The organism is Psychrobacillus sp. AK 1817, assembly GCF_008807035.1.
Classification (GTDB): Bacteria; Bacillota; Bacilli; order Bacillales_A; family Planococcaceae; genus Psychrobacillus; species Psychrobacillus faecigallinarum.
On sequence record NZ_CP031739.1, the window covers coordinates 173,015 to 230,685 of the forward strand.

The 57,671-nt window shown below is 36.1% G+C and carries 66 protein-coding genes, 1 pseudogene and 1 riboswitch (2 of these 68 running past the window's edge); of the genes and pseudogenes, 51 read left to right on the top strand and 16 right to left on the bottom strand.

Annotated features, from left to right (window positions below):
• The 4 genes from D0S48_RS00840 to D0S48_RS00855 form a co-directional block, all read left to right on the top strand.
• Positions 1 to 1,117, top strand: partial view of an acyl-CoA dehydrogenase family protein gene (locus D0S48_RS00840; protein WP_144535900.1) — the 3' portion only. 23 nt of this gene lie to the left of the window's left edge; 1,117 of the gene's 1,140 nt are visible here — the last part of the coding sequence; its start codon lies beyond the left edge, outside the window; the stop codon is at positions 1,115 to 1,117.
• A 141-nt stretch (positions 1,118 to 1,258) separates the two neighbouring features.
• Entirely contained in the window at positions 1,259 to 1,642 is a 384-nt protein-coding gene (gene cccA / locus D0S48_RS00845) for a cytochrome c550 (RefSeq protein WP_144535902.1), read from the top strand.
• A 353-nt stretch (positions 1,643 to 1,995) separates the two neighbouring features.
• A complete protein-coding gene (locus D0S48_RS00850) occupies positions 1,996 to 2,688 on the top strand; it encodes a tRNA (adenine(22)-N(1))-methyltransferase (protein WP_144535904.1) in 693 nt (230 codons plus the stop codon).
• A gap of 2 nt (positions 2,689 to 2,690) precedes the next feature.
• Positions 2,691 to 3,809 carry a Nif3-like dinuclear metal center hexameric protein gene (locus tag D0S48_RS00855; RefSeq protein WP_151109429.1) on the top strand — a complete coding sequence of 373 codons (1,119 nt, stop codon included), beginning with the start codon at positions 2,691 to 2,693 and terminating at the stop codon, positions 3,807 to 3,809.
• A 52-nt stretch (positions 3,810 to 3,861) separates the two neighbouring features.
• Here D0S48_RS00855 and D0S48_RS00860 read toward each other — a convergent pair whose 3' ends face one another.
• Positions 3,862 to 4,839, bottom strand: a complete 978-nt coding sequence (locus tag D0S48_RS00860; protein ID WP_151109431.1) for a 4-hydroxy-3-methylbut-2-enyl diphosphate reductase — start codon at positions 4,837 to 4,839, stop codon at positions 3,862 to 3,864.
• 68 nt (positions 4,840 to 4,907) lie between these two features.
• Positions 4,908 to 5,636: a VrrA/YqfQ family protein gene (gene vrrA, locus D0S48_RS00865; RefSeq protein ID WP_151109433.1), complete on the bottom strand. Its 729-nt coding sequence runs from the start codon at positions 5,634 to 5,636 to the stop codon at positions 4,908 to 4,910.
• A gap of 104 nt (positions 5,637 to 5,740) precedes the next feature.
• On the opposite strand from vrrA, the gene D0S48_RS00870 reads away from it, so the two are divergent.
• Positions 5,741 to 7,039, top strand: a complete 1,299-nt coding sequence (locus D0S48_RS00870) for a DEAD/DEAH box helicase (protein ID WP_144535912.1) — start codon at positions 5,741 to 5,743, stop codon at positions 7,037 to 7,039.
• Positions 7,040 to 7,051: 12 nt separating this feature from the next.
• Positions 7,052 to 7,939 carry a deoxyribonuclease IV gene (locus tag D0S48_RS00875; protein WP_151109435.1) on the top strand — a complete coding sequence of 296 codons (888 nt, stop codon included), beginning with the start codon at positions 7,052 to 7,054 and terminating at the stop codon, positions 7,937 to 7,939.
• A 28-nt stretch (positions 7,940 to 7,967) separates the two neighbouring features.
• On the opposite strand, the gene D0S48_RS00880 is transcribed toward D0S48_RS00875, so the two are convergent.
• Positions 7,968 to 8,228, bottom strand: coding sequence for a hypothetical protein (locus D0S48_RS00880; protein ID WP_144535916.1), 261 nt, complete (start codon positions 8,226 to 8,228; stop codon positions 7,968 to 7,970).
• 102 nt (positions 8,229 to 8,330) lie between these two features.
• On the opposite strand from D0S48_RS00880, the gene D0S48_RS00885 reads away from it, so the two are divergent.
• From D0S48_RS00885 to D0S48_RS00895, 3 genes are read left to right on the top strand one after another with little or no spacing between them, the layout of a single operon-like run.
• Positions 8,331 to 9,098: a metal ABC transporter ATP-binding protein gene (locus tag D0S48_RS00885; RefSeq protein WP_151109437.1), complete on the top strand. Its 768-nt coding sequence runs from the start codon at positions 8,331 to 8,333 to the stop codon at positions 9,096 to 9,098.
• Complete coding sequence (locus tag D0S48_RS00890) at positions 9,095 to 9,943, top strand: metal ABC transporter permease (RefSeq protein WP_144535920.1); 849 nt, start codon at positions 9,095 to 9,097, stop codon at positions 9,941 to 9,943. Before D0S48_RS00885 ends, D0S48_RS00890 begins: the two co-directional genes overlap by 4 nt.
• A complete protein-coding gene (locus tag D0S48_RS00895; RefSeq protein WP_144535922.1) occupies positions 9,940 to 10,350 on the top strand; it encodes a Fur family transcriptional regulator in 411 nt (136 codons plus the stop codon). Before D0S48_RS00890 ends, D0S48_RS00895 begins: the two co-directional genes overlap by 4 nt.
• A 326-nt stretch (positions 10,351 to 10,676) precedes the next feature.
• Here D0S48_RS00895 and D0S48_RS00900 read toward each other — a convergent pair whose 3' ends face one another.
• From D0S48_RS00900 to D0S48_RS00920, 5 genes are all read right to left on the bottom strand, one after another.
• Positions 10,677 to 11,294, bottom strand: a complete 618-nt coding sequence (locus D0S48_RS00900; RefSeq protein WP_144535923.1) for an NAD(P)-dependent oxidoreductase — start codon at positions 11,292 to 11,294, stop codon at positions 10,677 to 10,679.
• Between the two features lie 169 nt (positions 11,295 to 11,463).
• Positions 11,464 to 12,042: a hypothetical protein gene (locus D0S48_RS00905; protein WP_151109439.1), complete on the bottom strand. Its 579-nt coding sequence runs from the start codon at positions 12,040 to 12,042 to the stop codon at positions 11,464 to 11,466.
• A gap of 11 nt (positions 12,043 to 12,053) precedes the next feature.
• Positions 12,054 to 13,181, bottom strand: coding sequence for a flavodoxin-dependent (E)-4-hydroxy-3-methylbut-2-enyl-diphosphate synthase (gene ispG / locus D0S48_RS00910; protein ID WP_144535927.1), 1,128 nt, complete (start codon positions 13,179 to 13,181; stop codon positions 12,054 to 12,056).
• A gap of 84 nt (positions 13,182 to 13,265) precedes the next feature.
• The gene (locus D0S48_RS00915; RefSeq protein WP_144535929.1) at positions 13,266 to 13,601 is read right to left on the bottom strand and encodes a hypothetical protein; all 336 of its coding nucleotides are present in this window, start codon (positions 13,599 to 13,601) and stop codon (positions 13,266 to 13,268) included.
• A gap of 49 nt (positions 13,602 to 13,650) precedes the next feature.
• Positions 13,651 to 14,151, bottom strand: a complete 501-nt coding sequence (locus D0S48_RS00920) for a DUF1189 family protein (RefSeq protein ID WP_151109441.1) — start codon at positions 14,149 to 14,151, stop codon at positions 13,651 to 13,653.
• A gap of 170 nt (positions 14,152 to 14,321) precedes the next feature.
• Here D0S48_RS00920 and D0S48_RS00925 point away from each other — a divergent pair.
• From D0S48_RS00925 to phoU, 9 genes and pseudogenes are all read left to right on the top strand, one after another.
• Positions 14,322 to 15,952, top strand: a pseudogene (locus D0S48_RS00925) (Na/Pi cotransporter family protein).
• A complete protein-coding gene (locus tag D0S48_RS00930) occupies positions 15,952 to 16,431 on the top strand; it encodes a DUF456 domain-containing protein (protein ID WP_151113634.1) in 480 nt (159 codons plus the stop codon). Before D0S48_RS00925 ends, D0S48_RS00930 begins: the two are co-directional and overlap by 1 nt.
• A 115-nt stretch (positions 16,432 to 16,546) precedes the next feature.
• Entirely contained in the window at positions 16,547 to 17,155 is a 609-nt protein-coding gene (locus D0S48_RS00935; protein ID WP_151109443.1) for a superoxide dismutase, read from the top strand.
• A 123-nt stretch (positions 17,156 to 17,278) separates the two neighbouring features.
• Positions 17,279 to 19,516, top strand: a complete 2,238-nt coding sequence (locus D0S48_RS00940) for a peptidoglycan D,D-transpeptidase FtsI family protein (RefSeq protein ID WP_151109445.1) — start codon at positions 17,279 to 17,281, stop codon at positions 19,514 to 19,516.
• A 485-nt stretch (positions 19,517 to 20,001) separates the two neighbouring features.
• The gene (locus D0S48_RS00945) at positions 20,002 to 20,976 is read left to right on the top strand and encodes a PstS family phosphate ABC transporter substrate-binding protein (RefSeq protein ID WP_151109447.1); all 975 of its coding nucleotides are present in this window, start codon (positions 20,002 to 20,004) and stop codon (positions 20,974 to 20,976) included.
• A gap of 92 nt (positions 20,977 to 21,068) precedes the next feature.
• Positions 21,069 to 22,001 (top strand): phosphate ABC transporter permease subunit PstC, encoded by a 933-nt coding sequence (gene pstC, locus D0S48_RS00950; RefSeq protein WP_151113636.1) that lies wholly within the window; start codon positions 21,069 to 21,071, stop codon positions 21,999 to 22,001.
• Positions 22,002 to 22,880 (top strand): phosphate ABC transporter permease PstA, encoded by an 879-nt coding sequence (pstA, locus tag D0S48_RS00955; RefSeq protein ID WP_151109449.1) that lies wholly within the window; start codon positions 22,002 to 22,004, stop codon positions 22,878 to 22,880.
• A 12-nt stretch (positions 22,881 to 22,892) separates the two neighbouring features.
• Complete coding sequence (pstB, locus tag D0S48_RS00960; protein WP_151109451.1) at positions 22,893 to 23,693, top strand: phosphate ABC transporter ATP-binding protein PstB; 801 nt, start codon at positions 22,893 to 22,895, stop codon at positions 23,691 to 23,693.
• Between the two features lie 20 nt (positions 23,694 to 23,713).
• A complete protein-coding gene (gene phoU / locus D0S48_RS00965) occupies positions 23,714 to 24,373 on the top strand; it encodes a phosphate signaling complex protein PhoU (protein WP_151109453.1) in 660 nt (219 codons plus the stop codon).
• 56 nt (positions 24,374 to 24,429) lie between these two features.
• Here phoU and D0S48_RS00970 read toward each other — a convergent pair whose 3' ends face one another.
• Together D0S48_RS00970 and D0S48_RS00975 are read right to left on the bottom strand one after the other, a co-directional pair.
• Complete coding sequence (locus tag D0S48_RS00970) at positions 24,430 to 24,891, bottom strand: endolytic transglycosylase MltG (RefSeq protein WP_151109455.1); 462 nt, start codon at positions 24,889 to 24,891, stop codon at positions 24,430 to 24,432.
• Complete coding sequence (locus tag D0S48_RS00975) at positions 24,891 to 25,241, bottom strand: hypothetical protein (RefSeq protein WP_144535947.1); 351 nt, start codon at positions 25,239 to 25,241, stop codon at positions 24,891 to 24,893. The genes D0S48_RS00970 and D0S48_RS00975 overlap by 1 nt, the downstream gene beginning before the upstream one ends.
• Positions 25,242 to 25,415: 174 nt before the next feature.
• Between D0S48_RS00975 and rpmG the strand changes: the two genes are divergently transcribed.
• The 5 genes from rpmG (at position 25,416) to D0S48_RS01000 (ending at position 29,749) form a co-directional block, all read left to right on the top strand.
• On the top strand, positions 25,416 to 25,565 hold the full coding sequence (gene rpmG, locus D0S48_RS00980; RefSeq protein WP_053588882.1) for a 50S ribosomal protein L33: 150 nt from the start codon (positions 25,416 to 25,418) through the stop codon (positions 25,563 to 25,565).
• A 70-nt stretch (positions 25,566 to 25,635) separates the two neighbouring features.
• On the top strand, positions 25,636 to 26,226 hold the full coding sequence (locus tag D0S48_RS00985) for a 5-formyltetrahydrofolate cyclo-ligase (protein ID WP_151109457.1): 591 nt from the start codon (positions 25,636 to 25,638) through the stop codon (positions 26,224 to 26,226).
• Complete coding sequence (locus D0S48_RS00990; protein ID WP_151109459.1) at positions 26,223 to 26,423, top strand: YqgQ family protein; 201 nt, start codon at positions 26,223 to 26,225, stop codon at positions 26,421 to 26,423. The genes D0S48_RS00985 and D0S48_RS00990 overlap by 4 nt, the downstream gene beginning before the upstream one ends.
• Before the next feature lie 219 nt (positions 26,424 to 26,642).
• A complete protein-coding gene (locus tag D0S48_RS00995) occupies positions 26,643 to 28,544 on the top strand; it encodes an LTA synthase family protein (protein ID WP_151109461.1) in 1,902 nt (633 codons plus the stop codon).
• A 95-nt stretch (positions 28,545 to 28,639) separates the two neighbouring features.
• On the top strand, positions 28,640 to 29,749 hold the full coding sequence (locus tag D0S48_RS01000) for a YqgU-like beta propeller domain-containing protein (RefSeq protein WP_151109463.1): 1,110 nt from the start codon (positions 28,640 to 28,642) through the stop codon (positions 29,747 to 29,749).
• 43 nt (positions 29,750 to 29,792) lie between these two features.
• Here D0S48_RS01000 and D0S48_RS01005 read toward each other — a convergent pair whose 3' ends face one another.
• The gene (locus D0S48_RS01005; RefSeq protein WP_144535957.1) at positions 29,793 to 29,972 is read right to left on the bottom strand and encodes a DUF2759 domain-containing protein; all 180 of its coding nucleotides are present in this window, start codon (positions 29,970 to 29,972) and stop codon (positions 29,793 to 29,795) included.
• A gap of 152 nt (positions 29,973 to 30,124) precedes the next feature.
• Here D0S48_RS01005 and D0S48_RS01010 point away from each other — a divergent pair, with 152 nt between their 5' ends.
• Positions 30,125 to 30,763, top strand: a complete 639-nt coding sequence (locus tag D0S48_RS01010) for an MBL fold metallo-hydrolase (RefSeq protein WP_151109465.1) — start codon at positions 30,125 to 30,127, stop codon at positions 30,761 to 30,763.
• 92 nt (positions 30,764 to 30,855) lie between these two features.
• On the opposite strand, the gene D0S48_RS01015 is transcribed toward D0S48_RS01010, so the two are convergent.
• Both D0S48_RS01015 and D0S48_RS01020 read right to left on the bottom strand, forming a co-directional pair.
• The gene (locus D0S48_RS01015) at positions 30,856 to 31,095 is read right to left on the bottom strand and encodes a DUF2626 family protein (RefSeq protein WP_144535961.1); all 240 of its coding nucleotides are present in this window, start codon (positions 31,093 to 31,095) and stop codon (positions 30,856 to 30,858) included.
• Between the two features lie 141 nt (positions 31,096 to 31,236).
• Entirely contained in the window at positions 31,237 to 31,917 is a 681-nt protein-coding gene (locus D0S48_RS01020; protein ID WP_191963847.1) for a helix-turn-helix transcriptional regulator, read from the bottom strand.
• Between the two features lie 387 nt (positions 31,918 to 32,304).
• Here D0S48_RS01020 and comGA point away from each other — a divergent pair, with 387 nt between their 5' ends.
• The 14 genes from comGA (at position 32,305) to D0S48_RS01090 (ending at position 45,196) form a co-directional block, all read left to right on the top strand.
• The gene (gene comGA / locus D0S48_RS01025; RefSeq protein WP_151109469.1) at positions 32,305 to 33,321 is read left to right on the top strand and encodes a competence type IV pilus ATPase ComGA; all 1,017 of its coding nucleotides are present in this window, start codon (positions 32,305 to 32,307) and stop codon (positions 33,319 to 33,321) included.
• Positions 33,302 to 34,363, top strand: a complete 1,062-nt coding sequence (gene comGB / locus D0S48_RS01030; RefSeq protein ID WP_151109471.1) for a competence type IV pilus assembly protein ComGB — start codon at positions 33,302 to 33,304, stop codon at positions 34,361 to 34,363. The genes comGA and comGB overlap by 20 nt, the downstream gene beginning before the upstream one ends.
• 12 nt (positions 34,364 to 34,375) lie before the next feature.
• Positions 34,376 to 34,705, top strand: coding sequence for a competence type IV pilus major pilin ComGC (gene comGC, locus D0S48_RS01035; protein ID WP_151109473.1), 330 nt, complete (start codon positions 34,376 to 34,378; stop codon positions 34,703 to 34,705).
• Complete coding sequence (gene comGD, locus D0S48_RS01040; protein WP_144535971.1) at positions 34,692 to 35,132, top strand: competence type IV pilus minor pilin ComGD; 441 nt, start codon at positions 34,692 to 34,694, stop codon at positions 35,130 to 35,132. Before comGC ends, comGD begins: the two co-directional genes overlap by 14 nt.
• Positions 35,122 to 35,433: a hypothetical protein gene (locus tag D0S48_RS01045; RefSeq protein WP_151109475.1), complete on the top strand. Its 312-nt coding sequence runs from the start codon at positions 35,122 to 35,124 to the stop codon at positions 35,431 to 35,433. The genes comGD and D0S48_RS01045 overlap by 11 nt, the downstream gene beginning before the upstream one ends.
• On the top strand, positions 35,406 to 35,858 hold the full coding sequence (comGF, locus tag D0S48_RS01050; RefSeq protein WP_151109477.1) for a competence type IV pilus minor pilin ComGF: 453 nt from the start codon (positions 35,406 to 35,408) through the stop codon (positions 35,856 to 35,858). The genes D0S48_RS01045 and comGF overlap by 28 nt, the downstream gene beginning before the upstream one ends.
• Positions 35,839 to 36,045 carry a hypothetical protein gene (locus D0S48_RS01055; RefSeq protein WP_144535977.1) on the top strand — a complete coding sequence of 69 codons (207 nt, stop codon included), beginning with the start codon at positions 35,839 to 35,841 and terminating at the stop codon, positions 36,043 to 36,045. Before comGF ends, D0S48_RS01055 begins: the two co-directional genes overlap by 20 nt.
• Before the next feature lie 14 nt (positions 36,046 to 36,059).
• The gene (locus D0S48_RS01060; RefSeq protein WP_144535979.1) at positions 36,060 to 36,572 is read left to right on the top strand and encodes a shikimate kinase; all 513 of its coding nucleotides are present in this window, start codon (positions 36,060 to 36,062) and stop codon (positions 36,570 to 36,572) included.
• Positions 36,573 to 36,689: 117 nt separating this feature from the next.
• Positions 36,690 to 36,784: riboswitch (glycine riboswitch) on the top strand.
• A 193-nt stretch (positions 36,785 to 36,977) separates the two neighbouring features.
• Positions 36,978 to 38,081 (top strand): glycine cleavage system aminomethyltransferase GcvT, encoded by a 1,104-nt coding sequence (gcvT, locus tag D0S48_RS01065; RefSeq protein ID WP_151109479.1) that lies wholly within the window; start codon positions 36,978 to 36,980, stop codon positions 38,079 to 38,081.
• Between the two features lie 24 nt (positions 38,082 to 38,105).
• A complete protein-coding gene (gene gcvPA, locus D0S48_RS01070) occupies positions 38,106 to 39,452 on the top strand; it encodes an aminomethyl-transferring glycine dehydrogenase subunit GcvPA (protein ID WP_151113638.1) in 1,347 nt (448 codons plus the stop codon).
• On the top strand, positions 39,445 to 40,905 hold the full coding sequence (gene gcvPB, locus D0S48_RS01075; RefSeq protein WP_151109481.1) for an aminomethyl-transferring glycine dehydrogenase subunit GcvPB: 1,461 nt from the start codon (positions 39,445 to 39,447) through the stop codon (positions 40,903 to 40,905). The genes gcvPA and gcvPB overlap by 8 nt, the downstream gene beginning before the upstream one ends.
• Positions 40,906 to 41,688: 783 nt before the next feature.
• Positions 41,689 to 42,348: a suppressor of fused domain protein gene (locus D0S48_RS01080; RefSeq protein WP_151109483.1), complete on the top strand. Its 660-nt coding sequence runs from the start codon at positions 41,689 to 41,691 to the stop codon at positions 42,346 to 42,348.
• Between the two features lie 131 nt (positions 42,349 to 42,479).
• Positions 42,480 to 44,432 carry an ABC transporter permease subunit gene (locus tag D0S48_RS01085; RefSeq protein WP_151109485.1) on the top strand — a complete coding sequence of 651 codons (1,953 nt, stop codon included), beginning with the start codon at positions 42,480 to 42,482 and terminating at the stop codon, positions 44,430 to 44,432.
• Positions 44,387 to 45,196, top strand: coding sequence for an alpha/beta fold hydrolase (locus tag D0S48_RS01090; protein ID WP_151109487.1), 810 nt, complete (start codon positions 44,387 to 44,389; stop codon positions 45,194 to 45,196). Before D0S48_RS01085 ends, D0S48_RS01090 begins: the two co-directional genes overlap by 46 nt.
• 257 nt (positions 45,197 to 45,453) lie before the next feature.
• Here the strand turns inward: D0S48_RS01090 and D0S48_RS21220 are convergent, their stop codons facing one another.
• From D0S48_RS21220 to D0S48_RS01100, 3 genes are all read right to left on the bottom strand, one after another.
• Entirely contained in the window at positions 45,454 to 45,984 is a 531-nt protein-coding gene (locus D0S48_RS21220) for an ATP-binding protein (protein WP_370455713.1), read from the bottom strand.
• A gap of 32 nt (positions 45,985 to 46,016) precedes the next feature.
• Positions 46,017 to 46,715: a hypothetical protein gene (locus tag D0S48_RS21225; RefSeq protein WP_370455715.1), complete on the bottom strand. Its 699-nt coding sequence runs from the start codon at positions 46,713 to 46,715 to the stop codon at positions 46,017 to 46,019.
• 70 nt (positions 46,716 to 46,785) lie between these two features.
• On the bottom strand, positions 46,786 to 47,169 hold the full coding sequence (locus D0S48_RS01100) for a rhodanese-like domain-containing protein (RefSeq protein ID WP_144535993.1): 384 nt from the start codon (positions 47,167 to 47,169) through the stop codon (positions 46,786 to 46,788).
• Positions 47,170 to 47,271: 102 nt separating this feature from the next.
• Between D0S48_RS01100 and D0S48_RS01105 the strand changes: the two genes are divergently transcribed.
• The 13 genes from D0S48_RS01105 to accC all read left to right on the top strand — a co-directional run.
• A complete protein-coding gene (locus D0S48_RS01105) occupies positions 47,272 to 48,108 on the top strand; it encodes a lipoate--protein ligase family protein (RefSeq protein ID WP_151109489.1) in 837 nt (278 codons plus the stop codon).
• Between the two features lie 158 nt (positions 48,109 to 48,266).
• Entirely contained in the window at positions 48,267 to 50,834 is a 2,568-nt protein-coding gene (locus D0S48_RS01110) for a vitamin B12-dependent ribonucleotide reductase (RefSeq protein ID WP_225321661.1), read from the top strand.
• Positions 50,835 to 51,003: 169 nt separating this feature from the next.
• Positions 51,004 to 51,423: a hypothetical protein gene (locus tag D0S48_RS01115; protein WP_144535998.1), complete on the top strand. Its 420-nt coding sequence runs from the start codon at positions 51,004 to 51,006 to the stop codon at positions 51,421 to 51,423.
• 70 nt (positions 51,424 to 51,493) lie between these two features.
• Positions 51,494 to 52,558: a M24 family metallopeptidase gene (locus D0S48_RS01120; protein WP_191963848.1), complete on the top strand. Its 1,065-nt coding sequence runs from the start codon at positions 51,494 to 51,496 to the stop codon at positions 52,556 to 52,558.
• A gap of 15 nt (positions 52,559 to 52,573) precedes the next feature.
• Entirely contained in the window at positions 52,574 to 53,131 is a 558-nt protein-coding gene (gene efp / locus D0S48_RS01125) for an elongation factor P (protein ID WP_144536002.1), read from the top strand.
• A gap of 684 nt (positions 53,132 to 53,815) precedes the next feature.
• The gene (locus D0S48_RS01130; RefSeq protein WP_144536004.1) at positions 53,816 to 54,025 is read left to right on the top strand and encodes a SpoIIIAC/SpoIIIAD family protein; all 210 of its coding nucleotides are present in this window, start codon (positions 53,816 to 53,818) and stop codon (positions 54,023 to 54,025) included.
• Positions 54,026 to 54,028: 3 nt separating this feature from the next.
• Entirely contained in the window at positions 54,029 to 54,412 is a 384-nt protein-coding gene (locus tag D0S48_RS01135) for a hypothetical protein (protein ID WP_151109493.1), read from the top strand.
• Positions 54,413 to 54,426: 14 nt separating this feature from the next.
• Positions 54,427 to 55,338, top strand: a complete 912-nt coding sequence (locus tag D0S48_RS01140; protein ID WP_151109495.1) for a stage III sporulation protein AE — start codon at positions 54,427 to 54,429, stop codon at positions 55,336 to 55,338.
• On the top strand, positions 55,338 to 55,493 hold the full coding sequence (locus D0S48_RS20500) for a hypothetical protein (protein WP_191696878.1): 156 nt from the start codon (positions 55,338 to 55,340) through the stop codon (positions 55,491 to 55,493). The genes D0S48_RS01140 and D0S48_RS20500 overlap by 1 nt, the downstream gene beginning before the upstream one ends.
• A gap of 241 nt (positions 55,494 to 55,734) precedes the next feature.
• Positions 55,735 to 55,974, top strand: coding sequence for a hypothetical protein (locus tag D0S48_RS01145; protein ID WP_144536008.1), 240 nt, complete (start codon positions 55,735 to 55,737; stop codon positions 55,972 to 55,974).
• A 1-nt stretch (position 55,975) separates the two neighbouring features.
• Positions 55,976 to 56,509 (top strand): SpoIIIAH-like family protein, encoded by a 534-nt coding sequence (locus D0S48_RS01150; RefSeq protein ID WP_144536010.1) that lies wholly within the window; start codon positions 55,976 to 55,978, stop codon positions 56,507 to 56,509.
• Between the two features lie 247 nt (positions 56,510 to 56,756).
• Positions 56,757 to 57,266, top strand: coding sequence for an acetyl-CoA carboxylase biotin carboxyl carrier protein (gene accB / locus D0S48_RS01155; RefSeq protein ID WP_144536012.1), 510 nt, complete (start codon positions 56,757 to 56,759; stop codon positions 57,264 to 57,266).
• Between the two features lie 33 nt (positions 57,267 to 57,299).
• A protein-coding gene (gene accC / locus D0S48_RS01160; protein WP_191696879.1) for an acetyl-CoA carboxylase biotin carboxylase subunit crosses the window boundary here: on the top strand, positions 57,300 to 57,671 show its 5' end (the start). Its footprint extends 978 nt past the window's final position; the window shows 372 of its 1,350 coding nt (coding positions 1–372); the start codon lies at positions 57,300 to 57,302; its stop codon lies beyond the right edge, outside the window.

The window sequence follows — 57,671 nt, forward strand, 5'->3', positions numbered from 1 at the left end:
ACAACAGATGATTCGCAAGACTATTAAGGAGTTTGCTAACGAAGTTGTAGCTCCTGGAGCTATTGAGCGTGACAAAACAAAGCATTTTCCGAAAGAAGTCTTTAAACAGTTAGCCGACATGGGGATGATGGGCTTACCGTTTTCAGAAGAGTATGGTGGAGCAGGGGCAGATACAGTGAGCTTTGCTATTGTAACAGAGGAATTGAGCCGTGCATGTGCCTCTACAGGCATTACCTACTCGGCACATATTTCACTAGGAGGAGCTCCGCTTAGCTTGTTTGGAACAGAAGAGCAAAAGCAAAAGTATTTAGTTCCAATTTGTACAGGAGAATCCTTCGGTGCGTTTGGTTTAACGGAGCCTAACGCTGGATCTGATGCAGGAGGAACTCAAACAACCGCCAAAGAAGAAGGCGATGATTTTGTCATAAATGGTAGTAAGGCATTTATAACAAATGCTAGCTATGCAAAGCATCTTGCTTTGACTGCAATAACGGATATTAAGGATGGTAAAAAGGAAATATCAGCAATTATAGTTCCTACAGATGCTAAAGGGTTCACTGTTATCGACAATTATGAAAAAATGGGTTTGAATGCATCTAATACAACGGAATTGGTAATAGATAATGTAAGAGTACCTCAAGAGAATTTGTTAGGTAAGCGAGGAAATGGGTTCAGACAGTTTTTAGTTACCTTAGACGGTGGACGAATTGGTATAGGAGCAATGGCAGTTGGTATTGCACAGGCAGCTTTTGATCGAGCTCTACAATATTCTAAAGAGCGTAAGCAATTCGGAAAAACTTTATCAGAATTTCAAATTACGCAATTTAAGCTTGCCGATATGGCCATGAAAATAGAATTAGCAAGAACTATGGTTTATAAGGCAGCTTGGTTGAAGGATCAAGGACGTGCTTTTGGTAAAGAGGCATCTATGTGTAAATTATATGCGTCCGAAATTGCAATGGAAGTGGCAGATCAAGCAATTCAACTGCACGGAGGATATGGTTATATGAAGGAGTATGAGGTGGAACGCTTTATGAGAGATGCAAAACTACTGGAAATTGGAGAAGGCACGTCTGAGGTCCAACGAATGGTAATTGCTAGACATATTGGTTGTTAATTTTAAAAAAATATGTCGATTTTGTCACAAAGCTATAAAACTTCTTCAATAACACTTTTCGTTTTCGACACAATGGAGTACAATATGAGTGTTGACTAATTCTATATTAGAAAAGAATGTATCAAAGAAGGAGGGTTAACTATGCAAAAGAATCCAATTATTCCATTTATATTAATTATGGCATTTGGTATCGGTTTAATTTTCTTCCTATCTATCGATGGCGTAGGTAACAAAGAAGAAATCACTTCAGAACATGAATCTGCTGAAGGTGGAGAATCTGCTGAAGGCGGAGAAGATGCTGCTGCTGGAGAATTCGATCCTGAAGCACTTGCTCAAGGAAAATGTATTAGCTGTCACGGTAACTCATATGAAGGTGGAATGGGACCATCATTAGTTGGTACTGCACTATCGGAAGATGAAATCAAAGACGTTTTAGCAAACGGTAAAGGCGCTATGCCTGCTGGCTTAGTACCGGAAGCAAACCTAGATGAAATGGCTACTTGGATCAAATCTTTAGGTAACTAATATTTCGATAAAAGACCTCGGATTCTTTTTAAGAATCGAGGTCTTTTTTTAATATTGCTTTTTATGAATGACAAGAAAGAATATAAAATTACATATTCATGTGAATTTTATTAAATGATTAAAATTTGAGCAAGAATCAATCGTAAGACATGATTTTTGTTAAAAGTGTGGAAAAGCGATAATCTATCAATACAACTATTCGATAAAATTTCATTTGTAATTAAGAATCCAATCAACGACATGTTAAATCTCAAACTAGGGCAGTGTTATACTTTTATATAAATGAAAACTATCACTGCAAGTACTCGAACGCATTTTTTATTTTTGTTATAATAACTTTAGAGGTGTAAAGAATGAATGCAAAAAATTTATCAGATAGACTAAAAACAGTAGCTTCCTACGTAGAAAAAAATACTATTTTAGCTGACATTGGAAGTGACCATGCCTATTTACCATGTTATTTAGTGCATCAATCCACTATCAAAAAAGCGATAGCGGGTGAAGTAGTAAAAGGACCATATGAATCTGCCTTAAAGCAAGTTAAAAATGAAGGTTTAGAAAATCAAATAGAGGTCCGTTTTGGAGACGGATTACAAGTTATTAATGAGGAAGATCACGTAGGCACGATTACTATTGCTGGGATGGGTGGTCCATTAATCGCTTCCATCTTAGAAGCTGGCAAGCATAAGCTTACGAATGTCCACACGTTAATTCTCCAACCTAATATCCACGCAAAGGCAATCCGTGAATGGGCAGTCAAAGAAGGCTGGAAAATTGAAGAGGAAACTATTCTAGAGGAGCATTCTAAAATATATGAAGTAATCGTATTAAAAAAAGGGAGCATGACTCTTACTGAGCAGGAGCTCTTAGTTGGACCAATATTAATGCAAGTCAGAACAAATATATTTAAGAAAAAATGGTCAGTTGAAGTGAAGGAATGGGAAAGAATATGGACACAATTAAAGACTATCCCTAATTCCACTGAAGTTGAACATAAAATAATGGAACTAGAGAACAAGATGTCAATCGTTAAGGAGCTGTTGTGAGTATGAAGCAAACAAATGGACAGCATCTTATTTCCTTTTTTGAAGAATGGGCTCCTCGCTCTTTAGCAGTAGAAGGAGATTCTGTAGGTCTTCAAATTGGAAGGTTAGATAAGCCAGTTACTAAGGTCCTTGTAACATTAGATGTCAATAACGAAGTGGTGGATGAAGCAATTGAAAAAGGATGTCAGCTGATTATTGCTCATCATCCGCCTATCTATAATAAACTAAAAAATATTAGAACTGATTTACCTCAAGGACGTTTATTTGAAAAGTTGATAAAGCATGAAATTGCAGTCTACGCAGCTCATACTAATTTGGATATTGCAACAGGGGGAGTAAATGATTTATTGGCCGATGCCTTGAAGTTAGAGAACGTATCCATTTTAGAGCCGACTACTTCTGAGAAGCTAATGAAGCTAGAGGTCTTTACGCCTAAAGAAGCGACTGAAGCCGTGAGAAAAGCGATTGGGGAGGCAGGAGCAGGTAAACTAGGTGACTATGATAGTTGTAGCTTCACAACTCCCGGAGAGGGCCGTTTTAAGCCAAATAGTGAAGCAAAACCTTATATAGGAGAGGCAAATAAACTAGCAGTAGTTGAGGAAGATAAAATCGAGGTAGTGTTCCCGGCTACAAAGAAAAATAGAGTCCTAAAAGCCCTGCTAAATGCTCATCCATATGAAGAACCAGCATACAATTTGATGGAACTTGATATAGAAGTCAATGAAAAGGGACTTGGAAGAATAGGTTTACTACCAAATTCAGTCTCATTGGGGGATTATGCAAACACCGTTAAATCTCAATTAAATGTTCCATTTGTTAGGGTAGTGGGATCAATGGAAAAACCTGTTCAAAAGGTTGCAATATTAGGCGGAGATGGCAACAAATATATACAAATAGCGAAAAGAGCAGGAGCAGATGTATTGGTCACAGGTGATTTATATTTCCATATTGCACAGGATGCACTGGCAATAGACCTTGCTATTATTGATCCTGGACATCACATAGAGCAGATCATGAAAAAAGGCGTCTCAGATTACATGAATGCTAAATGTGAGGAAAAAAAATTGGACTGTATTTTTATTGCATCACAATTATCTACTGAGCCCTTTCGAATAATTTAAGGGTTAAGTGTCCACACTAAAACAAAAGCTGCTTCTCAAGGAAGCAGCTTTGTTAATTGATAGAATATGGTTCAATTCGAATAACTGGTTTAGGAATCTTAATTTTTGGAAGAATTTTTTCAGGAAGTACTTTCTTTGAAGTATCATGAGTTGATGGATCATTCGGATCAAACTTTTCTAGAAATTGAATAACTTCCTTTACAATCGGAGTTGGTGTGGATGCACCAGCAGTAACCGCAACATGATTGACATTTTCTAGCCATTCCAATTTTAGGTCGGAAATATCACCAATTCGGTACGATGGTGTTCCTGCAATCTCCTCTGAAACTTGAGTGAGTCTGTTAGAGTTGTTGCTCATTGGGTCGCCAACCACAATAAGAAGCTCTGCTTTGCCAGCCTGTTCAGCAACTGCCTCTTGTCTTACTTGAGTGGCTAGACAAATTTCTTTGTGAACTTCAATGTTAGGGAATTTTTCTTTTAATTTATCCATCAAATGAACAACATCCCATTGAGACATTGTAGTTTGGTTCGTCACTAATAATTTCTCGTCAGGTAGGGATAGATTTTCAATGTCTTCAATTGTCTGTACTAAATGTACTTTACCTGGAGCAACTCCGATAGCGCCTTCTGGCTCGGGATGTCCTTTTTTCCCGATATAAATAATCTCAAAGCCCTCTGCTGTTTTTTCTTCGATTAAGTCATGGGTAACAGTAACATCAGGACAGGTGGCATCTATAGAAACTAAACCTTTTTTACGTGCCAGTTCTTTTACCTCTGGGGAAACACCGTGAGCAGTAAAGATAACGGTACCCTTCTCCACTTTGGATAGGATATCTAAACGATTTTCTCCATCCAGTGTAATAATTCCGTCTTGCTCAAAAGCATCGGTTACATGTTTGTTGTGAACAATCATTCCTAATATATAAATTGGCCGTGGAAGAGATGAGTCCATCGCAGCGTTACGTGCAATAACCATAGCATCCACCACACCATAACAATATCCTCTAGGCGAAATTTTTTGTACAATCATTTTTAAGAAACTCCCTTCAATACGAGCATACTCATATTATAACGGAGGTTAAGGTTGATTACAAAGTATTAAAACGGTGGCTGGAAGATTCGAGGTAGCGAGGCACCTCCAGTGGAAGCTACCGCGCTTGCTGCTCTTGCTACCGGGGCTGCAGCAGCCGCCGAAGCTGTAGTGGCTGCAGTTGCTGCTGCTCCTGCAGCAGGAGCAGCTGTGAAGCCTCGATAAAGTCTCAATAGTGCAGGTACATTCTGTATCATAGGTGCCCATTGTTTGACCATAGGTGTTAGTTGTTGAGCTGTATTAATAAACTTATCAGCAGTCTGCAAATAAGACATCGTTTTACTGCTTAGACCGCTAGCCCCTGCAGCAGCAGTTCCAGCGGCACCAGCAGCGCCAGCCGCTGCTGCGGCTTGCCCAAAGCCTTGTGGTCCTGGTCCAAAACCTCCGGGAGGACCACCTGGCGGTCTTCCCGCATTAAATCCTCCACGAGGACCACCTGGCGGTCCTCCCGCATTAAATCCTCCACGAGGAGGTCCTTGCCCAAACATGCCAGCTCCAGGGGGAGGACCCTGGCTAAAACCGCCTCCAGTAGGTGGAGCTGAAGAACCACCATTGCCTCCTTGGAAATGTCTTACTAAATTAGTAAGAGGTCCGCTCGCCGGTCCATTACTAGGTCCACTTGGAGCTTCACCGAAATTTTGTGGAGGAGGAGGGGCATTCTGGAAGGAATTTTGATTGCCAAAATTAGAAAAGTCATTCCCTCTTTGAGCGAATGGATAAAAAGATTCATAGCGCAATTTGTTTCATCTCCTTTCGAACATACAGACTATTCTATTCTATGCAAATTATCCGTTTTATGTACAATCGTGTTACAATAAAGATATGATAGGGAGGGACTCAAATGTCCAAATACACAGATTATAATTTTCAACCGTTTTTACAAGAAGCAATAAATAAATTAGGCTTCCAGGAACCAACACCAATTCAAAAAGAAATCATTCCTTTAGTATTAAAGGGGAAAAGTGCGATTGGTCAAGCACACACGGGGACTGGAAAGACTCATAGCTTCTTGATACCGATTGTTGAAAAAGTAAATGCTAGTAAACAAGAGGTACAAGCAATCATAACTTCTCCAACAAGAGAACTTGCAACTCAAATATATAAAGAGTTGAACAAGTTAATAGAGGGTACAGAGATTCAAACTAAGCTATTCATAGGAGGAACAGACAAGGCTCGTTCAATCGAAAAGTTAAAAACACAGCCACAAATAGTCGTTGGTACACCAGGTCGACTTCGTGATTTAACTGTTGAACAAGCGCTTTTAGTTCATACTGCAAATGTATTAGTAGTGGATGAAGCAGATTTAGCATTTGATTTAGGTTTTATAAACGAAATAGATCAGTTCGCATCACGTATGCCTGATCAATTAGAGATGTTTGTATTCTCTGCAACTATTCCAGAAAAACTACAACCATTCTTGAAAAAATATATGGACTCTCCTGTGCATATTAAAATAGGTGACAAACGCCCAGTAGCAGATGGTATTGACTTTACTGTTGTACCTGTACGTAGTAAATCTCGTAAAAAACGATTATTAGATGTTATTGAAGGTATCAATCCTTATTTGGCAATTATCTTTGCTAATACAAAGCAAAATGCCGATGAAGTTGCAAATTACTTACAAGGTAACGGCGTAAAAGTAGGCGTTGTACATGGAGATATCTCTCCTCGTGATCGTAAACGCGTGATGAAACAAATTCATGAATTAGAATATCAATATATAGTTGCAACAGACTTAGCGGCTCGTGGAATTGATATTCCTGGAGTAAGCCATGTCATCAATTATGAAATTCCAGAGGACTTAGAATTCTTTATTCACCGAGTTGGTAGAACGGCTCGCGCAGGGCTAACTGGGACAGCAATCACATTGTTTGAACCATCTGATGAGGATGCGTTAAACCGTATAGAAAAAATGGGCATTACATTTGAACACAAAGATGTAAGTAACGGTGAATGGACAGAGCTAAAAGAACGCCATGCGAGAAAGAATAGAACAAAAGTAGAAAATGAAATCGATGCGAAAGCGAAGGCGCTAGTCCGTAAACCTAAAAAAGTTAAACCAGGCTACAAGCGTAATATGAAATGGGAAATGGACAAAGTGAAGAAAAGAGAGCGTCGCATTAAAAACCGTAAGAAATAAGGAGGGACTTCCATGCTACTAGGATCACATGTTTCCATGAGTGGTAAAGAAATGCTTCTGGCATCTAGTAAAGAGGCAGCATCATACGGTGCAAACACATTTATGATATATACTGGAGCACCTCAAAACACACGTAGAAAACCAATTGAGGAATTAAATATTGAGGCTGGATTACAGCATATGAAGGAAAATGACATCTTTAATATTGTGGTTCATGCACCTTATATTATTAATTTAGGAAATACCACAAAGCCAGAAACATTTGCTTTAGGTGTAGAATTTCTCCAAAAAGAAGTGGAGCGTACTGCTGCGATAGGTGCAACACAAATTGTTCTTCACCCAGGAGCTCATGTAGGCGCTGGAGCTGAAGCAGGTATACAAAAAATTATAGAAGGCTTGAATGAAGTTTTGACAACTGAACACCCTGTCCAAATTGCATTAGAAACAATGGCAGGTAAGGGATCAGAGTGTGGAAGGACTTTTGAAGAGCTTGCTCAAATATTCGATGGTGTTACAAATAATCATCGATTGTCAGTTTGTATGGATACATGCCATATACATGATGCTGGCTATGACGTAGTAAATGATTTTGATGGTGTATTAAATCAGTTTGACAAACTTATTGGAATTGACCGTTTAAAAGTGTTGCACATTAATGATAGTAAGAACGTTTGTGGAGCAGCTAAAGACCGTCATGAAAATATTGGATTTGGTGAAATTGGATTTGAGGCACTTCAATATGTTGTGCATCATCCACAGCTTACAGAAATACCTAAAATACTAGAGACGCCTTTTGTTGGTGTAGATGCTAAATCGAAAAAAGCTCCTTATAAAATGGAGATTGAGATGCTTCGTTCTAAATTATTTGACCCTAAGGCATTAGAATTACTTACTGTGTAATATTTAAATTGTCTGGCACCTTCTCTTTTCAACGAAAAGAGGAGGGGCCTTTTTCTTTTAACTGCTCATAAAGAGTAATAGCGCGCTTTTCACCTAAAATTTGAATCAGTTTTTGCTGGATGGCATTAGGTACTCCTAATACTAGCCAAGTTATAGAAATTTCTTGAAGCAAAGGATGAACTCCCTCTATTTCTTTATCCGACAGCTTCACGTCAAAACCTTTTAGGATTTGTTTAAATTCTTTTTTAGTACAGTTTTGTAGTTGAATTATAAACTTCCCAATATCCATATGAACATCCTTTCAAGCAATTTTATTTACACAATACGATTTATCCTCTATACTTTATCATTGTAAATCGTAATCATTCTGAATTAGAATAGAGGAAACAAAGTGTCCTTACCATTAATCAAATTACATAATATTTCTTATAAATACGAACAAACACAAGCGTTAATCGATATTAACTTAGTCATTGAGGAAGGAGATTTCCTAGCCATTATTGGTCCTAACGGTTCTGGAAAGTCCACTCTTCTAAAGATTATGCTAGGACTGTTAAAGCCAACAGATGGAGAGGTATTCCTATTTGGAAAGCCTGCTCATAAATTTAAAGAGAGAGAATGGATAGGCTACGTATCTCAAAAGTCGAATTCGTTTAATACGGGCTTTCCTGCCACAGTAAGTGAAGTGGTTAGAAGCGGAATTGTTAAACAAACAGGTCTTTTTAAGCGTTTCCCTAAGAATATTAAACTTCAAGTTCGACAAGCATTAAAGGCAGTAGGAATGGAAGATTTCGCTGATAAAAATATAGGAGAGCTTTCTGGTGGCCAGCAACAGAGAGTATTCATCGCAAGAGCAATGATTAGTAATCCTAAGATATTAATATTAGATGAGCCTACAGTTGGAATTGACAGCAAAAATGTTCGTTCATTTTATAATATGTTAGTACACTTGAATCGTGAACATAATATTACTGTCATACTAGTTACCCATGATGTTGACGCCGTTTCAACTAGCATCAGTCATGTGGCATGTCTAAATCAAAGAATGCACTTCCATGGTTTTAAAAAAGACATGGAATTGATGAGTGAAGAACAATTGGAAGCATGGTACGGTCATTCGGTCCGTAAAGTTGAGCACCAAGGTGAGGTACAGTCATGATAGAATCTATTTTTCAATACGAATTTCTTCAAAATGCATTTGCTTCGGGGTTGATTATTGGAATTATTGCTCCTCTGTTGGGCGTGTTCATCGTTGTAAGAAGGCTATCACTGATAGCAGATGCATTGAGCCACGTGACCCTTGCAGGGATAGCAGGTAGTCTTTACTTAAGCCAATCGATTGGGGCACTAGCGCTACTTAATCCATTATATTTAGGAATAGTTGCTTCGGTTACGGGCTCACTTTTTATCGAAAGGCTGCGTCGTCTATATAAACATTATGAAGAATTGGCAATTCCCATCATTATGTCAGCAGGCTTGGGTTTTGGTGCTATATTTATTTCCTTAGCTGAGGGATTCAGTTCAGATTTGTTTAGTTACTTATTTGGTTCCGTATCTGCCGTCAGCAGACAAGATTTATGGATAGTTATTAGCATTTCAATTGTTGTGGTATTATTTTTAGGGCTATTTTTTAAAGAACTTTTTGTTTTATCATTCGACGAAGAATATGCAAAGGCTTCAGGTCTTCCTGCTAAATGGATCCATATGCTTTTCATGGTGGTAACAGCTCTAGTGATTGCTGCATCTATGAGAATTGTCGGTATATTACTTGTTTCTTCGCTTATGACACTGCCTGTGGCAGCAGCAATGAGAATATCCAAAAGCTTTAAGCAGGCTCTTATTCTATCTGTAATTTTTGGCGAACTAGCTGTTGTCATTGGACTAGTAAGCGCGTTTTATTTGGACTTAGCCCCAGGTGGAACTATTGTCGTTACTTCTATTATTATCTTGCTTCTAGCTATCTTAGCTAAAAAGGTGGGAAGAAAAGGAGCGGTTGCAACATGAACATAGAAAAAGCATGGGATCTTTTAAAAAAAGAAGGCTTTAAGAAAACCGATAAGCGAGAACAGATTCTCGATATTTTTTCTAAAACAAGTAAGTATATTACAGCTAGAGATATATTAGATGTCATGATGGAGGAACACCCGGGTATGAGCTACGATACAATTTACCGTAATCTTAATACTTTCGTAGAGCTTGGTATTTTAGAAGAAACAGAGCTGGCAGGGGAAAAGAACTTTCGAATGCAATGTGAAGTAGATCATCATCATCACCATTTTATTTGTTTAAAATGTGGCAACATTAAAGAAATCAATTTTTGCCCAATGGAAGTGCTTCAAAATAGTATACCGGGGTATGAGATAGAAAATCATAAATTTGAGATTTACGGAAACTGTCCAGAATGTCATTGAGAAGTGTAAGCCTTTAATGGTTTACACTTTTTTTTGTTGCCAGGGGATTGTAGTAAATTTCTTAAATGGAGCACGGATTGTCGTAAAACCTTCTCGAGAGAAGGGACATGCAGGGGATTGTAGTAAATTTCCGTAGGATTGTCGTAAAATAGAGACCTATTGTAGTAATCGGAGCTCGGATTGTCGTAAAACTCTTTGAGAGAAAGCGTAGTCAGGAAAAGAATGGGGAGTAAAGAATTAAGCCACTATTATTTGCTGCTTGTTGTGGCTTATTTCCTTCTCAAGTATGTGTCCACGATTGTTAGTTTCATTTATCTTAAAAGGTTTTAGCTACTAATTCCTACAGAAGTGTTTTCGTATTCGCTATTTGTTAATGCCTTATAGATGAATTCAGCAACATCTGCTCTAGATATAGATCGCCCTGAATTAGGAACACCTGTAGTAGATTCTTTATAATTACCAGTAAATGCTTTATCTGTTAGTCCCATTGGTCTAACAATTGTATAAGTTAAATCATTCGATTTAATGTAATCAATTGCATTTTTATGGTCGGCTAACACGTTACCCAGCATTTTCATCATCATTTTGCCCATTATCCCTGGTATTTCATTTTCCACACCTGCAGAGGCAGTATAAATAATTCGTTTCACATTATTCGCAACCATTCCATCAGCTACATTTTTTATCATATTTTCTAGTTGAGTAGATTTTTTCATCCCAGTAGTGGATCCTAAACATGAAATAACTGCTTCCTTGCCACTTATAGCTTCCTCGACGGCTTTCTTGTCAAAAGCGTCACCTTGAATAATAGTCAGATTTTCATGCTCCATCGCTAGCTTAGAGGGGGTCCGTATGTATGCTGTGACAGAGTGACCCTTTTCTAATGCTAATTTAGTAAATTGTTTGCCTACACCGCCACTTGCTCCGAATATAATAATATCCATGTCTGTTTCCTCTTTTCTAATGTTTTGTATTACTTAGCCTATAATCAGGAAACACCTATGTCCGATTACAAGTAAGTTTGTATTGTTTAAGTAACATTTCAATTGAAGCTTGAAAATACTATTTTACCTAAAAAAAGGGATAACCCTTAACAGGTTACCCCTTTTCATATTACTTAATAGTCATCGAAAATTCTTTTTCGATCCAATTATTTGCTTCAATCCAGTTATTCACTCGGATGACGCCCTTAGGAGCGGGTTGTTGATTATATGGAGTGTTGAACAATAAAACTGGAATATCTAGCTCTTCATTAATTTCTACAGCATTGTCATGCTTGTCTTCAAAGAATACATGTACGCCATGTTTTCTGGCAGTTTCTATTTTGTTGTGAGTACCGATCAATTCGATATGATCATATAGTAACTCTTGCTCTTTAAACCAGTTTAAAGTTACGTCCATGACATTTTCTCCACGAGCAGAGATAAAGTATAGCTCATACTTTTCCTTCCAAGCAGATAAAACCGCTTTAGCATCTGCTTGAATAGGGGAGGTAGCGTAGATTACTGACTCAGACGACTTAAACCATTCATAAAATTCCTTTTGGTCTACTTCAAATGCCTTTGTTAAATCGTACTCTTTAATATCCTCTAACTGTAAATTACATTTAAAAGCATCATTTATATGTGGAAGCAAAGAAGTAGGACAAGTAACTGTCCCATCTATATCTATGCCGAATCGTACATTCGTCATTGTATCTCTCCTTACGCTTGTTGTGTTTCAGCATCCTTTTGTTGTTTATCTAGCTCTTGTTGTGCAAAATACTCAGCAGCAATTTTATCAATTTCGATTTTAAGCTCTTCAACCATTGTTTCCTCGGGAACTTTGCGAACAGTTTTACCTTTACGGAACAAAAGACCTTCTCCTCGTGCACCTGCAATACCTATGTCAGCCTCACGAGCCTCACCAGGTCCGTTTACTGCACATCCTAATACTGCTACTTTAATAGGTGCCTTAATATGAGAAATGTATTCTTCTACTTCATTTGCAATAGAAATTAGGTCTATTTCGATTCGTCCACAAGTCGGACATGATATAAGTGTTGCAGCGTTAGAAGAAAGACCGAATACTTTTAAAAGCTCTCTTGCAACCTTTACTTCTTCAACTGGATCTGCACTTAAAGATACACGCATTGTGTTACCAATACCCATCGCTAGAAGTGTTCCAAGGCCAGCAGCACTTTTAATAGAACCTGCAAACAATGTACCTGACTCAGTGATTCCTAAGTGAAGTGGGTAGTCAAATGCTTCAGAAGCCTTGCGGTAAGCTTCAATTGCTAAGCTAACATCAGAAGCCTTCATCGAAACAATAATGTCATGAAAATCTAAGTCTTCTAGAATTTTTATATGGTGAAGAGCACTTTCTACCATACCATCTGCTGTAGGATAGCCATACTTCTCTAGAATTTTCCTTTCTAGAGAACCAGCATTAACACCGATTCGGATTGGAATACCTTTTGCTTTAGCCGCATTTACTACAGCTTCTACTTTTTCCTTGCGCCCAATGTTACCTGGGTTAATACGAATTTTATCAGCACCTTGTTCGATAGCGATTAGCGCTAATTTATAATCAAAATGGATGTCCACTACTAATGGAATATTAATACGTTTTTTTATCTCGCCGATCGAATAAGCGGCACGTTCATCTGGACAAGCTACACGAACGATTTGACAACCAGCTTCCTCTAGGCGTAAAATTTCCGCCACAGTTGCTTCTACATCATGTGTTTTAGTTGTAGTCATACTTTGGATAAAAAGCTCGTTACTGCCACCTATAGTCAAGTTTCCAACTCGCACAGGACGAGTTTTGGAACGATGAATTATTTCACTCATGAAATTCTCTCCTTCTTGAGGCTTTATGCCGTCACTATCCACCATTTTATCAGTCTTTCAAATGAATTGACAAGGAAGAAACCTCTAATTTTCTTTTTTACAGTTTGTTTGCGATGTATAAACAGGTAAAAGTACTTTTTCTCCTACATGGAATGACTGGTTTTTTAAATGAGGATTTAGCTCATAAAAATCATTTAAACGTTTAGTAAATGAAATATCTTCACTAGTAGGATAAATCGCAAATAAAGAATAGATAGTTTCCCCAGGCATAATCTCTGCAACAATATAGTTAGGAGATTCAATGCACTTCTCCATTTGTATCTCACTCGAATATGCTAATGGGATAGTTCCCTCAAACAAATCTACCTTAATAATATAAAACGAAACAAGTAGCGCGATGGTTGCTAAAAATAGTTTCATTAAAAATCCCCCCTAACGAACTCTATGTCGCAGGAGGGAACATTATGCATTATCTCTTGATAGGATAATATTTTAAAGACATAAATAAATAGACAAGCGTAATGACATAGATTACTAATTGAAAATAATCATTAGACCATTGCAGTAAAGCAAAAAGGATGGAAAGCAACATTGGAACAGTGCTGGCAAATAGAGTCGTTCTCCATAAATGACGATATTCACCACGTCGTTTTAATAAATGAAGTATTAGGGTACCTATATAGGCAAAGATACTAATACGGACAAATATCAACATAGTATTTAATACAAACAAAAATATAAAAGCGAACGGATAGATCAACCATTGAATATCCGCAAAATATTCAATAAGTCCCTCAACATTTTGTTGTTGTTCTGAAATCCCATTTATAAATCCGTAAAAGGAGAAAGCTGTCATTAGAAATACATAGATGAATATGTATTGCATAACCTTTCCAATAGGTATAAGTCGAAATGCCGCAATTTTTTTAGGGCTATGTAAGCTTGCTTTAAATAATTGATATAGATTCATAGATATCACCCTTCCTACTTCATAATATCATCTTCAGAATGAAGAAAACAAAGTAATTTATTTGCTTTGTTAAGATATTGTAAAGAATGGTGAGTATGTGTTTACATAGGCTTAATAATTTCATCATAATAGAAATGTATTAATTTTCCGAAATAGGAGTTGAGCACATCGTGGAATTGAACTGGCAACAAATGCTATTTGAATTTTTTGGGGACTAGGTATATTTTTGTTCGCCATTAAGTATATGGGTGACGGTTTACAAAAAGCAGCAGGAGAACGGTTAAGAGATATATTAGATCGCTATACTACCAATCCTTTTATGGGGGTTTTAGTTGGTATTATTGTAACCGTATTAATTCAATCTAGTTCAGGTACAACTGTTATTACTGTTGGACTAGTAAGTGCAGGGTTTATGAAGCTGCGACAAGCAATTGGTGTTATTATGGGTGCTAACATAGGAACAACCATTACTGCATTCATCATTGGTTTTGATGTAGGTGGCTATGCACTTCCAATTATGGCTGTAGGAGCTTTTTTAATCTTCTTTTTTAAGAAACATGTTGTACAAAATGTTGGGGAAGTCATTTTTGGATTTGGGGGATTATTTCTAGGTCTTGAATTAATGAGTGGGGGCATGCAACCTTTAAGAGAGTTAGAGGCGTTTACAGATTTTACACTGGCGATGAGTGACCATCCATTCCTTGGTTTATTGTCAGGAACAATATTTACTCTAATAGTCCAAAGTTCAAGTGCCACCGTTGCTATTCTTCAAGGGCTTTATGCAGAAAATCTACTATCTCTCCAAGGTGCCTTACCAGTTCTTTTCGGGGATAATATAGGAACTACTATTACAGCGATTCTCGCATCTTTAGGTGCTTCTGTTGCTGCAAAGAGAGCTGCAGCGACCCATGTTTTGTTTAATGTAGTAGGTTCAGTAATTTTTATACTTTTATTAATACCGTTTACTATATATATTGAATGGATATCTGGTGTTCTTGATTTAGAGAGTAAAATGCAAATAGCCTTTGCACATGGTTCATTTAACGTGGCAAATACGATTATACAGTTCCCATTAATAGGAGCTTGGGCATATTTAGTAACTAAGTTAATACCGGGAGACGATGTTTCCATTGAATATAAACCAAAACATTTAGATGTTAATTTTATCGAACAGTCACCATCTATCGCAATTGGACAGGCTAAAGAAGAAATCTTGCGGATGGGCGCTCTAAGTGTTCAAGGTTTAGAGAATACATACGCTTATTTAAAAACAAAAAACAAACGAAATTCTGATCTAGCTTATCAAATAGAGGATGCATTAAATAATTTAGATCAAAAAATTACAGATTATTTAGTGAAAATCTCTTCTCAGCCATTGTCCGATCAAGATTCTGGAAGACATAATATGCTTATGGATACGGTAAGGGATATAGAAAGAATCGGAGACCACTTCGAAAATATTTTGGAGCTAATCGATTATCAAGAGGTTCATCGAATTATTTTAACGGAAGATGCATTGGAAGATGTATCGGAAATGTTTGAACTGACTATACAAACAGTCGAAAAAGCGATAGAGGCTTTGAACAATAACGACGATAAACTAGCGACTGAAGTAGCTGAACAAGAAAATGTTATAGATAAAATGGAAAGACAATATAGAAAAAATCATATTTTACGTGTAAATGAAGGGAAATGCTCGGGTCAAGCTGGTATAATGTTCGTAGACATTTTAAGTAATTTAGAGCGGATCGGAGACCATGCATGTAATGTGGCCGAGGCCGTATTAGGGAGACGTGTATGATAGAGATTATTGGTTGGATTTTAGTTATAGCTAGTTTTATAATAGCTTTTGTTGGTACTTTTTATCCTATTATTCCTTCAGTAGTTTTTATGCTATTGGGTTATATCTTGTATGGATTTTTTTTCTCTTTCAACGAATTGACTTGGCTATTCTGGGCTATTCAAATATTATTTGTCGTTCTTTTGTTTGGAGCAGATATGGCAGCGAACGCATTTGGAGTTAAAAAGTTCGGAGGAACGAAGGCGGGAGTTTGGGGGAGTACAATTGGATTGTTGTTTGGACCATTCGTTATCCCAGTTGCTGGTATAATTATCGGACCCTTCCTGGGAGCTGTTATCGCAGAACTAATAGTGACAAGAGAAGGATTTAAACAAGCGACCAAATCTGGAATAGGTTCTTTAATCGGTTTCCTAACATCCTCTGTTGCTAAAATAGTAATTTTAACAATTATGATTGTAATTTTTGTTTTCTTTATTTAACTCAGTCAAAAGTAGGAGAAAAATTTAGTCTTTTTTATTTGAACGTTTGTTCATATTTTGATACGCTAATAAATGGATAGAAAATTACTATATTATTTCTTAGGAGGAAACTATAATGGCTTACGAATTACCACAATTACCTTACGCTTACGATGCACTTGAACCACATATCGACAAAGAAACGATGAATATTCATCATACGAAACACCACAATACTTATGTAACTAACTTAAACAATGCAGTTGCAGGAAAAGCTGATTTGGAAAACAAATCTGTTGAAGAACTTATTGCTAACATTGATGCTCTTCCAGAAGACATCAAAACTGCAGTACGTAACAATGGTGGTGGGCATGCTAACCACTCACTATTCTGGCAACTTCTTTCTCCAAACGGCGGAGGAACTCCAACTGGCGAACTAGCTCAAGCAATCGATGCTAAATTCGGTAGCTTTGACGCTTTCAAAGAAGAGTTTGCGAAAGCAGCTACAACTCGTTTCGGTTCAGGCTGGGCTTGGTTATCTGTAGCAAACGGAGAATTAGAAATTTCTTCAACTGCTAACCAAGACTCTCCAATCATGGAAGGTAAAACTCCATTATTAGGTTTAGATGTATGGGAGCATGCATACTACTTAAATTATCAAAACCGTCGTCCTGATTACATTTCTTCTTTCTGGAATGTTGTAAACTGGAATGAAGTTTCAAAACGCTATTCAGCTGCAAAATAATTTTTCCTGCAATAGGAATATATTTTATAAAATGAAACTTAGCACACACTTTTTCGTCTAAAAGTGTGTGCTTTTTATGTTACAATAAAATAAGATAAAATTATTCAACAAGTAGGTGAAATCATGCGAAAAACAACTAAAAAACGTGCACAGAGTATGAAGGCGAAACAAAGAGCAAATCTAACTTTTCGTATGAACATTCTTTTCTTTTCTATTTTTTTACTTTTTACAATTTTAATATTAAGACTGGGCTTCCTTCAAATTGTAAAAGGGGAGAACTATGCACGTGATCTAGAGCGGACCGAGGAAGTAGCTGTTAATACAAGCGTTCCCCGTGGACGATTATATGATAGTGAAGGACGAATATTAGTTGATAATAAGCCTCAAAAGGTAATAACTTATACTAAGATGCAGACAACTACTTCTGCGGATATGTTAAAAACCGCTAAAAAATTGAGCAAGTTAATTGAAAAAGATACGAAAAATATTACTAAAAGCGATCGACAAGACTATTGGTTGCAAAAGAATGACGAAGAAGCTAAAAAACTTGTGACAGATAAAGAAAGACAGGAAATAGAAAATAACGAAGAGTTAACGAAGGCTGAAAAGAATAGAGCAATCGACCGTCTTCAACGTAGTAAGCTTACGGAAGAACAGCTTAATTCCTTTACACCTGAGGAAGAGGAAATTATTGCTATCTATAGAGAAATGGCTACCGGCTACGCATTATCCCCTCAAATTATTAAAGGTGACGAAATGAATAAAGAGGAAGGAGATATACTCGAGGTCACAGCGGAAGAATTTGCAAGAGTTTCTGAGCGTCTAGGTGAGGCGGATATGACAGGTGTAAATACGACAACTGACTGGAGACGAGTAAAAAACTCCACTTTAGCTGTTTTGGGAAGCGTTTCTTCCCCGAAAAAAGGACTTCCTAATGAGCGCCTGAATTATTTCCTATCTAGAGACTACACACGTAATGATCGTGTAGGTACTTCCTATATAGAACAACAGTATGAAGAAGTACTGCAAGGGCAAAAATCTGTTGTAAAAAATATTACAGATGGTAAAGGTCGAGTAATGGATGTAGAAACAGTGTACGAAGGAAAGCCAGGGAATGAGCTTGTTCTAACTACAGATAGTCAAGTTCAACTAGAAATGGAAGCTATTGTAGAGAAACAGTTGCTTCAAATGAAAAACAATAGGGGAACAGATTATTTAACCAGTGCTTTTTTAATCATATTAGATCCTTACACTGGTGATGTTCTATCTTTAGTTGGGAAGAAATTAGAAAAAGAAAATGGCAAATGGGTAGCTAATGATTATGCATATGGAGCTTTTAAAACAGGCTATGAGCTTGGCTCCACAGTAAAGCCGGCTACCGTATTGACTGCATATAGAGAAAATGCAATTGAAGTTGGGGAGTATTTAGTCGATGAACCTATTCGAATAAAGGGTTCGAGTCCTAAAAGTTCTGTATTTAATAGAAACGGCAGAATCCGATTAAATGATTTAACGGCATTGGAACGATCCTCCAACGTGTACATGTTTAAAATTGCGTATGCATTGGCAGGTAAGACGTATCAGCCAAACCAACCGATTTATTTTGGAGAGGATGCATTTTTGAAAATGCGTAATGGATATGCGCAGATGGGATTGGGAGTTCCAACTGGGATAGATTTACCAGGAGAATCCACTGGTTTTATCGGTCAAAATGAATCTGGTAAATTACTAGATTTAAGTATTGGACAGTATGATACTTATACTCCTCTGCAATTAGCTCAATATACTGCAACTATTGCTAACGGCGGTACACGTATACAGCCACATATCGTGAAGGAAATTAGAGAGCCTTCAGAGGATGGGGTAACTCTTGGTAAGTTAGTGAAGGAAATAACTCCTACAGTTTTAAATGTGATAGATAATTCTCAGGAAGAGATTAACCAAGTTCGAAAAGGGATGCAAAGAGTTTATTTTGGAGACAAGGGTACAGGTAAAAAAGCTTTTGGAAGTGCTCCATTCACTGCTGCAGGTAAAACAGGGACTGCTCAATCGTATTATAAAGATAGTACAATGGAGAAATCAGTGCAAACAGTTAACTTAACTCATATTGGCTTCGCCCCATATGATAATCCTGAAATTGCTTATGCGATTGTAGTGCCTCAAGCATTCACTGAATCCACCTATAAAACAAATTATACGAGTGCGATGGCAAGAGAAGTTGTAGATACTTACTTTGATATACAGAAGAAAAAGAACGACTTAGAAACTAATGATTCTACATCTACACCTTCTATAAAACCTGCCTTTACAAATGATCAAATCGATGAAAGTGATGAAAAAAATAAAACAGATGAAGAATAATGAAACTGATCTTAAATGGATAATCATACAAAGTACCCCGAGAGTTCGCATCTCGGGGTACTTTGTCTATTTTTGAAGTTATTTAAGTCAAGTCCTCTTGAATTTTATGGGCGGTACTTCTGTATCCAAAATGAATCTTCAAAAAAGCTACACGCCATATTTGTTTTAATCTCTTTTATTGTTGTTGCTTCGTAAGTATGCCAATACATATTGAATAATGGTCACTTTAAATAACAAACCGGGTTCAACACTTGGTCTCTCAATAGCAGAGTAAAGATGCTTAAAACATTCGATACATCTATAGTGATTCTTTCATAAGAAGTAGAAATACGAAGTTGATTAAAAACTATAATTTAAACTTAACTCTCTAAAAATTATCTAATTCTAATTTACAAAATATTTACACTACCTTTATACAGACTCAATATCAAAGCCTTAAAGTAAAACTTGTAAGACAGAAAACATACTTTAGGGGGATTTACCTGATGAAAAGCTGGAAGTACTTATTAATGACAACTATGGTAGGATCAGCACTTGCTCTAGGGGCTTGTGGAACAGATTCAACAGAAGAGGCAGAAACGGATACGGAATCCGCATCCTCAGCATCGAAAGATTCTCAAGAAGAAGCTGTCTTAGAAGGAAAAGTTTCTGGAGATGGATCTAGTACAGTAGCACCTATACTGGAAGCAGTAGTTGAAGAATATTCAACAGAGCAATCAAAAGTACAAGTAACAGTCGGGGTATCAGGTACTGGTGGAGGCTTTGAGAAATTCATAGCTGGAGATACAGACTTCTCCAATGCATCACGCCCTATAAAAGAAGAGGAAAAGCAAAAATTAGATGAAGCAGGAGTAGATTTCACGGAGTTCCAAATTGCATATGACGGTTTATCGTTAGTAGTTAACAAAGACAATGATTGGGTTGACTCTTTAACAATAGAAGAATTGAAGAAAATGTGGATTGAAGATGGAACAGAAAAAAAATGGTCTGATATCAATCCGGAGTGGCCAGATGAAAAAATTGTTTTCTATTCACCAGGCACAGACTCTGGTACTTATGACTATTTTGACGAAGTAGTATTAGATGAGGCAGATTTAGTGAAATCTGCACAGCTTTCAGAGGATGACAATGTGCTGGTTCAAGGCGTTCAGGGAGATAAAAATGCAATTGCTTTCTTTGGATATGCTTATTACCTAGCCAACCAAGATACTTTAAAGGTTGTTAAAGTGGAAGGTATTGAACCTACAAACGAAACAATTGAATCTGGTGAATATTCTCCGCTATCTCGTCCATTATTTGTTTATGCTAAAAATAGTGCCATCAAGGAAAATCCAGCATTTTATGATTTCATGAAATACACGATTGAAAAAGCAGGAGAAATGGCAGAAGCAGTAGGTTACGTAAGCCTACCTGAAGAAGAATATGAAAAAGGCTTGGCAGATTTAGAAGCTCTTAAATAAACAGAAGATTTTCATGGAGAAAGACATGAGTAGCTTCCGGCTACTCTTTTCTTTCGTTTGGTAAAAGGGGATATACAGTGGTACAAAAAAAGATGATGGATGGAACATCAGTTCAAGATCTAATTGCAAAATCTAACAAGAAAAGATCGAAAAAGTTAATAGAGAAGGTTATACCAATAGGTCTTATGCTAATTGCATCGGTCTCTGTCCTTACAACGTTTGGAATCATTCTAACCTTAGTTGTAGAAACTAGTATTTTCTTTTCTAAAGTACCAATAACCGACTTTTTATTAGGTACAGAATGGTTTCCATTTGCTAATACAGAGCAAGTATTCGGAATTCTCCCTTTAATAGCTGGAACTTTAAAGGTAGCATGTATAGCAGGGATTGTAGCTGTGCCCTTTGGTATTGGATCAGCTATTTTCTTAAGTGAATATGCCAGTGATCGTACAAGAAGAATTATCAAACCCATCTTAGAAGTGTTAGCTGGTATTCCAACCATTGTTTATGGTTTTTTTGCTTTAACATTTGTAACACCACTTTTACAGCAGCTTATACCAGATTTAAAAATCTTTAATGCTTTAAGCCCTGGAATTGTCGTTGGAATTATGATTCTGCCAATGATTGCGTCCTTATCAGAGGATGCGATGTCTTCTGTTCCAAAGTCAATCCGAGAAGGGGCCCTGGCGATGGGCTCTACAAAATTGGAGGTTTCCTTGCGGGTTGTATTGCCAGCAGCATTATCTGGAATTATAGCCTCTATCGTGCTTGCACTGTCTAGAGCAATCGGTGAAACGATGATTGTATCTTTAGCAGGTGGGTCTACACCAAAGTTTGATTGGAATGTAACCGAATCTATTCAAACAATGACAGCCTATATTGTTCAAGTTTCCTCGGGTGATGCTGGCTATGGAACAACCATCTATTATTCCATTTACGCAGTGGGCTTCACATTGTTCTTATTTACACTTTTCATGAACTACTTAGCTCACGTTATTTCGAAAAAGTTTCGGGAGGAATATTAAATGAGATACGTGGATCATGAGTCAGTGATTAAGAGAATGACAGGAAGACTAACATTAAATAGAATTTTTAAGTTTATCTTTTTTTTAGCTACTATGTTTGCGTTATTAGCATTAGGTATATTATTTTATCGAATAATCTCACAAGGCATTGGTTATATAACCCCTGAATTTTTCAATAATTTTGGCTCTCGTTTTCCTGAAAAAGCTGGTATAAAGGCGGCTTTAGTTGGTTCTATTTGGTTAATGTGTGTGGTTGCTCCAGTTTCCTTAATATTAGGAGTAGGGACAGCAATCTATCTTGAGGAATACGCAAAGAAAAACAAATGGAATGATTTTATTCAAATGAATATATCCAATTTAGCTGGAGTTCCTTCTGTAGTTTTTGGTCTACTAGGTTTAACAATTTTCGTCCGTGCGTTGGCATTAGGGAATAGTATCTTGGCAGCAGGATTTACAATGAGTTTACTAATATTACCGGTCATTATCGTTGCTTCACAGGAGGCAATTCGTGCAGTTCCAACAGAGGTAAGAGAAGCTTCCTATGGAATGGGAGCAACCAAATGGCAAACCATTTTAAAAATAGTTCTTCCTTCAGCCATTCCTGGCATTCTAACAGGAGCAATATTAGCATTGTCTCGTGCAGTTGGAGAAACAGCTCCTTTAGTAGTAATTGGAGTTCCTGTAATTATCCACTTTCTTCCTGATGGAGTAATGAGTCAGTTCACTGCACTTCCTATGCAGATTTATGATTGGGCTAAAAGACCACAGTTAGATTTTCAATATGTAGCTTCTGCAGGGATTTTAGTATTAATGATGTTTTTATTGATCATGAACTCAATAGCAATCTTTATAAGGAACAAATTCCAAAAACGTTATTAGGGGGACTCTTAAATGCTTAAAACTAAAACGACCAAACATACAACGAATCAGTCAATATCTAAAATTGTATACGATACACAAGGACTAAATTTATGGTATGGTACTCATCATGCTTTAAAAAATATAAACCTTCAGATTCATGAAAACGAAGTAACAGCTATTATTGGACCTTCAGGCTGTGGTAAATCTACGTATATTAAAACGTTGAATAGAATGGTAGAATTAGTACCAACAGTAAAAACATCCGGACATATTATATATAGAGATAGAAACATCTTTGACGCAGGCTATGGAGTAGAGGAATTGAGAACAAGGGTAGGTATGGTTTTTCAAAAGCCTAATCCTTTTCCAAAGTCCATCTATGACAATATCGCCTATGGTCCAAGAATCCACGGCATTAAAAACAAGAAATTACTAGATGAAATTGTAGAAAAGAGTCTTCGTGGAGCAGCTATATGGGATGAGGTAAAGGACCGATTAAATATGAATGCTTATAGTTTGTCAGGTGGCCAGCAGCAAAGAATTTGTATTGCTCGTTGTCTAGCGATTGAACCTGACGTAATACTAATGGATGAACCTACATCTGCGCTTGATCCTATCTCTACATTAAAGGTAGAGGAGCTAATCCAGGAGTTAAAAAAGGATTATTCTATTATCATCGTGACACACAATATGCAACAAGCAGCTAGAATTTCTGATAAAACGGCATTTTTCTTAAATGGAGAAGTAATTGAGTTTGACAAAACGGATGTTATCTTTTCAACTCCGGAGGATAAACGAACAGAGGATTATATTTCAGGACGTTTCGGATAAAAGAAAGGGGTCAAATGATTATGGTAGGAAGAGAGAAGTTTGATGCGGAGCTTAAACATGTCCAGCAGCTTTTGTTAGAAATGAGTAATACGGCTATTCAAACGATTGACAAAGCGATGGATTATTTGCTGGCTAATGATATTGAAGGTGCATTAACCATTATAAATAATGACATCCATATTAACCGTATGGAAGAAGAAATTAATGATCGAGTAATTTTATTGATTGCAAAGCAACAGCCAGTAGCTACAGACTTACGAAGACTTATGGTGTTGGTGAAGATTGCAGCCGATATGGAACGTATTGGGGACTATGCAGTTAACATTGCAAAAGAAACCATACGCATAGGAAAAGATGAGCATATAGCTCCTATTCATCTGTTAGATGAGATGCGAGTAAAAACTATCTCGATGTTAGAACAAACCTTAACAGCTTTTATCAAAGAAGATATGGACGAGGCAAAAGCCATCGCTAAGCTAGATGATGAAGTTGATGAAATGTATGGTCACGCGATTAAAACCTTATTAGCAGTAGGAGTAAACGAACCAGCTCATCTTAGTCAAGTGACACAGCTCTCCTTTGTGTGTCGTTACTTAGAAAGATCCGCGGATCATGCTACTAATATGGCAGAACGTCTTTTATATTTATTAAAAGGAAGACATTACGAGTTAAACAACTAATCAGACGTTTTATAATAAGAAGAAAGGTAGGCATCCCATTATAGGATGTCTACCTTTTAGTTTGTTATCAGTTCAGTTATTTGCTTGATGGTCATTTTGGAGTCCACTTCATACGTTCCTATTTGAATTCGTGAAGACAATCCTTGGTCAACAATATAATTTTCAAAATCCATTTTATTTTGAATAACTCCTGCTTCTTCTAATACTAAACTAATATCAGAAGAGGTCATACCAGACTCTATAGCTAAGCTAAAAGCGTTAACAGTAGGGGAGGAAACTTCTTGTTTGCTTACCTCTGTTTCATTCTGTTTAGGTTGTTCCTTTTGAGCATTGTTTAAATTGAGCTGCAGCTGGGCAAGTTGTTTTTTTACCTCAGACAGCTCTTGTTGTGATTGTTTATATGCTTGTGCGTCGCCTGTTGAAGAAATATCTTCATTAGATAATCTGTGCTCTAATTGTATAATTGTGCCTGCTAGGAATAATCCGATGCCTAAAAAGCGTATGGCTGTTTTTTTCATTAGCGTGTACCACCAATCACAGATTTAACTTCTTCAACTGTCAAAGAGGAGCGGCTACTAATGTCCTTTAAAGAATATCCCTGTTTATGTAGTTCTAACACCTGATTTTTAATTATTGCATGAACTACTGGTTTTGTAGCAACATTTTTTTTAGGTGCAGTCTTTATTGGATCAATTAGTAATTCCTCTTCGATTACCTTTAATCTACGTTTTAGAGCGCTCGTTTCTTGATAGAGAGTAAAAGAAAGATCCTCGACCTCGGCTTCCACTTTTTTTGAACCATCTTTGATAAAGAAAGAAAGTGCCATTAAAATTATTCCAATGATTATTATAATGATAGAAAAGTCCATAATTTCACCTCAAATTTAAATATCCTGTACTCATACTACCATATCCTAAAAAACTTTAAACAAATTCTTCTATAATATTGTAGATTTTCTTCAATTGTGTGCTATAATTGGTTAGTCGTATAAATCATGCTCAAGTTTTATATTTAATCCTGGCAAAGAGTGGGAGGGACAACCATGCGCGTTAATATTACATTAGCTTGTACAGATTGCGGAGAGCGCAACTATATTTCTAAGAAAAACAAGCGTAACAATCCAGAACGTCTTGAACTTAAAAAATATTGCTCTCGTGAAAAGAAAATGACTCTTCATAGAGAAACTAAATAATAACCTAAACCAAAACCATAAAGGTTTTGGTTTTTTTCTTCGGCAAATAGATGCTAATGGAGGTATTAAAATGTCCAAACAATTAATGAGAAAAAACATGAAGGATAAACTGTCTAGATTAGACAGCGACTTATACATATTATATTCCGAGCAAATTAAAACAAATTTTATAAAGGAAATTTCATCCTTAAACGTTCATACTATTGGATTAACCATATCAGCTTTCCCAGAGGTAAATACTGAAGGGATTATACATGCTCTTTGGGAGTTGGGAAGAACAGTTGTTGTGCCAAAATGTACTCCGCAGGATCGTTCGATGACCTTTTATCGTATAGAAGACTACAATCAACTGGAGACCGTTTATATGAATTTAAAAGAACCTAATCCTAAATTGACCACAGCAGTTGAACCAAGTTCAATTGACTTGCTAATAGTACCTGGAATTGTGTATAGTAAATCAGGGTATAGGATAGGATATGGCGGAGGATATTATGACCGTTTCTTATCCAATTATAAGGGAAAGTCTATGTCTTTGGCTTTTGACATGCAATTAGTTGATGAAATTGTGTCAGAAGACTTTGATCTTCCAGTAGATAGCATTATTACCGAGCGTACAACAATAATGTGTAAGGGAAATAGGGAGATGGGTGAATTAACTTGAAATCCGTATATGATGTTATGCAACTGTTAAAACGCTTTGGGATATTTGTATATACAAAAGACCGAATTGCGGATCTTGAAATAATGGAAGAAGAAATAAAAGAACTGTATTCTATGCAGATGATTGAAGCTCAAGATTTTCAACTAGCCATTTTGTTATTAAGACAGGAAAAAGGTAAATTAAGTAAGTCTTTATAACTATAAATGCTATATGAATATGTGATAAAAAAGCTATCTTCTAAATTAAATGAAACTTATTAGGTTTTAATCCGTCTAACATAGGGTAAGTAAAAATAGGTTTTGTAAATTTTATATTAAAATTCCATTTCATTAATATTGATTTATTTTGATGAAAGGATTAATATATACACTGTTACTTTTACTCATAGAAAGAGTGAATAGGGGAGGATGTAGGCAATGAAGAAAACCTGGCCAACACATTCTATTCTTGTAATTGCAATTGTGGCAACGTGGATAAAAACGTATACTGTGTACCACACGAGCTTTGATATGAAAATCGAGAATATAATGCAACAATTTATTTTATTTATTAACCCTTTAAGCTTTTTGCTTATCGTTTATGGAATTTCGTTATTTTACAAATCCACGAAGGCCCGAAATAGACATATAGTAGTTGTTAGTGTGATACTTTCAATAGTACTTTATGCAAACGCAGTTTTTTATCGTTTCTTTACAGATTTCATCACCATACCAGTCTTGTTCCAAACAAGTAACTTTGGTGATTTGGGATCTTCAGCTGCAGCAAGTATCTTCTTGACTGATATCTTCTATTTCACTGATGTTGCGATTATTTTAATAGCAATTAAATGGTTAAAAATAGGTGAAAAAAGTAAGGTTATTAAAGCATCAACTAGAAGAGCGTATTTTGTACTTTCTGCTGCTATTCTATTTTTAAATTTAGGGCTTGCTGAAATTGAAAGACCACAGCTTCTAACAAGAAGCTTTGACCGTGAAATGCTAGTAAAAAATCTTGGTTCATATAACTACCACTTATACGACATCTTTATTCAGTCTAAGTCACACGCACAGCGTGCACTTGCAGATGGAAGTGAATTAGTCGAAGTTAATAACTATATACGTTCAAACCAAGCAGATCCAAATGAAAAAACGTTTGGTTTAGCTGAGGATAGAAATCTTATTGTTGTTTCGATGGAATCTTTACAATCCTTCGTATTAAATAACGATATGAACGGACATGAGGTAACACCGTTTTTAAATTCTCTAACAAATGATAAGGATACTTTTTACTTCTCCAATTTCTATCATCAAACTGGTTTAGGTAAAACGTCCGATTCAGAATTTTTAGTAGAGAACTCTCTTTATGGTTTAGGCGGAGGAGCAGTATTTTTTACACACGGAGAAAATACATTTCATTCAATGGCTGAACGTTTAAATGACGAGGGTTACTTTACAAATGTTATGCATGCAAACAAGAAAAGCTTTTGGAACCGTGATATGATGTATCAGTCACTTAACATTCAAAAGTTCTATGATGTCATGAGTTACGATGTGAATGATGATAATTCAGTAAACTGGGGTCTTAAGGATATTCCCTTCCTTGAGCAATCTGTCGACTTAATGACAGACATGCCACAGCCTTTTTATTCACGTTTAATCACTTTAACAAATCACCATCCTTTTACATTAGATGAAGAAGATATGTTAATACCTGAATATGATTCGAACTCTGGAACACTAAATAGATATTTCCAATCAGTTCGTTATATGGACGAATCCTTAAAAATATTCTTTGATGATTTAAAAGAAAAAGGATTATATGATAATTCTATTATTGTAATGTATGGTGATCATTATGGAATTTCTGAAAATCATAATGCTGCAATGTCACAGTATTTAGGTAAAGAGATTACTCCATATGAATCTGCTAAATTACAAAGTGTACCTATGTTTATCCATATCCCAAATAGTGGAGCTGGAGAAGAAGTTAGTGAAATTTCAGGGCAAATTGATTTGCGACCTACAATCTTACATTTGTTAGGTGTTGAAACGAACAAAGATATGCAACTAGGTGCAGACATTTTTTCTGAAGATCATGAGGAATTTGTTATTAACAGAAATGGTGGATTTATTACTGAGGACTACGTATATGCTGGAAACACTTGTTATGAGAATGGTTCAGGTATAGAGGTAGATGTGGAAAACTGTCAGACGTATATTGACAGAGCTACTCAGGAGCTAGGTTACTCCGATAAAATTATCAATGGAGACTTACTACGATTTTATGATTTAAAAACTGGTAACCTCTTGATTGATGAAACCAAAGAGTCGGCAAAATAGGTTATTTTTAAAAGCACAGACAAAAAAGTCTGTGCTTTTTTATGAAACAAAAGTCTATTTGAAACGTCTAATTTGTAAGGTGAGGGGGGAGATTGTTGAAAAAAATTGTGTTCTTGATTTTTTGTGTAATTCTACTACAAGCGTGTAAAGAAAAAGAGCAGCCATCGGTAGAAACCCCTGATGACGTCTCCCAGCAACAAACCCCAGTTAAAGAAGTACAAAATAAGTCCAATGAAACAAAAATGCCATCAATCCACTTGGAGCGTTCAAAATTTCACAGCGTGATCGGTTGGTTGTCTGATGATGAAATTTTATTTGTTTTAGTAGATAAAGGTCATTGGATATTAAAGTCTTACTCGATATCTAAAGAGGAATGGAAAGAAATTTATAGAACGAACGTCCCAATTATACAAGGGAAAATTCACCCGAACAAGGAAATGATTCTATTACATACTTCTAACAATTCTTCATCTGCAGAGGTGCAATTATTACATAAAAGTGGAGTTGTAGAACAAAGTCTCTCCTTTAAATCAGCAGAGCTTTATATGGATTGGCATCCAACCAACTCAAATTTAATAGTGTTCTCTACCTTTTATGAGGACTGGACTTATAATGCTTTTGTTTATGAAGGGTCTACACAAGAATTGAAAGCTATAGATGTTGAAAATCCTTTTGTTAAATGGTTTGATGAGGAAAATTTAATGGTCTTCGACTGGAGTGGATCGAGCTTAGATGGTAGTTCATTGAAACTTTATTCAACAGTTGATCATGAGATTCAAGATACAAAATGGGAACATATAATAGATGTTCAGAACTTTGGTAAATCGATGTTATATATCCAAGTAGATGAAGAAAAGATGGAATTTAAGTATCACTTAGAAGACAAAAATAGTGGGGAAATGTTTGAATGGGTCTCCCCTGCAGTAAGTAATTATTCAGAATGGGTAATTCCTACAATATCGATAACTTCCCCAAACAGTTTCATTGCTTTTCAATCAAGGAAGGCAGGGAATATGGACGAAACGAACGAAAAAAGTATTATAGCAGGCTACACAGTAAAAGGGGAAGAGTTATTTGGCGATATTAACGAGCGTCCAATAGACTGTTCACCGAGTGGTAAGATTTGTTTAGGCGGACATGAGAAAGAGCAATGGATTTCATTGAAACCTCTAAAAGAAGCAAAATGGTTAAATATAATCGAATAGAAAAAGCTGCTATACAGTTGTATAGCAGCTTTTTCTTTGCGTTTTAGTGTAAGCTTGGTGGAAATCCTTGGTTTATTATTGTCATAACAGTAAAGAAACCAAAAACTGCAAATGTACCAAAGTTAAATAAAACACTCAGTAAATTTTTCTCTTTGAGAGCTTGGAAAGTGCCTATAATACCTAGCACTGCAACAAGACCAAAAATAACCATTAATAAGTTCATGAAAGACACTCCTTCCGACATATTAAATGAATGTCGCGATTGCATATTCCTCTTCTATTGTAATTGTTATCTCTTCTTTTGTCGAGTAATAAAAGTGGCGAAAGATTGAACAATGGATGCACTTTCGTTTAATATAGAAGGGAGGTGAATTTATGTTAAATATACGTACATATCCATTGGGTTTTATCCAAACGAATTGCTATATCATTTCTAATGCAAAAAAAGAGTGCTTAATTTTTGATCCTGGTGGAAATGGAGAGCAGCTAGTAAAGGAGTTAAAAAGACTAAATTTAAAGCCGATTGCTATTCTTTTAACCCATGCACATTTTGACCATATTGGAGCTGTAGATGATGTTAGAGAAGTATTCAGTATACCAGTTTATATACATCCTTCAGAAAAATCTTGGTTAACAGATCCAGGAAAGAATGGATCTGCTAAATACGCCGAAATTCCGAATATTTCTGCCAAGGAGGCAGATTTCTATTTAAGTAAAGAGGAGAAAACAAGTATAGGCGATTTTGAATTTTTCATTTCTCACACCCCAGGACATTCACCGGGTAGTTTAACTTTTTACTTTGAGACAGACGAATTTGCTATTGTAGGAGATACGTTATTTCAAAATAGCGTCGGTCGCACAGATCTCCCAGGAGGCAACGAGAAGCAATTGTTACACTCCATACACACAAAGCTATTAACGCTCCCAGAAGCAACTGTAATCTATCCTGGGCACGGACCTGCGTCAACTATCCAGGATGAAATGAACTCCAACCCGTTCTTGAATGGATTTTAATCAAAAGTAAATTTGAACAAGGGTTGTTTAACCCCAAATAAAAAGCGAATTTAAAAAGCAGCCTCCAATATGGAAGCTGCTTTTGGACTTAATTAATGTCCACCTGGTACATGTATGAATGTAGTGTAGTATGTAAAGCCGGCGAAGAAGAACATTAAGTAAGCCCCGAAGATGTACATATACATACGCTCAGATAGGTTTAAGAACCCTAAAAGAAGGAATAACCCCGTATTTGCTAAAAATAGTAAAGAAGCTTCTGACATATCACCTAAATAAAACATAACTGCAAAAATCCCTGTCCAGAAAGCCATTACTTTATACATATTGCCCAATTGTAGTCCCTCCTTTTGCAAAGAATACAAATAATTCTCCTATTCATTATAAATGAAAGTGTTCTTACATGTAAACTGATTATTAAACATCTACATTGGAATAACATAAGTTTGTCACAAATAAGATACATCTTCACCTCATTATAGGACTTCCACATGATATACGCAATTAATACAGTGATTCTGTTTGCTTTCTAATTGAACAAAGGTGTTTTCAGGGAAAAGAGTATCAAATTGTCCCTTTAGGAAAGATTCATGTAATATACATATAAAATGTGGATATTTATTCAAATAATCCTTATAAGGACAATTAAAGATGGAAAAGGTAATAATTTTTTTATTCTCTTTTTCAGTTACGTTCGGGATATAACCAATCGAATGGGCTGTTTCTTTCATAATTTCTAGTTTATCTTCAAAAGTTAGTGTATCCACTTGTTTATAATTTATCGCTTTGTGACCGTTTTGATAAGCGATATCCTTTGCTTTATCAATAGCTGCATCACCCATAGCATCAACTAATTCCAATAACCATTCAAGTAATAAATGATTCTCCTGTTTGGGAAAGCTTAAGTGGATAGGATCCTCTGCAAGCACATAAACTCGTGCAGGACGACCGCCTTTTTCATTTTTAACAAATTTAGATGTCAGCAGCTTCGCTTCGTTTAGTTTCGTAAGATGTAGTCTAGCAACATTGGGGTGAATCCCGAACTGTTGTGCAATTTGCTGAACGTTCACTTCTTTATTTTCTTTTGTAATATATTGATAGATTGAGTACCTGGTCTCATCAGCAAGGGTACCAGTTAATTTTAATGTGTCGGACAAGTAAATCCCACCTTCCATTAACTATATTATAAGGGAGAAATTAATAATGATAAACTAATATAAAGTAAACAAGTCAATAATTCCTATTTATTTTACAAAATATGATAAAGACGAAGATAGAATAAAGATTATATCATGAAGTATAATTTATTTTCGCTTTAGACAGAAGCTTTCTGTGAGGTAAGTGATAATCCTCATCGGTTGCTAACGCACTACTAGTAGTTCCAATCAAGAAAGTGCAAAACGTTTGTGTATTTAAATGCCAATATTATTTAATTTATCAATTACAAATATTTTAAAAAATCACTTTATTTATTTTGAGAAAGGAAGTATACTATGTTGTACAAGCTTTTGCGGCCAAGCTTGTAACTGGGGAAAGGATAGATAATGCAACAGGAAGAAAATATAGTGGAACAAAAATGCTTTCAGCTATTAAAAAAAGCTCATCAATTTGGTGCTTCAGATTTTCATATGATTCCTAATGAAGAAATCTACACGTATTCTTTTAAAAAAAATTCCCAAATGTTTGAGGCAGGTCAGCTCCCATTAAATCTTGGTGAAAAGATCATCTCATACTTCAAATTTTTATCCTCTCTTGATATTAGCGAAAAACGCAAACCACAAAGCGGTTCCTTTCAACACATATTTAACTCCCAAAAGTTTTCATTTCGCGTTTCCACTTTACCATCCGTATACGGAAAGGAAAGCCTTGTCATTCGCCTACAGCAACATGATAATGCCAAAATTATTCATTCGCTATCCTTGTTCAGGGGTGCCTCTGAACAAATCGTAGAATTAGCAAACAAGCGTCAAGGTATGATCCTTTTTGTTGGACCAACTGGCTCAGGAAAATCCACGACGATGTACTCGTTAACTAAGTATTGCGCAGAAAATATGAATCGGCATGTTATCTCTCTAGAAGATCCAGTAGAAAACAGTCAATCTTATTTACTACAAATTCAGGTGAATGAGCGATCTGGTGTGACATATGCCAAAGGTCTAAAGGCTATTTTAAGGCATTCACCAGATGTAATTATGATAGGAGAAATAAGAGATAAAGATACTGCTAAGGCTGCAATTCAAGCATCTTTAACGGGACATTTAGTAGTGTCCACAATTCATGCAAGGGACGGAATAGGTGCCTTATACAGATTAATGGATTTAGGTATTAGCTTAGATGAGCTGAAACAAACAGTAACTGGAATTGTTACTCAAAGTTTAGTTACAGTAATTAAAACTAATACGCCTGAATTATCAGCTATATTCGAAATTATATCTGGTGATATATTGGAAGAAGCTCTAACTTCCTTGAGTTATGGCAGTAGCTTTAAAATACCTTTTCCGCTAACTCTTTCTTATCAAATTGAAAGGGGGATTAGGGAAGGTGTTATTAAAAACACTTAAAGCTTATTTTCATAAAAAAGATGAAATTGTACCGGTATCACAGCAAGCCACCTTCCTTAATAGATTGAGCGAATTACTGAAGGAGGGTTATATTTTTCATGAAGCTGTTACGATGCTTTTGCCGTTTCATGTTAAAAATGTAAATGTGGTTCAAATGAAGGTGATGGACATTCAAAAAAGAGGGCAGAGTATAGTAGAGGTATTTAGGATGCTTGGATTTCCTAATCGGTTATTGCTCCCTCTTCATTTATCATCTCAGCATGGCCATCTTGCAGAGACTACTGAAATTTTAAGCATCAATGCTAAATTTATGGAGCAAGCAAGAAAGCGGTTAAAGACCCTATTAATGTATCCTCTCTTTTTGTTTGTTGTCATTTTTTTATTGTTTACTGTTTTTCGAATATATTTTCTCCCTAATATGGAATCTTTACTTTCCAAAAATCAACCCCAACCTCAAAGCTCACTTGCGCTTACCAATACGTTATTAAACCTTCCTAACATATTCCTTATATTTTTAATTTTCATGATAGTTTTTATAGTATTTCTATGGTTCATATTTAGAAACAAAAGTGTTGAATTTAAAATAGCACTTCTTAAAAAAATACCGATTATCAATAACTGGTATCGTTTACTGTTAACTAGAGTATTTTCGAGAGAAATGGGTGTACTTCTAGAAAGTGGTTTATCTCTTCAAGAATCCTTTGGAGCATTAATTAATCAGAAGGAAAACAAATTACTTCAACATATAGTATGTGAGATGAAGGAAAAGGTGATCTACGGTTCTTCCTTCTCTGAGGGGGCTGTATTAGTAGATAGTTTCACAGTAGACTTTCATCAATTTATCGTACATGGGGAGAACAACGGATACTTAGGTAAGGAATTGACTTTATACAGTGATTTTATGAATAAACAAATGGAGGCAAGGCTATCTAGATACCTTAGTATCATCCAACCAGTAATGTTCCTAATATTAGCAGTCTTTATAATAGGTGCTTATCTAGCTATATTACTACCAGTTTATGAAATGATAAATATAATTTAAAGGAGCAAGTTTATGTGGATAATCTTAAAAAATGAGCGGGGCTTTACACTAATAGAAATGATGATTGTATTGCTAATCATATCTGTTTTAATATTAATCTCTATTCCTAACGTTACCAAACATTCTGCCAACATAGATAAAAAAGGATGTGAGGCATTTGTGAAAATGGTAGAAGGCCAAGTACAAGCATATAAAATAGATAAAAATGTGACCCCTACGTTGAATGATTTAAGTGTGGCAGAGTATCTAGGTGAGAACAACAAAAATTGTCCGGGAGGGGAAGAAGTTATTATAGTAGATGGGAAAGTATCAATAAAGGATTCAGACAATGGTGGCGGTTAAGTTAAACCAAGATGGTTATACCTTAATAGAGGCTATCTTGATGCTATTGATCGTTATGGTAATTACGTCAGCAGTTATTTATGGAGCAAACGATAAAATAGAGGAATTGGAAGAGAAAAGATTTTTACATCAGTTTCATTTAGATTTACAACAAGCTCAATCCATTGCCATAGGTAATCAACAATTGATTACATTAGCATTTGACGAGAATAGAACTAGTTACTCCGTAAAACAATCGGGAACTATACTACTGGAATGTAGCCTACCATCTCATATGAGTTTGTCTATAGATAGTTATTTAAAGGGACTACGCTTTCAAACTAATGGTGCTGTCAATCAATTTGGGAAATTTTCATTCCTTACTAAGAAGGGAACTAAAATAGTGACAGTTCATATTGGTTCCGGCAGGGTAAGCTATGAATTGTAAAGGATTTTCTTGGGCAGAAACATTATTGACACTGTTTATAACATTTATGGTGGCTACTATGTTAATACCTCTTCTTACGAAGATGAGTGTGCAGCTAGAGGATAAAAAGAGGAAATACCATTCGGCTGTGGTCATGAATGAAGCTGCCAAAATGTTCATAACTGAAAATATAACAGGTGGATCACTCACCATTGAAAATATTGAATATCAATTTCGTGTAGATTTCCAGCAAATTTGTATTGAGTACAAGGGGGTTCGGGGGGAGAAAGTAAATTGCGTAGATACCTCACAAACAAACTAAGTAACGAAAAAGGTTATACTTTTATTGACGGAATTTTACAGCTTAGTGTGTTTATCATTTTTGCTCAAATATTTGTGCTTATTATGTGGTCGTTATATACAACAGAAAAGAAGGTAGCTGATCCATCCGAAATTGAATGGGCATTATTTATACAATATGTGGAAGCTTATTTGAATGATGTAGAGAATTTTATAGTTCAAAGTGAGCAACCTGGAATTCGTTTTTATAAGCAGGGTATAGAGTATGATGTGGAATACTCATCTAATGTCGTAAGAAAACAAATAAAAAAACTTGGTCATGAGCCACTTCTATTAAATGTCCAAACATTAAATGTGAGTGCTGAAGGACAAAAGATTACATTTTTCGTTACTTTTTTTAATGGACAACAAAAGGAGCATACTTTCTATGTTACGTATTCTACTTGACCAAAAAGGTGCATTATTATTAGCTTCCACTATCCTGCTATCTATAGTTTGTTTTTCGGTTTTAACGATAACTGCAGCATACCAATCCAAATATCGAACATATGATTCGTTGGAAATCCGTCATATTAGTGATACTATCAATAAAATAAGTAATTTTATTGAGCGTGAAAATAATCCTGGTATGTAGTGAGTTGATAAAAAATGTACAAGATTTATTTAGTGGGTTTTATGGGCAGTGGTAAAAGTGCTGTCGGGAGAAGACTGAGCTATCTCTTGAAGATGCCCTATTATGACATGGACAAAGAAATTGTCAAAAGACAGAAAATGTCGATTCCTGAAATATTTGAACAGCATGGAGAGGCCTATTTTCGAAATTTAGAGACCGAATTTTTACTAAATTTTCGAAAAGAATCTTGTATTATTTCCACGGGTGGAGGTGTAGCGACACTCGATAGAAATATTAAAATTATGCGAAACAATGGATTGGTGTTGTTTCTTGATGCTACCTTTGAAGACATTTGGATACGCATAAAGAACGATAAAAATAGACCAATCGTTCAAAGAAGCACGAAGGAAGAATTACAGCTACTTTTCAACACCCGTAGGAGAAGTTACAAAAAGGCTGCCCACATAACGATTCGTACGGAAAACAGGCATCTTCGTCAAATAACAGAATATGCAGGATTTCAAGTAAATCGACTTAAAGGCGAATGATTTAGTGATTTTATATATTTTTGTTCGGTTTTTAATAAGTTTATCAAAAATGATTGCGCTCTCTTAGGTTCAATGTTAGGATATAGACAAAGCTAGTGTTTTGTCTATATTTAGCGGATGAATATATGGGGAGAGAACGCATCAGCTGCGTCGCCGAAGGAGCAAGTAATTACTATTATGAATCTCTCAGGCAAAAGAACTCGTATAGGACGCAACTCTGGAGAGTGCTTTCGTTATGAACGGAAAGCCACCAAAGGGGAAAGCCATTTATGGTAAACTTTCAGGTGCCAGGACAGAGAACCCTTTTTACGTTAAAGGGGTTTTTCTGTCCTTTTTTGCGATTAAGAAACCATTTAGCTTTTTTTCACTTATGCTTTTTCTACCTATTAAAAGGAGGAATTTAAATTGTCAGAACAGTTAAAACGTACGCCTTTGTTTGATGTCTATTCATCTTACGGAGGGAAAACAATCGATTTTGGTGGCTGGGAGCTACCAGTTCAGTTTTCAAGTATTAAAGAAGAGCACGAGGCAGTACGTACGAAAGCTGGATTATTTGATGTATCCCATATGGGTGAAGTTTTTGTAAAAGGTCCGAACAGTGAAAGCTATTTACAAAGTCTTGTTACCAATGACATTTCAAAGTTAGTGAATGGGCAAGCACAGTACAATGTGATGTGCTACAAAGAAGGTGGAATTGTCGATGACCTCTTAGTTTATAAACTGGAAGATCAACATTATTTGTTAGTTGTTAATGCTGGTAATATTGAAAAAGACTTTGAGTGGATGAAACAACATACTATTGATGGTGTTGAGTTGGACAATAGATCAAATGATTATGGCCTGTTAGCTCTGCAAGGTCCTAAAGCACAAGAAATCCTTCAAAAGTTAACTTCTCAGGATTTAACTGAAATTAAATTTTTCAGATTTAAAGATAATATAGACGTTTCTGGCAAACAAGTACTAGTTTCTCGAACTGGCTATACAGGAGAAGACGGGTTTGAAATCTATGCAGCTAGCAATGATATGAAAGATTTATGGAGCAGAATTCTAGAATCAGGTAAAGAAGAAGGTTTACTACCTTGTGGACTAGGTGCTCGTGATACACTTCGCTTTGAAGCTTGCCTACCATTATATGGCCAAGAATTGTCGAAGGATATTACTCCTCTTGAAGCAGGGCTTGGCTTTGTTGTGAAGTTAAATAAAGAACAAGATTTTAATGGCAAATCTGTTTTAGTAGAACAAAAAGAAAATGGTGTGCCTAGAAAGAGTATTGGAATTGAAATGATTGATAAAGGAATTCCTCGTACGGGTTATCCAATCTTTGCAAATGATAAGCAAATTGGATTTGTTACTACGGGAACTCAATCTCCTACTTTGAAAAAGAATATTGGTCTGGTTCTAATTGACGCAACATTTGCAGAAATTGGTCAAGAGATAGAGGTTGAAATTCGCAACAAGCGACTAAAAGCAGTTACTATACCTACTCCATTTTATAAAAGAGAAAAATAAGCCAAAGAAAGAGGTTGTCCATTGATGAAGCATCGTTATTTACCAATGACTGAACAAGATCAAAAGGAAATGTTAGAAGTAATCGGCATTTCTTCTATTGATGAATTGTTTGCTGATATCCCAGAAAAGGTTCGTTTTAAAGGTGAGTATAATATTAAACCTGCAAAGGCAGAATCTGCTCTTTTAAAAGAATTAAGCCAGTTAGCTGCAAAAAATGCAGATAGTAAACAGTACGCTTCTTTCTTAGGTGCCGGAGTATATGATCATTTCAAGCCAATCGTTGTGGATCATGTTATTTCACGTTCTGAATTTTATACAGCTTATACACCATACCAACCAGAGATATCTCAAGGTGAGCTCCAAGCTATTTTTGAGTTTCAAACAATGATTTGCGAATTGACTGGAATGGACCTTGCAAACTCGTCAATGTATGACGGTGGTACTGCTTTAGCTGAAGCAGGTAACCTTGCGGCAGGACACACGAAACGTAAGAAATTAGTTGTTTCTGAGGCAATCCACCCTGAATACATTGATGTAGTTAAAGTCTATGCAAAGGGTCAAAATGTGGATGTGGTTACTGTACCGATGAAAAATGGAGTAACGGACCTAGCTAAGCTAGAAGAAACTGTCGATGAGGATACTGCGGCGGTTATGGTTCAATATCCGAACTTCTTCGGTCAAATTGAAGATTTAACGAAAGTTGAACAAATAACACATGCAAAAAATGCATTGTTTGTTGTTTCTGCTAATCCTCTTGCTTTGGGTGCCTTGACACCTCCAGGTAAATTTGGAGCAGATATTACAGTTGGAGATGCGCAACCTTTTGGTATTGCTGAAGCATTTGGCGGACCGCACTGTGGCTTCTTTGCAGTAACTTCTAAATTAATGCGTAAGGTACCAGGCCGTCTTGTTGGAGAAACAACTGATGAGGAAGGTCGTCGTGGATTTGTATTAACGCTACAAGCTCGCGAACAACATATTCGTCGTGATAAAGCTACTTCCAATATCTGTTCTAACCAAGCCCTTAATGCTCTTGCCGCATCTGTAGCAATGACTGCCCTTGGTAAAAAAGGTGTAAAAGAAATGGCTATTCAAAATATTACTAAGACTCATTATGCGAAACTAGCATTTGAAAAAGCTGGTTTTGAGGTTCCTTTCCAAGGGGCACATTTTAACGAAATCGTAGTTAAAGTTAATGGCTCAATAGCTGATGCGAATCGTAAGCTTCTTGAAAAAGGAATGATTGGTGGGTTTGATCTTGGCCGCGTTTATTCTGATCTAAAAAATCATGTGTTGATCGCAGTAACTGAGCAACGCACAAAAGAAGAAATAGATACACTCGTTCAAGAAATGGGGGCTCTTTATGCATAAGGACAATCAACCACTAATTTTTGAAATAACAAAAGAGGGTAGAGTAGGATATAGTCTTCCTGAATTAGATGTCCCAGAAGTAGATTTATCCGAAATATTACCTGTAGGGATGATGCGTGAAGAAGAGGCACAGCTTCCAGAAGTATCAGAACTTGACCTTATGCGTCACTATACAGCGTTATCTAACCGTAACCATGGAGTGGATACAGGCTTTTATCCACTTGGTTCATGCACGATGAAATACAATCCAAAAATCAATGAATCTGTTGCACGCTTCCCAGGATTTGCGAACATACACCCACTTCAAGATGAATCAACAGTGCAAGGTGCAATGGAAATGTTGTATGATCTACAGCAATCTCTAGTAGAAATCACAGGTATGGATGAAGTTACACTACAACCTGCTGCAGGAGCCCACGGTGAATGGACCGCTCTTATGATGATTCGTGCATTCCACGAATCAAATGGTGATACACAGCGGACAAAAGTAATTGTGCCTGACTCTGCACATGGTACAAATCCAGCTTCTGCTACTGTAGCAGGATTTGAGACAATCACAGTTAAGTCAAATGAAGATGGTTTAGTAGATTTAGAGGATCTTCGTCGTGTCGTAGGTCCAGATACTGCTGCCCTAATGCTTACTAACCCTAATACACTAGGATTATTTGAGGAACACATTTTAGAGCTAGCTGAAATTATCCATGGTGTAGGCGGTAAGCTTTACTATGATGGTGCAAACTTAAATGCTGTTATGTCTAAAGCACGTCCAGGAGACATGGGCTTTGACTGCGTTCATTTAAACTTGCACAAAACATTTACAGGTCCTCATGGCGGTGGTGGTCCAGGTTCTGGACCAGTAGGAGTGAAAGCAGATTTAATTCCTTTCCTTCCAAGCCCAGTTCTAGTTAAAGAGGACAACAAATACACATTTGACTACAATCGTCCACAAACAATTGGCCGTGTTAAGCCGTTCTATGGTAACTTCGGTATCAATGTTCGTGCATACACTTATATTCGTTCTATGGGTCCAGATGGTCTAAAAGCAGTAACAGAATATGCAGTATTAAATGCTAACTATATGATGAGACGTTTGGAAGCTTATTACGACCTTCCTTATAACCGCCATTGTAAGCATGAATTCGTCTTAAGTGGCCGTCGCCAGAAGAAATTAGGAGTTCGTACATTAGATATGGCTAAGCGTCTGCTTGACTTCGGATATCATCCACCAACAATCTACTTCCCATTGAATGTAGAGGAAGGCATGATGATCGAGCCAACTGAAACTGAATCGAAAGAAACATTAGATGCATTTTGCGAAGCTATGATTCAAATAGCTAAAGAAGTGGAAGAAAATCCAGAAATCGTTCAAAATGCACCACATACGACGGTAATCAATCGTTTAGACGAAACAAAGGCAGCTCGTAAACCTGTTTTAAGATACACAAAATCATAATTATCAAGTGCGATCCTAAGGGGTCGCACTTTTTTTATAGGAGTATTGCTTAAAATGGCTATACGAATAGTTGTAATCTAGTAATTATATGAGGAGATGAGATGTATGAAAATAATAAGGTTACCCTATTGCATCTCTGAAGTTAAAGGGCATAATAGAAAAAGTCGAAGGAGGAAGAGGGAGAATAAGAGAATAATATTCTCCCATTCTTTCTTAAAAGGACGAGCCCAATTCTGTAGGAGATAATAATGTGAAAACAGTTATTAGAAAAAAAAATTAAAAAGAATAGGAACCATTAATATTAGAATTACACCTACGACAGTAACGGTTATAATTTTAATCAGGCTCTTTTTCACTTCTTTTTCCAAAAAGACACCACCTATATCATTGATGATTACTATTAAAGTACAAAAAATCTATTGTAACAATTCTATCGTTGTTTTTTTTTTTTTGATGCTTTTTGTTTCATAATCGAGAAGAAGCAAGGTCACAACGTATTGGTCTTATTGATACGTTCTTTTTATTTCTCCAAGTGGTTTTAGTTTGTTGAACGGTCATAAATTTTTCTATCCGGTCATAAAACCTCTCTGAACGGTCATAAAAAAATCTATCCGGTCATAAATCACTTTTCCACGCAATTTCCATATTGAAATCTGCCAAATCTGAAACTTAATGGTCCCATTTCTCGTAGAATTAATAACTTATTCACCCATTTAGGGAGTGAAACATTTATTTTATACAGATAGCTTTTAATATAATTACAGATGAGAGGATGGATGTACTATGAATTTAGAAGAATATAAAAAGCGAGCAGCAAAACAAGAGGATTGGTCACCGGGTTGGGATGCAATAGATGTAGTCTTTGATCAGCTTTATCCAAATCAGGAGCCAGCTCATTTTGGAACTAATCTACATTCTAGGGTTATGTTTGGCGGAGATGAATATATTGACGGGTATAGTATTTATCAATCTCCTAATGGATATAAGCATATTGTGACTTATGGAATGACCGAGTTATACGTGGACGAACAAGCAGTTGGTGGTGAATGGAGTGGTTGGGGATATGAAATGACTATTAAGCTGTCGGAGGAAGAGACAGAAGACTGTTTATGGGCAATATCTATGCTTTCTAATCTCGCTAGGTATACCAATACACAGAAAAGACCGTTTGAACCTTTACAGTATGTAGCAGGTAATGGAGGTTCTCTGCATATTGGAGTAGAATCTGCAATTACAGCTCTGCTTATTGTGGAAGACACAGAGATTCTAGGTATAGATAGCATTCATGGAAGAGTAGATTTTATACAGTTGGTAGGAATCACGCAAAGAGAATTAGATATGTTAATAAAGGATCCAACAAATGCAGAAATTTTAGTCGAAAAAATGAAGAAAGAAAATCCTAATTTAGTTACAGATATGAATAGGAACAAGTCATATATATAATAGCTATGTATCTTACTAACAATGTAAAAAAATCCACATAAAATCTAAATTTTAACATTTTTGAAACTTTTAGCTAAAAATTACGTATAACCCTTTAGAACATTAAAAGAGACTTTTCTAGGGGGGAAAATATGCGTAAATGTTTCAATTTATTAGGAAAGTTTCTTTTAGGAGTTTTGGGCATTGTTTTAATTAGTAGTGTCCCTGTTGTTTTGTTTCAAATAGGTAGCATATTCGATTTTTCTTTATATTTTCATACAGTGCTAGAGGTGAGCAAAAGTTTAGTTTTACCATCTCAATGGTCTCTTAGTTATTTTGTTATTGAAACAGGTGAATCTATTCCTATAAGCTTAGGTAATTATTTTAAAGGGCCATATTTGTATTCTATGACTATTTTGATTGCCTCGTTGGTTTTTTCTATGTTTGTTTCCTTTATTTTGGCTATTCTCACAACTATTTCAAAAGGGCCAATTCAAAAAGTCTTATTAAAATTAGCAAACTTACTTACTGCTGTACCCGATTTCGCTTATATATTTCTTATCCAAATAGCAGTAGTCCAGATATATAAAATGTCTGGTTATCGCATTCTTTCCTTTTATAGCTTAGGAGGAGAAGTTATTTATGCTGCGCCAGTTATTTGTCTTTCAGTAATTCCGACCATTCTTTTTTATAAATTATTTGTCCTTTTATTTAATCAAGAGATGGGAGAGCCATATGTAGAGCTTGCTAGATCGAAGGGTCTATCCAAGCTAGAGGTTCTGCTTAGGCATTGTACCTCTAACGTCTTACAAAGTGTCTTTTTTCAATCAAAGTCAATTGTCTGGCTTACTCTGTCTTCCTTATTTATCATAGAGTATCTTTTTGGGATTCCGGGGATTCTGCATTATTTAAGAAATGATTTCACTCCAAAGGGCATTGCGTACATACTTCTATCTATATTTATACCATTTTTTCTTTTTTATTCGATTGGAGAAAATACGGTTAAGAAGGGTCAGCGAGAAAAAAGTGTTCTTTTCGAAGGGTTGCGAGTTTCATTCATGGATTCCCACCAGTGGAAGAATCTTTTTCGTTTTAAAACTAAAAAAAGGGTGAGTATATTCGCTCTCCTCACTCAGTATGTGAATATAACAATTCCATTAATGATTGTTTTTTGCCTGCTAAGTGTAAGTGTAGCATATTATTTTTTCTATGATGACCATGTGGAACAGATAAATTTTTTATATGACGAGAACGGATCTCTAATCGGGAGGTCGCCACTGCCTCCATCTAGTAGTGTTCTTTTAGGCACGGATCCACATGGATATTCCATTTTCCAACAACTACTTGTTGGAACAAAATATACTATTATGTTAACTCTTCTAGTCGCTACTGTTAGAGTGTTTGGAGGATATGTATTTGGTTTTGTTTATGCTTTCTATTTAAAAGCTAAATGGAGAAAAGTCATTAATAGTATAGCTGACGGGATGCACTTTTTACCTTTAACATTATTAATGTATATTTTGCTTCTACCGATTTTAATCGCCTATTCTGGTGAATGGCAAACAACACTGTGGGAAAGATTGTTTATCCAAGTTTTTATCATGTCTGTGCTAGTGCTTCCGATTACTACTAGTCTTATTGGCAACGAAATGAATGAGGCGATTAAAAAAGAATATGTACAAAACTCTGCTGTAATGGGAGGGTCTTTAATATGGATTGTACTAAAGCATATTAATCCACAAATAGGTAGGAAACTTTGGTTATATTGGGCCCAGCACATAGTGCAAGTACTTCAAACACTCGTACATTTAGGTGTTTTATCCATTTTTGTTGGTGGAGCAATTAACTTTCTTGATAGCCCTAGACTATCACGAGAAATTTACGAATTGTCAGGAATGATTTCCATATCGAAGGAAGTATTTCTAACAAAACAATTGTGGCTCATAATACCTCCGTTAGCTATATTTATGTTACTTATTTTTTGTTTTCAGAAGATAGCAGATGGCATCTCAGATAAACAATTACAGTCTGGAGGACAAAAGAAAAGGCGGGAAATAAAATGGTCCTATATTACAAGGAATTTGGCCAAGAAAACGACGAAATAATCCTATTTCTACATGGTGGAGGAGTAGCAGGGTGGATGTGGGATAAGCAGGTTCAGTACTTTAAAGAAAACTATCATTGTATTGTACCAGATCTTCCTGGTCATGGCCAAGATAATGAGAGCGAATTTGTCTCTATTGAGGATTGCGCTTTTCAACTCATACATTTACTTCAGGAACAGCATGAAGATAAGAAGAAAATTGTTGTTGGTTTTTCGTTAGGAGCACAAATAGCTATTCAAATGCTATGTATTAACAAAAATTTAATAAACTGTGCAATGATTAATAGTGCACTCGTAAGAAAGATACCGCTTGGAAAGCAAATGGTTAAACCTTCGTTAAAGTTAACTTATCCGTTCATAAAGAGTAGATCCTTTTCTAAGCTCCAAGCAAAGACATTGTATATAGGAGAAGATAGATTTGAACAATACTTCAAAGAGAGCAACCAAATGTCTTTAAACACCCTTACAAGAGTTCTTGAGGAGAATATGTCCTTTCATATTCCATTCGAATATTCTAATGTAAAAACTAGGCTATTTATAACTGTAGGAGATAAAGAAAAAAAAGTGATGAAAAATTCGGCGGGAGACCTATTGAACAAACATGATTGTGCAAATGCGATTACTATTAGTGGTATAGGCCATGGAATTCCATTAGCAGCTCCAGAATTTTTCAATGATATATTAGAAAATTGGTTGAAGGGAGGGAATGTACTTACAAACACGGAGGAAATAAAGAGAAGTGGGAGTACTCCAGAGATAAACTGAAGTAATATTCGTCTATCGATTAGATAGTCTCTCGTTTAATTACTAGAGATGGAGCGGGAGGTAATATCTCCATTCTGCGCATATAATAGGACGATTTTAACTATGATGTCTCTCTCATAAACTATATGTCCTTCTATATAGAAGAAACTCAATATTTTTTCAAGTTGAAATATAATATTCATACATTTATTATGTATAAAAAGTTATATAAATAAAGTAAACACTCCTACTAAAATCCAGGAGTGTTTATGCAGAAATTAGAAGCCAATAGAATGATCGTCCTCTTCCCAGTCATTTTTAAGAGTACGTTTGTTTTGTTGAATTAGTTCGTTAATACGTTTTTCGTATCCAAGCTCCCCATCGTAATGCCAATTCAATGCAATGGACATGTACAATTCGTTTAATTGGGAAACAGATAAGCCCTTTGAACGTTTAGCTATATCTGTCAATACTTCCTCAGTAAAAATCTTCTTTTTATCTACCTTTCGTAAGTAATTTTCTCTTACCTTTTGCGGGGGTGAAGGAATTTCATAGGCACGATCAAATCTTCCAGCTCGGTTAATAAGTGCAGGATCAATCTTTTGAGGGTAGTTAGTGGTTCCAATGATAAATAGCCCTTCGCGAGATTGTGTTCCGTCTAGCGTGTTTAAAAAGACGGAGCGTGTATACTCAGGCATCGAGTCAATATCCTCTATTACAAGAATAGCTGGTGCTAATCTTGTAACTATCCCAAAAACCTCTTGGATTGAATGGCTTCCTGTGAATTCAGTGATTTGCCAATACACCACCGGAGCCTTTGTAGATCCTGTTATAGATTTAACTAATGTTGTTTTTCCATTGCCGGGGGAACATAAAGTAAGATACCCCTTTTGTATGGAAGACCGTATTCCTTGAAAAAATGACCGTCCTCATTAAAAAATTCATCGATAGAACGAAAAATATCTTGTTTAATATGGTTCTCGAGTAAAACTTCCTCTCTTTGAACGGCAGCTTGCTCCCCATATTTTCTTCGTTGTACCCCGTGTTCCGTGTCTACCAAATAGGTGACAGATTGCATGAGAAGTTCACGTAGCTTTTCGTTTATTTCTTCTAAAAAGTAAAGGGCACCTTCAGGGGAAGTGGAAAAGAAAAAATATTCAGGCCAAGCATTCCCTCCCGAAAAATTAAAGGCCATCGTTACAGCCACTTGATATTCAGGAAATAAAATAACCGTATTTTCAAAGGTACTGACAATCTCTAGCTTGCTCTCCATCGAAAGTGAAGATTTATTGGCAATTTTACTTAATGGCTTTGCTTCATAAATATTTCCTAAAATTTTGTATTGAATCAGTTCATTTTCCATCATTTCGATTAGACTGTTATCTAATTGAATTATATGATCTCCTATATCCACTAATTGCCAATTGCCCTCATAATTTTCATTTAAGAGCTTAATGACTCTCCGTGTTAAAATAGCAAAATCCTCATAGTTTGGGTGTAACTCTCTAAATTGTTCTTCGTTAGAAAATAATACCTTCATTAGCCAATCCCCCTATGTAAAAGCTCTAAACAAAAAAGGTTCCTCTTGGTAAGAAGAACCTTATGTTATATTATTTGGATTTTATCTTTCCAGTCCAGCTTTTAAAACCACCTTGTAATTGGTTAAGCTGCGTGTAGCCTTTTTTCTTTAAGAACATGGCTGCGCGTCCACTTCTTGCGCCATTTCCGCAATAAAGATATACTGGCTTATCTGGTCGAATTTCTTTGTGACGTTGACGCAATTGAGATGATGGTATATTTCTTGCACCAAGAATATGACCTCCATCAAATTCCTTTGGTTCACGCACATCGATTAACTGAGCTTTTCGATAACCCTCGATGAATTGTTCCTGCGTAAGGTTTGTAACTGTTTTCTTTAGTCGGTATGCTGAAATTCCAGCATAAACTAATAATACGACCAATATTGCTATGATAATATAAAGAGTCTCTAACACGGTCTTTCCCCTTTCTATACTTCCAATATCTATTATAAAAGATTTGCTAGATACAATTCAATCATTTTGGTAAAATGAATAGCGTTGTTAGGGGGGAGAAGTTTGGAAAAAACAAAATGGTACTTTATTGATTCAGGTCCGTGCGCCCCATCTTATAATATGGCGCTTGACGAAGCACTTCTAGACTGGCATAGTGAAGGTTTGATTCCACCTGTGATTCGATTTTACGAATGGAATCCTGCAACTCTATCAATTGGTTATTTTCAATCGGTAGAAAAAGAGATAGATATGGAAGCAGTTCGCAGGCTTGGTTTAGGATTTGTTCGAAGACCAACAGGTGGGCGAGGAGTTCTTCATGAGCATGAACTTACATATAGCGTCATTGTTTCGGAAGACTATCCAGATATGCCAGCAACAGTCACGGAGGCATATCGAGTAATCAGTGAGGGACTGTTGAAAGGATTTCAGAGTCTTGGATTAGAAGCTTACTTTTCTATTCCTAACACTCCTGATAAGCTACAAGCTCTAAAGAATCCTAAAACTGCCGTTTGCTTTGACACACCTAGTTGGTATGAGCTAGTGGTGGAAGGTAAAAAGGTTGCAGGTAGTGCTCAAACTAGACAAAAAGGTGTTATATTACAGCATGGAGCGATACTTTTAGATTTAGACGATGAGAAACTAGTTCAAACTTTTAAATTTTCTACGGATGAAGCACGTGAAAAGGTGAAAAAAAGTATAAATCAAAAAGCTGTCGCTATAAACAAATTATTACAAAAACCGATACCTATAGACATATGCAAGGTTGCTTTTAGGGATGGATTTTCAGAAGCTTTAAATGTTGAATTGGTGCCATTTAGCTTAAATGATAAACAAATTGAATATGTGAAAACGTTGGAAAAACGGCGTTATGCAAATGACGAATGGAATTTAAAAAAATAAAAGTCTTAAAGGCATATGGTCAAAATGAGGAATAGGAATTAATACTTAAAAATTAATTTGCCAGATTAAATCACTTTACACCTCTATATGTAGTACCGTATGATATATAAATCTACTACATCTTGTGTCAATACGAGTTGTAGAAAGGAGGAAAACAATTGGTAACTACTACTAATGAAACTAATATGAAATTAAATGTAAAAGAATTAAATCGAGATATCGCATTATTTCCTCAAGTCCATCCAATAACAGAAGATATGAATCTAACACACAAAGGTGTATCTCGATTGGTAATGATTGACAGATATTCATTCAAGGATACTGAAAAGAAAACGCTAAAAGTAGGAGATTTTGTCGTTTTAACAGTAAAGGAAGACCCTAAGTTTCCTGCTAGAGGTCTCGGTTATATTGTATCTATTAACGAGGAAGATAAAACGGCGGAAGTATTAATCGAAGAAGACTATCGCAGTGCAATAGATGATAGCTCTAAGATAAAATCAGGCATCGTTCGCCGTCCTTTGAGTGTAATTGAAAAACCGTTAGAGGTTTATTATGAACAAATTGCTAAGCGTAATGCAACTGGACTTGCTTCTGTAGAAGAAACGGAAGAAAAGAGAGTTGAATGGTTTGAAAAGTTCTATCAACAATTAGTTTCCCTTAAATTTATACCTGCTGGACGAGTATTATATGGAGCGGGTACAGGAACAGATGTAACTTACTTCAATTGCTATGTTATGCCTTTTGTTGCTGACTCACGTGAAGGAATCAGTGATCACCGTAAACAAGTAATGGAAATCATGAGTCGCGGTGGAGGAGTAGGTACAAATGGTTCTACTCTTCGTCCACGTAATACATTGGCTCGTGGTGTAAACGGTAAATCATCAGGGTCTGTATCTTGGTTAGATGATATTGCTAAACTTACTCACCTAGTAGAACAAGGTGGTTCAAGACGCGGAGCACAAATGATTATGCTTGCGGATTGGCATCCAGATATTGCGGAATTTATCATTTCTAAAATGCAAAATCCACGTATTCTTCGCTTTTTGATCGAGAACACTAAGGATGAAACCATTAAACAACTTGCAAAGGACAAGCTTAAATTTAAGCCTCTTACTGCACAAGAAGAAAATATGTACCAGGGAATTGTTAACTATAAAAACATTCCAGGCTTAGGAGGCTTCAGCGATGAGATTATCCGCGATGCAGAAACAAAACTGCGTGACGGAGGTACTTTCTCAGTTCATAACCCTGAGTTTTTAACTGGAGCAAACATTTCTGTAACTCTTACAGACGATTTCATGAAGGCTGTGGAAGAGGACGGGAACTTCGACCTTCGATTCCCAGCAACAGAATCCTATACAGAAGAAGAAATGACCTTCTATAATGAAAACTGGCACAAAATTGGTGACGTTCGCGAGTGGGAGCGTATGGGCTACAAGGTTCGTACATACCGTACAGTGAAAGCAAAAGAATTATGGAACCTGATCAATATCTGTGCAACTTATTCTGCAGAGCCAGGTGTGTTCTTTATCGATAATGCTAACGAAAAAACGAATGCAACTGCATATGGACAAAAAGTTGTCGCTACAAACCCATGTGGAGAGCAACCACTTGCACCATACTCAGTTTGTAACCTAGCTGCAGTAAACCTAGCGCAATTTGCTAACAAAGATACTAAAACAGTAAATTTTGAAGCATTAAAAGAAACTGTTCGTGTTGGTGTTCGTATGCAAGATAACGTCATCGATGCAACTCCATATTTCTTAGAAGAGAACAAAATTCAAGCTCTAGGAGAAAGACGTGTGGGTCTTGGAGTTATGGGATTAGCAGACCTTTTAATCTATTGCCAAAAAGAGTATGGTTCGGAGGAAGGTAATCTCCTTGTGGACGAAATCTTTAAGACAATTGCTGTAGCTGCTTATGAAACATCTGCGGAACTTGCAAGCGAAAGAGGAAGCTTCCCATTCTTGACTGGAGAGACGGAAGAAGAGACGAACAGACTTCGTAAGGCATTTACGGAAACTGGATTTATGCAAACTATGCCCCAAGAGATTCGTCAAGCAGTGCTTGAAAAAGGAATTCGTAATTCTCATTTATTAACGGTTGCTCCTACTGGCTCTACTGGAACAATGGTTGGAGTATCTACAGGATTAGAGCCTTATTATTCATTCACGTATTACAGAAGTGGCCGTTTAGGTAAGTTTATCGAAGTAAAAGCGGATATCGTACAGGAATATTTGGATGCAAATCCAACTGTAAAAGAAGATGAATTGCCAAACTGGTTTGTTACTGCCATGGAATTACCACCAGAAGCACATGCAGATGTTCAATGTATCATCCAACGTTGGATTGATAGCTCTATATCGAAAACAGTAAATGCACCTCGGGGCTATACTGTAGAACAAGTAGAGGCAGTTTATGAGCGATTGTATAGCGGTGGAGCAAAAGGTGGAACAGTTTACGTAGATGGAAGTCGTGATTCACAGGTATTAACGCTAAAAGCAGAAGAAAACACAGTAGATGATGATGCAGTAAAAGAAGAAAAAGTAATGGAAAAACGTCCGATTGTCTTGATCGATACGATTCAGGATTTACGTTCTACAAACGTAACAATAGGATCTGAAGTTGGAAACACTTGTCCAGTCTGTCGTAAAGGTACGGTAGAGGAAATGGGTGGATGTAACACTTGTACAAATTGCAATGCACAGCTAAAATGTGGACTGTAAATATTATAGAAGAGAGCATATGCAGATTCTGCATATGCTCTTTTTTTACATGTAAAACTACTGCTTTAAAGACTTATTTTTTTATGAATCTTCTATAGGAAATGTTTTTCTTATTTTGTTTAGTAAAACTAGGAAAGGCACAAACTGATTAAAAAGGAGGATGTTGTGCATGAAAAGTTTATCTTTTTTTACGAGCTTAGCAGCTGCTGTTGTAGTTACTGCATTGCTTAAATTTTTACATTTATTTCACTTTGTTAAATGGAATCCAGTAGGTTATTCAAAATCCTTCGAAATGTTCGATGATACAAATGTTTATCTTCGCTGGTTAGTTTTATTTCTAGTTATTTGGGCAATAAGTTTAGTGATTTATTATATAAGTATTTTGACGGCGAAAGTTCCAGTTGCTATTTCCAGTATCATTTTTGGGATTATTCTAGCATTTATCGTAGAGTGGCTGATTAGTGATGCTACAATGATTAAAACGATAAAAAAAACATCCATTCCCTTTATTTGCATCGTCGTTATAGGTGTGCGATTTCTCATGGAGTCAGCCATATTTCATTCCAAGGATCAGCCGATTGGAAAATGAAAATTTACCCACTCCCTTTCCTATGATAAAATAGACAATAGAGTTTATTTTGATAATGAGAAGAGGGCTAATGATGAAATTAGAAAAGCTGCGTTTAGCATTAGAAGAAAGAGGCGTGGATGCATTATTAATCACAAACGGGTACAATCTACGATATCTTACCGACTTTACTGGTACAGCAGGTGTCGCAATTGTATCTAAAAATGATGCAGTGTTTATCACAGATTTCCGTTATACCGAACAGGCTGCTAGTCAAGTGAAGGATTTTCGTATTGTTCAGCATACTAAAACTCTATTAGAGGAAGTCTCTAACCAAGTAACAGAAATGGGTATTAAATCACTAGGCTTTGAAAAAGATGATGTGACATACAGCGTTTATGAATTATATAAGCAAGCTGTTTCATCAGATCTTGTACCTTTGTCGGGAGTGGTTGAAAAAATTCGCTTGATAAAGACGGACGAAGAGATTAGTATAATAAAGGCAGCTTGTCGTATAGCTGATGAGGCATATGAGCATATTGTGACTTACATAAAACCTGGCATGACGGAACTTGAAGTCTCGAATGAACTGGAATTCTTTATGCGTAAACGTGGCGCTACTTCCTCTTCTTTTGATACAATTGTAGCTTCAGGGACACGTTCTGCATTGCCACATGGAGTAGCAACAGACAAAGTAATCGAAGTTGGAGATTTTGTTACATTAGATTTCGGAGCTCTTTATAATGGTTATATCTCTGATACAACCCGTACTCTTGCAGTAGGAGAGCCGAGTGAAAAACTAAAAGAAATTTATCAAGTAGTTTTAGATGCTCAATTATTAGCTCTTGAAAAGGTTAAACCAGGAATGACTGGAAAAGAAGCAGATGCGATCGCACGAGACTATATCGCTTCAAAAGGATACGGGGAAGCATTTGGCCATTCACTTGGTCATGGTATCGGACTAGAAGTTCATGAAGGACCTGGATTATCATTCAGATCGGACATTGTTTTAGAACCAGGCATGGTTATTACAATAGAACCTGGGATTTATCTACCGAACATAGGTGGAGTTCGTATAGAAGACGATGCACTCGTGACTGAGAATGGCCTAGAAAAGCTAACACACTCTACAAAAGAATTATTAATATTATCGTAATTTGGAGGAAATTAAATGATTTCAGTAAATGATTTTAAAACAGGTTTAACAATCGTAGTAGACGGCGTTCTTTACCGTGTTCTAGACTTTCAACACGTAAAGCCGGGAAAAGGTGCTGCATTTGTTCGTTCAAAACTGAGAAACTTACGTAACGGCTCTGTGAATGAAAAAACTTTCCGTGCTGGAGAAAAAGTGGAGAAAGCTCAAATCGATAACAAAAAAATGCAATACCTTTATGCAAGCGGAGATCAACATATCTTCATGGACACGGATTCATACGAGCAATTAGAGCTTAATGAAAACCAAATCGAATATGAATTAAAATTCCTTCGTGAAAACATGGAATTACAAGTAATACAATACCAAGGAGAAACACTTGGTGTAGAATTACCAAAATCAGTGGAACTAGAAGTTATAGAAACTGAGCCAGGAATCAAAGGAGATACTTCTGGTGGTGGTTCAAAAACTGCTAAATTAGAAACAGGTTTAGTTGTTACAGTGCCACTATTTATTAATGTGGGTGATAAACTTATCATTAATACTGATGAAGGCTCATACGTTTCAAGAGCATAATATAATCAAAAAAGGTATCAAGAGGGAAACCTCCTGGTACCTTTTTATATTGAACTAGAAACATACTCTATTTTCAAACGCAATGCCTCTTGAAGTTAATTGGAAAGTTTAGAGCGTTTGCTGGATTAGCTTAATATATTATTCCCTTTACCGGATGCAAGTATTCTTTACGGTAAGCGAACTGGTTGGATTATACAGCTAGCTAAAAACTTCCGAGTAGAGCACTTTTGTTTCCTTTTATACTAGTTTACAATCTATAGTTGCCTATTCCTACAATGACATTGGCTCGCTTTTTAATTCATAGTTTTATCCATAATCATTATAAAATAATCGCTAATTTTTTTGAATTTAATTAATTCCAAAATAGCATTTTTCTATAAAACGACCATTTGTCAGTCTGTTTATTGGAACGACAGGCGGCGAATCTGTGGTAAGCCACGATGATGGCTTATCGTTCATGCTGCGGAACACATACTCTTAAAGTGAAAAATCAATTATACTTTATTCATCGCAAAGTATATGTATATAATTGTGTACTTTTTTATTGTTCGTATTTTTATACATAAATAGAAACTATGAATTTATTCAATTTGTTACATATAGCGGACTAGGTATTTCCTTACTATTCGTTCATATTCTCCACCTGTCCCACATATAGTACGTAATAGGGAAGGGGGAGGCATTGTGGAACTTCACGATGTACTTCGAGTTGCGGGTATAGGCTTATTGATAGCAATTCTTCACTTGTTTTTTGAATCGACAGGGAAAAAAGAGTTTGCATTTTTTTTGTTTTTTGTAGGATACATTTACATGACAATAGAATTGCTTCGTTTACTAAGGCTGTTCTTTTATGAAATCTCCTCATTTTTAGAATGGCTTGTTATGACGAGTTAGCAAATGATTGTCTATATTACTATTATAATAGCATTTTGCTTGTTGCAGTTAGTTAAAGAAATCTACCCCAAACTTCACTCCCTTATTTATACCATTTATATTTTTCTCTTTTTAACGTATTTAACTACTTCAATCATTATTCCTTTTATTAATCAGTATATCTCCAGTGTTCCAGAAGCGATTCTACCAATCGTAAAACTATTATTGTTCTCAGTTATCCTCCTATTTATTTCGCAAATTGTTGAAGAACTCTTAGAGGACTATGAGTACACTAGTTTGGCGTCACTGATTACATTCACGACTAAGGCAATCTTACTTATCGTATGGCTCCAACATATGAAACAATTTTATGAAAAGTTTTTTTCAGTTATGGGACTACTCTCTTGAAGGAATGAGCAGTAATGGATGAAATTATTGCAACAATTTTGCAACCAGCAAAAGAAGTAATACAAACGTTCGTTTATATTCTCCTGTTCGGTTTTGCGTTTATGTGTTTGGAATGGCTTATTCCCAGCAGTAAAAGGTTATTTAAATTATTGTTTATTTTTATTATTTGTTTTTACTGTTTGGAGCCTGCCTTTCGAACAGTAAAAATGGTTCAAGTAGTAACAGGTGAGCTGGTACACGTGTTTTTGGGAGTCTATCCAGTATTAACGGCAGGGATAGCTTTATCTGGAGGGGCATTTCTAGTCACTCTATGGAACCCGGTCGTTTTGCTGTTCTCAACCTTTACATCTATTATGGTAGATAAAATTATGATTCCTGCATTATTAGCAGCCTTTCTCTTTGATTTAATCACTAGGATTCAACCTGCCATTTCTTTTTCTAAAATGTCAGATTTAATCCGTATGACTTTGGTGGGAGCCACCTCCATCATGCTTCTGTTATACAGTCTATTTATAACGGTCAATGGTGTGATTACTTGGTCAGTGAGCGGGGCTGTAAATGAAACAGTAAAAAGATTGATCTCTAACAATATACCTTTTGTTGGTTCTTTGCTTACCGAAAGTATCAGTACAATGAAAAGCTACTCATCTACAGCTTCTGCTATCACAGGAAATTCTATTTTGGTATCTATATTAGTTTTAATATCTATTCCAACGATACAAACAATTCTAATTGCGTTTCTATATCGCTTTCTCAGTGCAATTCTTGAACCTTTTGTTGATGGGCAGATTAGCGGTCTATTAGATGATATTGGAAAAACATTATTTGTACTTTCGATTATCTCCGTATTAATAGCCTTTGCGTTTTTCTTTACAATAATTTTAATCATGCTTTTTGCCAAACTATTGATAGGTGTGAAGGGTTAATGGTAGATTTCTCAGCATTACTATATGGAATTCTCCTGATTGTCATAATTGGAGAAATTCTATCTATCTTAATCGAGCAATTGGACAAGGAGAGAACAGGCTTTTTCATAAAACTTTCCATAATCGTATGGATTATCTCCTTTTTCTTCATATAAATAGATTGTGTTGCATAAAGTATGTTATCCAATATGAAAAGAAGGGTGAACTACTATCTCATTAAAACAAAAACCCACTTTTCGTTTTGTAGTTATAAGTTTAGCAGTATTAGTCATTAGTCTCTTATTTTCAGAGATTTTTGGGCTGACGGATGACGTAAAAAACAATTCCACCCCTCCAGAAGCTCAAACGAAGGATGAGCTCTCAGAAATACTTGAAAAAATTCATGGGGTTGGCAAGGTGTCTATTTACTTTCATTACGCAGAACGATCTGAAAATAAAAAGGAAAGTGATTCATCATTTTTCCAATGGACAAGTGAGAGCAAGATGGAAAAAGAAGAACTGATTGGAATACTGGTAGTTGCGGAAGGAGCGAGCGATAATCGTATAAAAAACAATCTTATAAAAACCCTTTCATCTGTTTTGCAAATATCTCCACATCGAATAGTGATAGAAGAAATGGAATTGGAGGATAAATAATATGAATATTAAAAAGAGATCCGTTTGGTTTTTAACTTTATTAAGCTTAGTTGCAGTGGTAACCGTGTATTACGCAACAGAAAAACCATCCCCTTTTGATGGAATTGCTTTATTTTCAAATGACTCGGTAGAGGATGTTAAGTTAGTAGAAACAGCTTCCACAAATGAAGAATCATTTGTTTCTCACAGTAATGCTTATGAAGAGTTACGTATGGAAGTTCAAGAAAAACGTAGTCAACTCCATGAGCAACTTGAATCTAAGGTTGCTTCAACTGAATTTACAGCTGAGCAAAAAAATGAGGCATATTCTCAAATTGAGCAGTTAGTGAAAATAGATTCAACAGAAGCGATGTTGGAGCTTATCATAAAGTCCCTAGGCTATGATGATGCCTTAGTTCGTATAGAGGACAACAAAGTGTTGATTGATGTAGTTTCAAATGAGCAATCCTCAAAAAAGGCTTCTGATATTGTTTATGCAGTGAAGAGAGAATATCCTCAAGCTTATCAAGTAGAAGTAAAATTTGATGGTCTGTAAGAGAGGTGCCTATAACGGGCACTTTTTTTCTGTTTATACTATATATAACAATTTATGGTTTAATTTTTTTTGAAAAATTCACTAATATAGCGTATTAAAGTTACTGTATAAAAGGTAGTTTTTGGTTTGTTTAAGTCTGTTATTCCCTAAAAGTAATGAACATTTAAACGTTTCTATTCCCAATTAAACTAAAAACGACTAAAATGAAAAGGGAAGTATTAAATAGTAATTAAGGGAGATGGGCTAAATGAAGATCCAAGAAATCAGAGAAATTATTAAGCTAATTGATCAGTCTACACTAGATGAGTTTTCATATGAATCAGAAGGAACTAAAATTAAGATTAAAAGAGGGGATAAAAACTCTCACAAATCGACTATTCAATCATTAGAAAGCTCATCAGTTGGAGAGGCTTCGAAAGTAGAAACAATACAGGCTCCGGTTGTTAACGAGGCTCCAAAAGTAGTAGAAACAGAAAATCAAGTAGCAAAACTAGCTCCAGTTGAAGAAGATAATAGTTCTTTACATAAAATTACTTCTCCAATGGTCGGCACATTTTATCAATCTTCTTCTCCAGATACGCCTGCATATGTACAAGTTGGTAGTAAAGTGACTGCTGACTCAATCGTATGTATCGTAGAAGCGATGAAACTATTCAATGAAATTGAAGCAGAAGTAGACGGAGAAATTGTGGAAATCCTAGTTAAAGACGGACAATTGGTAGAATATGGCCAACCTCTGTTCCTAGTAAAAGCATAAATAGGAAAACAAAAGAGGAAAGGGGTAAGCATCATGAAAAAAGTGTTGATTGCCAATCGTGGCGAAATAGCTGTTCGTATAATTAGAGCATGTAAAGAACTTGATATTGAAACTGTTGCTGTATATTCTGAAGCGGATCGAGAGGCTTTACATGTACAACTAGCAGATGAGGCTTATTGTATAGGGCCTAGATTATCGAAAGACTCCTATTTGAACTTTTCAAATATTATCAGTGTGGCCAAGTTAACTGGCTGCGAAGGCATACATCCGGGTTATGGATTCTTAGCCGAAAATGCTGAATTTGCAGAGCTTTGTGAGGAGTGCGACATTAAGTTTATTGGTCCTACATCACAAGCGATTAAAAGCATGGGTATAAAGGATGTTGCTAAGGAAACTATGCAAAAA

Coding starts and splice junctions, on each gene's coding strand:
- D0S48_RS01010 (WP_151109465.1), top strand. CDS start 30,125: ATGTTAAATATACGTACATATCCATTGGGTTTTATCCAAACGAATTGC.
- D0S48_RS20500 (WP_191696878.1), top strand. CDS start 55,338: ATGGTAGATTTCTCAGCATTACTATATGGAATTCTCCTGATTGTCATA.
- D0S48_RS01060 (WP_144535979.1), top strand. CDS start 36,060: ATGTACAAGATTTATTTAGTGGGTTTTATGGGCAGTGGTAAAAGTGCT.
- D0S48_RS00975 (WP_144535947.1), bottom strand. CDS start 25,241: ATGGACTTTTCTATCATTATAATAATCATTGGAATAATTTTAATGGCA.
- D0S48_RS21225 (WP_370455715.1), bottom strand. CDS start 46,715: ATGAAGGTATTATTTTCTAACGAAGAACAATTTAGAGAGTTACACCCA.
- D0S48_RS01135 (WP_151109493.1), top strand. CDS start 54,029: ATGATTGTCTATATTACTATTATAATAGCATTTTGCTTGTTGCAGTTA.
- pstC (WP_151113636.1), top strand. CDS start 21,069: ATGATGGATGGAACATCAGTTCAAGATCTAATTGCAAAATCTAACAAG.
- phoU (WP_151109453.1), top strand. CDS start 23,714: ATGGTAGGAAGAGAGAAGTTTGATGCGGAGCTTAAACATGTCCAGCAG.
- D0S48_RS01090 (WP_151109487.1), top strand. CDS start 44,387: ATGGTCCTATATTACAAGGAATTTGGCCAAGAAAACGACGAAATAATC.
- D0S48_RS01115 (WP_144535998.1), top strand. CDS start 51,004: ATGAAAAGTTTATCTTTTTTTACGAGCTTAGCAGCTGCTGTTGTAGTT.
- D0S48_RS00860 (WP_151109431.1), bottom strand. CDS start 4,839: ATGATTGTACAAAAAATTTCGCCTAGAGGATATTGTTATGGTGTGGTG.
- gcvPB (WP_151109481.1), top strand. CDS start 39,445: ATGCATAAGGACAATCAACCACTAATTTTTGAAATAACAAAAGAGGGT.
- D0S48_RS00905 (WP_151109439.1), bottom strand. CDS start 12,042: ATGACGAATGTACGATTCGGCATAGATATAGATGGGACAGTTACTTGT.
- D0S48_RS01005 (WP_144535957.1), bottom strand. CDS start 29,972: ATGAACTTATTAATGGTTATTTTTGGTCTTGTTGCAGTGCTAGGTATT.
- D0S48_RS01045 (WP_151109475.1), top strand. CDS start 35,122: ATGAATTGTAAAGGATTTTCTTGGGCAGAAACATTATTGACACTGTTT.
- D0S48_RS00850 (WP_144535904.1), top strand. CDS start 1,996: ATGAATGCAAAAAATTTATCAGATAGACTAAAAACAGTAGCTTCCTAC.
- D0S48_RS00920 (WP_151109441.1), bottom strand. CDS start 14,151: ATGAATCTATATCAATTATTTAAAGCAAGCTTACATAGCCCTAAAAAA.
- D0S48_RS01150 (WP_144536010.1), top strand. CDS start 55,976: ATGAATATTAAAAAGAGATCCGTTTGGTTTTTAACTTTATTAAGCTTA.
- D0S48_RS00935 (WP_151109443.1), top strand. CDS start 16,547: ATGGCTTACGAATTACCACAATTACCTTACGCTTACGATGCACTTGAA.
- pstB (WP_151109451.1), top strand. CDS start 22,893: ATGCTTAAAACTAAAACGACCAAACATACAACGAATCAGTCAATATCT.
- accB (WP_144536012.1), top strand. CDS start 56,757: ATGAAGATCCAAGAAATCAGAGAAATTATTAAGCTAATTGATCAGTCT.
- D0S48_RS00895 (WP_144535922.1), top strand. CDS start 9,940: ATGAACATAGAAAAAGCATGGGATCTTTTAAAAAAAGAAGGCTTTAAG.
- D0S48_RS00915 (WP_144535929.1), bottom strand. CDS start 13,601: ATGAAACTATTTTTAGCAACCATCGCGCTACTTGTTTCGTTTTATATT.
- cccA (WP_144535902.1), top strand. CDS start 1,259: ATGCAAAAGAATCCAATTATTCCATTTATATTAATTATGGCATTTGGT.
- D0S48_RS00870 (WP_144535912.1), top strand. CDS start 5,741: ATGTCCAAATACACAGATTATAATTTTCAACCGTTTTTACAAGAAGCA.
- D0S48_RS01140 (WP_151109495.1), top strand. CDS start 54,427: ATGGATGAAATTATTGCAACAATTTTGCAACCAGCAAAAGAAGTAATA.
- D0S48_RS00970 (WP_151109455.1), bottom strand. CDS start 24,891: ATGAAAAAAACAGCCATACGCTTTTTAGGCATCGGATTATTCCTAGCA.
- efp (WP_144536002.1), top strand. CDS start 52,574: ATGATTTCAGTAAATGATTTTAAAACAGGTTTAACAATCGTAGTAGAC.
- gcvPA (WP_151113638.1), top strand. CDS start 38,106: ATGAAGCATCGTTATTTACCAATGACTGAACAAGATCAAAAGGAAATG.
- D0S48_RS00900 (WP_144535923.1), bottom strand. CDS start 11,294: ATGGATATTATTATATTCGGAGCAAGTGGCGGTGTAGGCAAACAATTT.
- D0S48_RS00995 (WP_151109461.1), top strand. CDS start 26,643: ATGAAGAAAACCTGGCCAACACATTCTATTCTTGTAATTGCAATTGTG.
- D0S48_RS00875 (WP_151109435.1), top strand. CDS start 7,052: ATGCTACTAGGATCACATGTTTCCATGAGTGGTAAAGAAATGCTTCTG.
- D0S48_RS00855 (WP_151109429.1), top strand. CDS start 2,691: ATGAAGCAAACAAATGGACAGCATCTTATTTCCTTTTTTGAAGAATGG.
- D0S48_RS01120 (WP_191963848.1), top strand. CDS start 51,494: ATGATGAAATTAGAAAAGCTGCGTTTAGCATTAGAAGAAAGAGGCGTG.
- comGC (WP_151109473.1), top strand. CDS start 34,376: ATGTGGATAATCTTAAAAAATGAGCGGGGCTTTACACTAATAGAAATG.
- D0S48_RS00890 (WP_144535920.1), top strand. CDS start 9,095: ATGATAGAATCTATTTTTCAATACGAATTTCTTCAAAATGCATTTGCT.
- D0S48_RS01085 (WP_151109485.1), top strand. CDS start 42,480: ATGCGTAAATGTTTCAATTTATTAGGAAAGTTTCTTTTAGGAGTTTTG.
- comGA (WP_151109469.1), top strand. CDS start 32,305: ATGCAACAGGAAGAAAATATAGTGGAACAAAAATGCTTTCAGCTATTA.
- ispG (WP_144535927.1), bottom strand. CDS start 13,181: ATGAGTGAAATAATTCATCGTTCCAAAACTCGTCCTGTGCGAGTTGGA.
- rpmG (WP_053588882.1), top strand. CDS start 25,416: ATGCGCGTTAATATTACATTAGCTTGTACAGATTGCGGAGAGCGCAAC.
- pstA (WP_151109449.1), top strand. CDS start 22,002: ATGAGATACGTGGATCATGAGTCAGTGATTAAGAGAATGACAGGAAGA.
- D0S48_RS00940 (WP_151109445.1), top strand. CDS start 17,279: ATGCGAAAAACAACTAAAAAACGTGCACAGAGTATGAAGGCGAAACAA.
- D0S48_RS00945 (WP_151109447.1), top strand. CDS start 20,002: ATGAAAAGCTGGAAGTACTTATTAATGACAACTATGGTAGGATCAGCA.
- D0S48_RS01055 (WP_144535977.1), top strand. CDS start 35,839: ATGTTACGTATTCTACTTGACCAAAAAGGTGCATTATTATTAGCTTCC.
- D0S48_RS00880 (WP_144535916.1), bottom strand. CDS start 8,228: ATGGATATTGGGAAGTTTATAATTCAACTACAAAACTGTACTAAAAAA.
- D0S48_RS00985 (WP_151109457.1), top strand. CDS start 25,636: ATGTCCAAACAATTAATGAGAAAAAACATGAAGGATAAACTGTCTAGA.
- D0S48_RS01080 (WP_151109483.1), top strand. CDS start 41,689: ATGAATTTAGAAGAATATAAAAAGCGAGCAGCAAAACAAGAGGATTGG.
- comGD (WP_144535971.1), top strand. CDS start 34,692: ATGGTGGCGGTTAAGTTAAACCAAGATGGTTATACCTTAATAGAGGCT.